The organism is Clostridium sp. DFI.5.61, from assembly GCF_024462915.1.
Taxonomy (GTDB): domain Bacteria; phylum Bacillota; class Clostridia; order Oscillospirales; family Oscillospiraceae; genus Lawsonibacter; species Lawsonibacter asaccharolyticus.
Genome location: NZ_JANGBZ010000008.1, coordinates 1 through 57,053, shown reverse-complemented (window position 1 = coordinate 57,053; position 57,053 = coordinate 1). Strand labels below are relative to the sequence as shown.

Here is a 57,053-nt window from a genome sequence, read left to right as displayed (position 1 = left end):
GCAAACTGCCGGGGCGTCAGGGCGTCCGTGAGCATGTAGCCGTCTATGACCTCCACATTGGAAAGGCCCATGGCGTAGTCCACCTGGTCATAGGTCTCCAGCCGCTCCAGCAGGGCCTTTTCACTGATATAGTCGCCCTTTGGCACGATCAGCGCCATTACGTTCTGGGTACCGAAGGTCTCGTTGACTTTCTTCTCGGCGATCTGGGTCTCATTTTGTCGGGCGGTCTGGATCTGACTGTAGCCGTAGACATAGGGGCACTGATTGGACATCAGAAAGCCCGCCACAATGGCCGCTGCGAACAAGGGCACGCCTACATAGCGCAGTTTCAGGGTAAACTTGCCCCAGCGGTCGATCTTTGGGACAAAACTGCGGTGCTGGGTTTTTGCCATGGCCTTGGAAAAAAGCATCAGCAGGCCCGGCATCAGGGTAAAGACCGAGAGCATGCTGAACAGAATGGCCTTGATGAGGATAATGCCCATGTCAAAGCCTATCCGGAACTGCATGAACATCATAGCGGCCAGACCCGAAATGGTGGTAAGGCTGCTGGCAGAGATAGAGGGAATGGCGGCGCTCACCGCTGCGATGCAGGCCTCCCGGTCCTCGGCGTACTCCCGCTCCTCCAGAAAGCGGTGGAGCATGATGATGGCGTAGTCGATGGCCAGCGCCAGCTGCAAAACCACGGTCACAGAGTTGGAGACGAAGGAGATCTCCCCGAAAATAAAATTGGTGCCCAGATTCAGCAGGGCCGCTACGATAAAGGTGATGAGCAGTACCGGGATCTCCGCATAGGAGCGGGAGGTGAGCAGCAGCACCAGCACGATGATCACCGCCGCCACCGCTAGAATGGTCCCCATCTCGCTGGCCAGAGAATCCGCCTGTGAGTTGCCTACAGCACTGTCAATGTAATAGTCGTAGGGCTCCAGCAGTTCCCGGATGGCAGCCAGGGCGGCGAGGCTGATCTCGTCCTCCTCCTCGCCGTCAAAGGTCACGGAGATCAGGGCGTCAGCCCCCTTGAAATACTCCGTGATGTCCTCCGGTGTCTCCGGCTCACCGTCACCTCCTGTGTCCGCGCCGACGGTGCTGCTCCCGAAGGTGGCCGAGGTGACGCCCTCGATCTGCTCCATCTGCTCCGCCAGTTCCTCCGCAATCTCATAGGTCACATGGGAGACCATGACCCGGGCGGTGCCGAAGGTGGTAAACTCCTCCTCCATGAGGGTCAGTCCCTGGCGGGTCTCCGTGGTCTCCGGCAGATACTCTGTAATGTCGTTGCACACGCTGACCCAGTTTCGGGAAAACAGGCAGAAGATCAGGGCACAGGCATAGAGAAAAAAGATCAGGTTTCTTTTGTCGACGATGACTGTGGCCAGTTTCTCAAAAAAGGATGACTTTTCCGTTCCCTTGCTCACAGTTCCGATGCCTCCCGGGGTCCTTGATGGAGAAGTGCGCCTTCCCACCGCATCTGGGCGGATTTTGAGGTAGATGTTCCGCACAGGCTCCCTGCCTGCAGTCTTAAAACGGTCTCACAGGGAATGGTGCTCACCACCGTTTGGATGGGATGAAAGAGATGGAGCGTCCCATCCGCTGCCCGCACGCCCTGCACCTTGTTGACATAGCCCACCAGATCCAGTGATCCGGTAATGTAGCTCTCCTGATAACTGAGGGTCAGAACTCCCTCCCGCGGACCCAGTTGCCCCTGTATGGTGACTTGATACTGCTCTGTCATCGCGCCGCGCTCCTTCCGGTTTGGTTTCTTTCAGCATAAAAAATCTCTTGGTGGAAAACAAGATGCAGAACAGGGGCAAATGTCAGATTTCTGACACTTGCTCCTAATCTGCATCTATGATAAGTCCTGGGATCTGTGCTAAAATAAAATCAAGAATTCGAGGAAAGGTCTGTGGTCGTTGGGATGAGACAGCGAACATACGAAGCCAGCGAGGCGGCCAAGCGGGAGATCTGCGCCGCACTGAAAACTTTGATGGCACAAAAGCCTCTGAATAAAATTACCATCGCGGAGATCATGCAGTCCTGCGGCATGGCTCGGCAACATTTTTACTACCACTTTGAGGATATCTACGACGCAGTGCGCTGGATGTTCGACCAGGAGGCTGTGGCACTGCTGCGGGAGCATGAGGGTGTGATGCTGTGGCAGGACGGCCTGCTCCAACTCTTTCAGTATCTTCAGGAAAACCGGACGGTCTGCCTGTGCGCCCTGCACTCCTTGAGCCGGGAACATCTGAAACGCTTTTTTCAGACAGATATTCACGCTATCATACAGAGTACGATCCAGCGGATCGTCATAGCACTGAACTACCACGCATCCGATGACGAAGTTGATTTGCTGACGAAATTTTATGTGGGGGCGTTTGCAAGCATGATCGAGGAGTGGCTGCTGGGCGAGATCCAGGGAACCCCTGAAGAGCTGATCCGGTTTACCGACCAGCTTTTGAAAGATCATGTTCGCGGCGCTACCCTGCGGATGACGGAACCGCGCCCGGCCGCGGAGCAGATTTGTAAGGAGGATTCGTAACATGAAGATGCCGATCATTGCTTTGGGCCGTCAGTTCGGCAGCGGCGGCCGGGAGATCGGAAAACGGCTGGCAGAGAAACTGAACATCAGGTGCTATGACCGGGAACTGATCACTCTGGCCGCACAGAAAGCGGAACTGCGGGAGGAGCTGTTTGCGGGCAGAGAGGAAAAAGCACCCAATCCCTGGCTCTTTACCGGCGTCTATGAGGGCGGACCTCAGGTGCGGAAGGGCCAGCCGGCGGAGGACATCCTGTTTGAGATGCAGAGCCAGGTGATCTTGGAACTTGCCCAGAAAGATCCCTGCATTATTGTGGGGCGGTGTGCCGATGCCATCCTCAAATCTGCCGGCATCCCGGTGATCAGCCTGTTCATCTGCGCTCCCTTCGGGGATCGTATCAGACGCCGGATGGAGATCGAGGGCCTCGGGCCAAAAGAAGCGGAGGACACCATCAGAAAAATTGATAAACAGCGAAAAAAATACTATGACACCTATACCGGCAGAAATTGGGGGGTTCCGGAGAATTATGATTTCTGCATCAACAGTTCTGTGATGGGAATTGAGGAGACGGCAGAGCATATCATCACTTGGACCAGAGGCAATTGGTGACACATTCGGTTTCATCTTTCGATTTTGTATAAGAAATTTGTCTTCCGAGCCTTTTATGGCATCCCTGGGAGTCTTCTCCCCCTGTTTATAGACCAGCAAATCCTGCGTTGCAGACAACAGGAATCATTTACACATTTTTTCTGACTGACCTACAACGCAGGAACAGCCGCATAGAGATACAAAAAACGCTCCCTGTCCGGGCCGCTGCATGACCTTCAGCCACGGGCAGGAAGCGTTTTTGACCACATTTCCAACCGAAAAACCATTCAAAAAGCGTCCCCGTTATTTCTGTGCGAATACAATATCACATTTTCACTGCTTGTACGTGGGAAAATGCAGCTTTCAAAATCCGCGATCTCGGCCTCTTTCTCATATGGAAAGGCAATGATAAGTTTTAGTTGATAATTTCCATGCAATTATGTATGATGGAAAAGAGCGATTTGACCCCATCATTTATGATAACGGCTTGCACTTTACGCATTCAATGATGTGCAATGCAGGCGGAAGTTTTTGGGAGATGCACACGAATCAGTCAAAAATAACTCTGTTTCTATATAAAAATGGATTTTGTTTATGGAGAAAATCACATCTGTGGGTGGATGTGACTTCTTCTTTGCGCCCTTTTCATGCTCTGCGTCAGCCTGTCCAAGTGACAGGGTCTCGCAGGGCGTTTTTTCTATTTTCTGAAAGGAGTCTGAGAATATGAATCTGAAATACGCCTGCCCCAGCTGTGGGACGCCCCTTGGGTATCAGGGACTATGTTGGAAATGCAAGTGCGAACAAGAGCGACAAGCTGCTCTGGCCTGGACGCTGGAACAGATTGCCGAAAAGCAGAGAAACTTGATTCAGAACATCCAGCGGCTGGCTGATATGGAGGACCCGGAATTCACCGACTTTTGGCAGTTGCTTGGCTGCCGGGACGCCATCCCCCCGGAGATCCAGCGGGCGGCGCTGGCCGCAGAGGTTTTCTGGCCTTCTGAACTTTACTATCGCGCCCCAGAGGATGTGCGGGACGGCTTGATCCATGCGCTGTTGTCCACGGAAAATTCCAGCGAAGCGTCTAACCTGATGTGCTGCCTTGCCTTCCAGGGGGATGAAAAGGCAATGGAGACATTGTTGGAGTTGGAGCGGAATCCCCGGCCCTGGCGCAAAGGCCTCTATGTGGACCCGTCCAGCTATGCGCAGATTGGCGGCTGGACCTTCGACAAGGAGGGCCAGAGAATCCAACTTAACTTTGACACCTGCTATCCCATGGTCAAGGGAACCAGCGGTGAGAAGTCTCCCGTCCGCATTGGCCGGGCACGGAAGGACACATGCCCCCACTGTGGCGGACGCATAGTGGATATGCTGGTGCTGGACGGACGGGATGAGCGGCTCAGGTTCCTGGGGCTGGACGGCATCCTGACCGCCACCTGCTGCCCCAGCTGTGTGGGATTCCTAAAAGGCCCTGCCTTCAACCGCTTTTCTCTGGACGGCGGCGTGGAGATTTTTCCCTCCGAGCTCTTTGACGGGGCGGAGAAGATGGACTGCTATGTCCATCCGGAGGACTACAAGGTCCTTACCGAAAATCCCTTCGTGCTGGGTAAGGCGCCTGTGCCCCTGCTTTACGGCGCGGCCTGCGAGGATGTGAACACGGTGGGCGGCTTTGCCAACTGGGTGCAGGACGCGGAATATACCACCTGTCCCCACTGTGGGAAGCCCATGAAGTATCTGGCCCAGATCCAGTGGGATACGGTGTTTGACTGTGCAGAGGGCACGCTCTATGTGGAGTTCTGCCCGGACTGCCAGATCGTATCCATGCAGCACCAGCAGACCTGAGAGGAGTGCATCAAATGAATTTACCAAAACGAAATAGTGCGGACGGGCGCTGTTACTGGATGAAGCCCGAGGTACATGAGGAACTGCAACCGCTCTTTGACCAGTGCATCCAGGATGCCATTGACGGGAGAATCACGCGGCTTGATTCTCTCTGGCCGCCGGTAGTAGTCAGCAGTCAAGGTGCGCCCTTTGAGGTGTGCGATCTGGTGAGAAAATGGATTGAAACCCAGCGAGCGGAAACCATAGATGCGGAAAAAGCCATCGCCTTCAGCGAAAACCTGCGCCGCCAGAGCCGCTGGGGTGAAATTGACTATTATTTGATTAACCTGCTCAAACGGGAGCTGCATGAGAAGTATTTTGTCGTGACAGGCAATGAAGATGACTACTGGAAAGAACAGGACTACTCCCTGAAACCGGGTATCCGTGCAGAGGAGGTCCCGGAGCCGCTGCTGCGCTTTGCCTGCTATGTGGCGGTGAGCTATAAGATATATGGAGCGAACTATGAATATCTTTCAACCAATTACCTCTTGGGTTTGGTGGAGAAAGTCCGTCCGGATATGGTGAAAAAGCTGAAGGAACATGGAACCGGCAGGCTGCCGATCTCTCTGCAAAAGAGGAAAACAGAGCACTTCACCGCATCGGCCAACGATGCCTTTGCCGTGATCCGCATCACTGCCAGGGACAACACGGAGGAATGCTGCCGTGAAGTGCTGGACTATCTGTGTGAGGTTCTGGAGCAGGAGGATTTTCCCCGCAGCTATGCGGTGGAATTCAAAGGACCGGAAAAGAGGTATCTTCCCATCACAGGACTGCCCAAAAAGGGAGTAAACCAGCTCTTTGCTTGTGCCGTGCAGTACCCCGGCCTCCATCCCCTGATGGAACGGTATGCCCGGCTTGCCATGCGGCAATATGAGCAGTACACCAATCTCAGCGATGAGCAGTGCGCACTCCCCGGAAGTTTTGCCGTGTTCGCCCTAGGAATGCTGGGGCAAGAGTGGCGGCAGCTGGTATGGGATTATCTCGACCTCTGTGATGATGAGCACTCCCACTTACAGGAAAAATTCCTCCGGGCGTATGTGAAACGGTTCGGATTTACCGCCGATACCGTCCCTATGTTTGTCCGGGGTGTGCTGTCCATGCAGAACATGAAGTATTCCAAGGACTATGCCGCGTGGATGGCAAACGCAGAAAGCCTGGACGCTCTGCTGGAGGCAAAAATCCACCTGTCCGAGATCGTTCCAAGCGGTTTTTCCTCCGACGAGGATGACGATGATGACGAGGAACCCACCCTGGAAACAGAATCCAGCCCGGAGGAAGTGCTGCAATACGCGTGGGAAACGGTCTGCTATGTGATCTGGGGCAAAGCCAGCGCCAAGGGTGGTCAGAAAGTGGTGGAATCAGCTCCGGAGGAACTGAAGGAACTTTACCCACAGATTTTTGTTCCGATAACGGCGAACCCGGAAGAAAGAGGCAGCCTGCTATGAGTTTACCGAAACGCGACGGCGTAAATGGCCGTTATTACCTGATCCATAAACCGGATACGGACCCCGAAGTGCTGAAACACGCAGATCAGTGCATCCAGGATGTGTTGGATGGAACCGCAAAAGAAAACCATTCCGGCTCCCCGCTGGTCGTTCGGAACCAAAGCGGAACGCCCTTTCTGCCCAGCCAGCTGCTGGATCGGTATCTGTCCAAACTGCCTTTGAAGGGATTCCCCTATGAGGAAGCTGTTATTTTCTGCGATGCCCTGCGGCGGTTGGCGGGCTGGAATGAGATCCGCTATCAGTTGGAGAAGTACATAGAAAAGCAGGTGCAGGAGCGGTACTTCCTTGTGGGAGAGCGAGAAGATGGGTTTACAGTGTTTCCGCCCTGCACGGTGTGGCCGGAATTGCGAGCGGAGGATGTGGACGAAGGGCTGCTGCACTTTGCCTGCTATGTGGCGGTCTGCCATACAGTGTATGGACAGAGTTTTGAATCTCTCAAAACCAAACACATCCTCGGTCTGGTTTCCCAGCTCCGTCCCAACATGGTAAAGGAACTGAAAACCAATGGCAGCGGCAAGCTACCGAAGGACATCCAGCGGCGTAAGACGGAGCATTTCACCGCGTCGGCCAACGACGCTTTCGCTGCTATCCGCATTACCGCCAGGGACTCCACCGAGGAGTGCTATGCTGAAATCCTGGACTACCTGTGTGCGGTGCTGGAGCAGGAGGAATTTCCCCGCAGTTACTCGGTGGAGTTCCGTGGAAAGGACAAACTCTATCTGCCCATTCCCGGCCTGCCCAGGAAGGGAATCAATCAGCTCTTTGCCTGCGCTGTGCAGCACCCCAAATTACACACCGATATTGAGCGGTATGCACGGCTGGCTATGCGGGAGTATGAATGGTACCAAAACCTCGCGGATGAAGCCTGTGCGATGCCTGGCTCTTTCGCTGTGTTCGCTCTGGGGCTGGTGGGAGAACAGTGGGCGACACTGGTGGCGGAGTATCTGGATCTCTGCGACGACGAGCACTCCTCCCTGCAAGGGAAATTCCTTCATGCCTTGATCCGGAAGTTTGGGTTTCAACCATGGACACTGGGGGTATTGGTGCGGGGCGCATTATCTATGCAGTGGCTGGAGCCTGCCAGGGAATTCCGCAGCCTGATTGCCAATGTGGAAAGCCTGGATGCGCTGCTGACAGTTAAGCGCCGCTTTTCTGCTTATCTCCTGCCGGAAGAAAACGAAGACCCGAAATTCCGGGCCATCGCTTGGCAGAGCCTGCTCTGGGCTATCTGGGGCCCGGCCTCTGAAAATGGCGGCAGCAAGGCCATCAAGACGGCGCCGAAGGAACTGAAAGAGAAATACCAGCAGGTATTTGCGTAAGGAGAACGCCATGAAAAAGAGAAAAGTCAAGGACTTTATTGCCCTATACGCCCCAGAAGACGAGGAAAAGCTGGTGCTGATTCAGGACGGTATCAGCGCGGACAAGACCTTTCTGGATACTTTCTGGACAGCGCATACCCACGCCCTTGCCATGGCGGATGTAAAGACCAGACAGATGATCTCCGGCCAATGCTACCTGAGCTGGCCGCTGACGGACAAGGAGCGGGATGCCGGCGACTATTCCAAGCGGTTTGCCAAGGGCCAGATCTACCGGATCAAAGCCCGCGGCTGGAAAGGCGATGCCCTCAGCGAACCCCAGTGGTATGTCACCGAAGTGCTGGAGGAGGATGTACCCTGTCCGGCACTGGAGGAACTCTGGGCGGAGTACACGAAGCCTGTTCTTCTGAAGGACGAAGTGCTGGGAACCCTCACGCTGGATCGTGAGATGAGCACATTTGATGGGACCTGCAAGTGGATGGGAAAAGAAGTGCGGATCTCGTTGGATGTGGAGATCGAAAGGAAAGCGTCCTGGACCCGCGTCACCAATGTGATGAAGAAGCTGCTGGCAGAGCAGGAAGCGTGGGACAAGTCCCTACGGGCGATGGCGGCCCAAAAGCTCACCGCTCAGGCCAACGAGTGGCTGGCGGACAATGACCAGACCGACAGGGACCCGGAGAAAGACCCCATCACCAAGGATGAGTTTGCCCGGCGCATCCTGCTCACCGAGTTTACAGTATCTCCCGGCGGCCGTTTTACCGCCTGGTATGAGGACGACGATATGTTTTGGGGCCATGTGATCACTGTGGATGGAACGCTGAAAAAAGGCCCCGTTGACGCTGAGATACAGGGCTGACAACAACCGTTTACAGGAGGAGGTATCCATTATGTGCGAGCACTGCCGAACCATTCAAACATGGAGAAAATTTGATGCCCCCAAGGACTATCTGGCCTGTATTGCCTATATCCAGCAGTTGGTGGGACAAGGCCAATTTGAACTGATGGCAGAGGAATCCACCTGTTCGCTGGAGAAGGTAAAGACTGAGGATGGATGGGCAGACGAAATTATGGCTCACACGGTCCGATGCAAACACTGCGGTCAGATCTTTACCTGTGTGGTCAACACCTGGCGAGGCAGCGGACACTTCAAAAAAGGCAAAGGATGACACAGAAAAGGCGGTGAAATGATGAATCAGACAGAAGAAACAAAATTTCGGGAGCAAATTGACCAGTGGAATGATGCGGACGAGTTCTCACGATGTATTGAGGCTATCGAAGCCATCCCGGAACAGGAGTGGGGTTATCTGCTGACCGTCAAGCTGAGTCGGGCTTACAGCAATCTGGCGGTGCTGGGGGATCACAGCGCCCACGGCAGGGATGGTGAGGTGGATGGAGAACTCCTCGGACACGCCATTGATCTGCTGGAGTCCGTTCGCCTTCAGGGAGAGAACGACCCTTACTGGAACTCCCGGATGGGCTATTCCTGCCTGATGGCATACCGCTCCGCTGCCACCGCCTATGAATACGCAAAACGCTGGCTGTCCCTGGCCCCGGATGACCCGGATGCCCAAGAGCTGGTGCGGGACTGTGAGAAATATCTGGAGGAGGAAAATTCCTTGGAACTGGATTGGAAAGAGCGGGAGGAGATCATCCGGCGGGAGACCATTCCCCCTGCCGACGATGACATCCTCGGCCATGTGAAAGTACATATCGACCAGCAGTTCGGCGTCTATACCCAGCTCCTCACGGACGACAGCGACCCAGATCACCCTCTGGAGATCGCCGTCATCCCGCCCCGACAGGAGCATGACTACTACACGCTGGTCACCGTCGGCCTGAGCCGGCATCGGATGGGTTTCCCGGAGGAGCGCCGGGAGGAAAAACTGGAACGGGCGGAGCTGCTCATCAACCTGCCCCGAGATTGGAAGCTGACAAAGGTGGACTGCCGGGAGGAACTGTGGAGCTGGCCCATCCGGATGATGCTGGCCACCGCCCACTTCGCCATGGAGGACCCGGAGGTAGGGCTGGAATCCAGAACTACACTTATGGAGGGTGAGGATGGTATCCCTTTTGCAGAGAATATGGACCTGCGGGGCGAGATCCTGCTCTGTCCCGGTGTGTTTGGGGAGGAGTCCTTTTTCTGCCGCCTGCCGGACGGGGACGAAGTCAACTTCTATCAGGTGATCCCCCTCTACCGGGAGGAGCTCCAATACAAGCTGGAGCACGGCTCGGATGCCCTGCTGGACCTCTGCCCAGACGAGAGCCTGGAGGTCATCAATCCACACCGGCTGAATGTGGTCACCGACCGAGAGAAAATCAGCTACGACCCAGCGGAGATGGACAACGCCGCAGACCAGATCAAAAAGATCCAGGAGCTTCACCTGCCAGTGGACGAATTGGACGCCTGCAATCTGATGGCTTTCTATCTGGGGTGGGCCATCAAGCGGGGCCGGATGAGCAACCCGTTCCTCTCCCGGTATCGGGAGATCGTGGAGGCGGTCCAGTCCGGAAAGGGGCCGGATCTTCGGGTATTCATCCTGGACAACCTGGATGGGAAATTGTCTACTCAGTTCTTTGACCGGAGATGCTCCGGTTTTGCCCAGTGGTACGCCCAGGACAACCGTTCTAACCCCTATGTCTACCGCCGGGACTGTCGGAATATCGTCTTGTCCAGGCTCAAATACCGTGTCTGGAACAGTATTGCGGAAAAAGAAGCGGCCTACCTGCTCCTTCCATATACCGAAAAGAACCGTCAGAGTGTGGAGCACCTGCTGGATGAGCGGTTTCAGCAGTATCTGGAAGCGGAATTTGCAGATGACCCCGAGGAGCGGGTGGCGCGGGCAGCGGAAGGAAAACCAGCTGTCATTCCTGACTGGGACGGTCCCCTGTTCTGCTACGCTTCCGAACGCGTCGCCCAGGATGGGTGTAAGGTGCAGATCATGGACCGGCTGTTCCCCGAGCGTGAGGATATGGGTTGGGAGAGCGGTTGGGCCTTCTACTCTGGGGACGAGGGCGATGTGTACGGTGAAGGGGATGAATACTACGAGTCGCACTGCAGCTTCTATGATATTCGGGACATCTGCCGCATCGATCCAGACATTATCCCGCTCCTGAATCTGCCCTATGGTACCATGCAGATGCGCGGAGAAGATGGAGCGTGGTATGAGGTGATATGCGACGACGAAGGCGAGGAGGAAACCTAAATGAACAGCGAACAAATTACAGCATTTTTGCAAGAGCATTGGTACATTGCCTCGGTGCTCATCGGGGCCGTGATTTTAATTGGAGCGATCTGCAACTGGAACTGGCTCTGCGACCCCACCGGTACACGGGATGCCCATCGACACAGCAGAGGATACCGGCGGGTGGTTTTCTTTCTGCTGGGTGTCCTCTTGATTGTGGTGAGCATCTGGGGATTTGTACTGAAATTGAAATAGGAGGAGAAAGACTATGATGACTGAGAAATATCCCACCTGGCTCATCGGCCATGTGAAAGAGTGGGCGGAGAAGCGTCTGCCCACCGTGACACTCTGTTCCACCACCGGCAGTGAACTGCTGGAGGTCTGGTATTACGGAGATCTGCTCACGGTGAAGGGAGAGCCCCAATCCTATATCGTAGATGGCGATGCGGCTCCCGGACTGGTGGCAGCCCGTGACCCGGAGAGCGGCGAGGAGTTCGTCATCTTTGACGGTGGACGGCATGGCTACGACAATCTGTTCTGCGATGAACATGATCCAGCCCAGTTGGAGCACCGTCCCCTCACGCGATACGAGATCCCAGCCTCCAAGCTGGTGCTGGAGCTGGGTTACAGCATTGACTATGAGGATGAAAAAGCAACATTTGAACCGGATGAGGCAGATACCGTGGAACTGATCAACGGTGAACGGATGCCCTGGGAACAGGTCAAGCGGGACGGCATCGACTATATCGCCCTTTACTATGTGAACGAGAAAGGAAAACCAGTCCAGATTTTGGACGCAGAGCTGGCATAGGTACAGCCATTCCATCCTTTGATGATTCGAGGAGGTGCCCTATGACCCAAGAAGAACAGATCCGCCTCTACCGGCTGATGGAAAAGCTCAACTGGTTTTTCCACCAGGAGATGCACTATCTGGATGGAGATATTGCGGAGCAGACCGCACAGGAATGTTACCCGGAGATTTGGGAGTTTACATATGATATTTTGTGGAATGATCTGCCCAAAGAGATGCAGGAGCAGCTCATGGACGAGGAGAAGCTGTAATGTCCATAACCGCTTATAAAATAGACGCCGTCGGCCATGACCGAACCGGCGAAGACTATGGCTATGTAAATATCATGTACCGCTATGGCAACAAGCAATCCTGCCCCCGACCGGATCAGTGCGAAAAGATGGAAGTCATGTGGGCGGATGAGAGCGTCTACGGACCTCCTGCCCCTGGCAGCAAGGTGGGCGACTTTATAAAGACATGGCTGATGGGCTCCTGGGACTGCGGGGTATTTACCCACCGGGAGATCGCCCAGCGGCTGATGGATACCTTCACCGGACTGAAATTCAAGGAACTGGCGTGGTTTGAGAACCCCAGGGAGAAAACGCTGAAAAACGGCAAGCCCCGTGCGCGCCGGGCCAAGTGGCTGCCGGACCGGGAGGTGGATCTGGTGTATCTCTACTCCGACTACTATATTGACGCAAGAGAACCTACTTCTGCCCAAACCGACTTTTTCACCGTCACAAGGATGGACGCCTGGGGCGTGAGCACCTGGTTTATGTGTACCCCACAGGCCGCCGAAAAACTGATCGCCATGGATTATGACAATCTGGTCGTCAAGGAAACCACCATTGTGGGATAGGAGAAAATGAATGATGACTTTGGAACAACTGTCCCCCAAGGGCGTAAAGCGAGAACAGGCCATTTTGTAGCTGGGTGAGGTGGAAATAGTATGACACGGCAGGAGCAGAAGGCAGTCAAGGAATTAAGCGAGATGATTTCCAAAAATCTAAAAGTAATTGCCAAAGAGCATGGCTTCAACGTGGTTTCAGACTGCGCCTATAAGGTCCTGGGTGATTTCTTATATGAAGTGTTTCTATCAGCGCCCCCTGTCAGGTGTGGGACTGCCATAAGAGCAGTCGTTTCCACAAAGCCATGCGTCATTGACAATGTCTTTTGGGATGTATATGAAATGGGTGAGGTAGCCCGGAAGAAACCGTTTAGTTTCCATATCACAGCGGCGCATTCCCCTTCCGCTCATATCATCAAGGAAATGGAACTACCGGTCCTCACGGTGGACGCAGCAACCTTGGTCATGAATGAGGCGTTTTGCCGGTCCAACAAGTCCATTCAAGACCATCATAGCCGATGCAGTACAGTCTCCGACTTCAAAGCGAAGATTCTCCATGATACTGCGCCGACCGCACGATTGAATGTCGTACTGTGTGAAATCGCAGAAGGGAATTTCCGCCAGGCAATGCTCCTTGCAGAAAAGGAGTTGGAAAACGAACCTTATGGCCTATTTAATACAGTAACCGATGGCGGGATAAAGAGCATATACGATTATGTGAAAGAGTTTTGCCAGAAAAAGCAGTAAGTATATGCGGTCGCTCCTTCGGCCGATCCGGAAACTGCCGGGAAGCTGATCGCCATGGATTACGACAATCTGGCCATAAAGGAAACTACTATTGTAGGATAGAGAAAGTAGGTGCCTTATGTACCAAATTGCATATCTTGGCCGCTGGGAAACTCTCCCGGAAACGGCCGCCGCTATTTATGAACACGATATTCCCAAGCTGGATGCAATGCTTCAAGGCGGGCTGGATCTGGGTACTCCCATCCAGCTCAGCGAATACATCAAGCTGATGCCGCTGGAGATCGCAGTTTTTCAAAACGATGTGCCCATGATCCATTTCCTGTTGGAGCATGGAGCTGATCCCGATTTGGCGGTAGAAGAGCCCCTGCTGCTCACCGCCGCCCGCTGTTGTGGGCCGGAGGTGGTGGCGCTCTTTGCTGGACAGGCCGCAAAACTCAGCTCGAAGCAGAAAGAGCGGGCCTTCCAGGAAGTGCGCTGGGGCAAGCGCCCGGAGAATATCCAGGTGCTGGAGCAGGCCGGGATCACAGTGGACAAGTTTGGCGGCGAGGCATTCCGGGCCGCTGTGTCCGAGGGCAATACCAAACTTGCCCGGCTGCTTCTGGAAAAAGGGGCAGACATCAATTACCACAAGCCGGACATGGTGTTTCCGAACGCCTCCACCGCTGTCACCGAAGCGGCTCGGCATAAGAATCTCCCCATGGTGCGCTGGCTTGTGGAACAGGGGGCCGACATCACCATTGCTGACAAATACGGCGACCGGCCTTACACCGTGGCGGTGCAGAACAAAAATCAGGAGCTGGCTGACTACCTGAAGGCGCTGGAGCCGGAGGAATGGCACAACGAGCAGGAAAAGCTCCGGCAGCTCATGCCCTATAAGCTGCCCGCCAAGCTGGTGGAATATCTGAAGACCGGCCCCCTGCGGCTGGAGTTCCCGGAGCAGGAATGGGTGAAGTGGGCGGAACTCTACTCCTTTATGGATGTGCAGGAGATGACCTGGAAACGGAAGAAGCTGCTCTCCCTGATGGCTGCTATGGACAATTACAGCGACTACCTGCTGCTGTGGAGCCCCAGAGACAAAAAGCTGTGGTATCTGGACATCGAGCATGAGGAATTCCACCCTCTGGCCAAATGGGATGACTTCATCACAGACCCCGGCAGGTATCTGAACGGGATGATCGAGGGCGAGTTTGAGGAATAAGGAGCAAGGCCATGACATCCATAGACTTTCTGAACAAAGTACATAAAAGCCTGGACTCCCAGGAATACAACCTCTCTTATTCCCCGGCCAAGTCCAAAAACTTCATGCTGTACGGCAACGGCAATTTTATCGGCGGCCTGTTCGATGAGGAACTGTGCTTCGTCTATGCCGACAGTGTGAGCGAACTGCTGGGACACCCGGAACCCGTCTACCGCGGCTACTCCAGCACCGCCCAGCACAGGATGCTGGCGATTCCGGAGGAACACTGGGAGAAGGCGCTGAAACTTCTTTATGCCGAGAAATTTGATTGGAGTCGTTTGGTGTACGACATCACATACACCAGCATTGGTGCGGCTGTGGTGGAGGACTTCTACGACGAGAATGTGGTGTTTCTGCGCTTCTGTTTTGAAAAGGAGCTGTTGAAAAAGAACCCTCTGGACCGGCAGGGCCGTATTCTGCGGATGGTCTATCTCAATCAGGACCTGACAAAAGCGGGCAAATATCTATTCCCCAGACTGATGCAGAAGTTCCTTGTTTTTACAGACCGCAACGGAAAAACCAGTCTGGAGACCATGCTGAAACGGTGGTACACCCAGCTTGAAAAGGAATACCGCAGTTAGACAGCGGGATAAGGAGGAAAGCGACATGACAGAAGAAAACAGAACCTACATCACCCATCTCAAGGCCGCTGATATCCCGTGGCACCGGCTCACCACCGCCTATGGCCGGGGGACGGACTTCCCGGAGCATTTTGCGGTTCTGGAACAGATGCGTGATTTGGCATCCGTCAAGGAGTCTCTCTACGAGCTCACCACCAACATGGAGCACCAGAGTACCCTCTGGCACGCCACCCCTTTCGGCATGGTGTTTCTGAGCCGGATTTTGGAGAAGGCCCTCGCGGAGAGCGGACAAAACTCTGTGGCCCATTTCCTGGCTGGGGAACTGCTGGACTTCTTTGCCTGCATCCTCCAGTGCTTCCACGATGGGGATGAGATGGAGCACGCCTCTCCCCTCCCCTGCTTCTCCGATTTGCTGAAAGAAGAATACCTGTGGTCGGAGGAATACGACGAGGAAGAAGATGAGATGCGCTACGAGGAGGACGAGGTCTTTCCAGATGACCTGTTTTACAGCTTCTATTACTACTCCTGGCAGGCGGTGCTGGCCTGCCGGGATATATTGGAGCAGGCCCCGGCGGAGTTTGCCGAGCCTGCCGCCGCAGTGCTGAAACTGCTGTAAAGGAGAATGATCTATGTTTGAAGAATTCTATGAGATGTACGAGCCTGAGGAGCAGGAAGTGGTCGCTCTGATCAATCGCTGCATTGGGGGCGGATATAACTGGAAAGGAAACTTTTGGGAAATGACCGTTGTGACGCTGGGCGTGGTGTTTTGTGACACCGGCAAGGTCAGCACCAAAGAGGAGCGGCTGGAGTGGCCGGTCACCGATGAGGAGCGTAACAGCGAAAAGGGCTGGGAACGCTTTCAAAACGAGCAGATCTGCCGCCTGAAGATCCGCCGGATGAAAGAGGAATGGGCAAAAGATCTGGTGGCATGGCCCTGGTGTATCTCCCAGGTGGTCAAGGCCCACGAGGACTGCCCGGAACTTCAGGCCGTTCTGGACGAGTACCACAAGCCGGTGGTGATCCAGGACCAGGTGCTGGGTGAGCTGAAGCTGGACAAGGACTATGATACCTTCGAGGGAGAGATCCAGTGGTGCGGAAAGGATGTGCTCCTTTCTCTGGAGGTCAATGCTGAAAGCAAGCCCTCCTGGACCCGCGCCCGCAGTGCCGCCAAAAAGCTGCTGGCCGACTGCGAAACCTGGGACAAGGCCATGCGGGAGCTTGCGGCCAAGAACCTGACCGAGCTGGCTAATGAATGGCTTTCACAGGATAATGAAAATGCCCGCAACCCGGAAACTGATCCCATCACAGAGGAAGAACTTGTCCGGCGGATCAGCATGACCAGCCTGTCCGTCACCTCCGGCGGCAGCTTCACCGCCTGGTTTGACTGCGATGAGATGTTCACCGACCATGCGGTGACGGTCTACGGCTCCTTGAAAAAGGGCCTCAAAACTGCCAACATTGAGGGATAAGGAGGCGCAGAGATGAAGCTGAACTGTAAACGCATGGATTTTACATATACCCCCGGCGAGGAAATCTTCAACTTTCCCGAGGAATCGGGACTGCCCTTTCTCTTCGATGTAGAGGAAGAACTGACCGGCGATCCTGCCGCCATGGATGCGGTGGGAGAAATGCTGGATAAGGCGGAGAAATTGGCGGAAAAGGCCAAATCCGCCATCAAAGCGGCGCTGGCGGACGAGGACAGCCGCTACCATAGCGTTGTGACATTTTTCATGGAGTTCCACCGGGACGATGTAGGCCCGGATATTGCGGCGGAACTTTTTCCGGGAACCGCCCCATCCAAGCTGTCCTTTGCCGAGATGGCGGACTTTTTGAAGCTCAAGCGGTTCGGCAGCCTGGTGGATAGTGAGATGAATCAGCAAGTTTTCATTATGGATCTGTCCTTCAATCCGGAGATCACCGACGAGCTGATGGTGGTCTACTTTGACTTGAACAAGGAGATTTTCTGTATCACACATGAGAGCTGAGGAACAAAAAAGAGAAAAATATCTGCCCACACTTCTGGTTCAGCAGATCCGCCTGCAATGGTATAAAGACTGCCGGGGCGGAAATGCGGCCGCACAGCGGAACCAGTATCCCAGAGCGATGCGGCTGCCGAAAGACTTCTTCTCTTACTATTCCTTTGGCCTGCCAACACACTTTGTATCGATTTTACAGAGGCCCGATGGATTTCAGATCGATAGGGACTGTCGTAGACTGATGGAATGGAAGCCGAATGGCACAATGCGGCTTCACCCTTTTGAACTGATTCAGCAGGAGTCCGGAATCCAAGTGCGTTACCGCTATGATTGGCATATTGGTGCGATGCCGGAGCGATATACCTACGATAAGACCGGACAAAAACTCCCCCTCAATGAGCTGGCACTGGGTTTGATTCCTGGTGATTATGGTCGGGCTGTCTGCAATGGGCGGTTTCGGGACTGGGATACAGGAATCTGGTATTATGTGCTGGACATTTTGAATGTGATGCCGCTTGCAGAACCCACCGACTCATTGACCAGTTTTATGGACAGAGAACCCAGTAAGATATATACCAAGATCGACCGGCTGTGGTGACGAAAGACAGGAGGATACCCACATGATTTCCACAAAAGATTTATCTGGCCTTCCCAATGCGGAGCGCCTGAAAAACTTCTGTAAAGGGCTGGCGGCTCTGGACATCATCATGGTGGAGGAGGAATGGAGTTTCATCCGCCACTATACATACAACCCCGCATGGCGAAAAGGCAAAGAGGCATTCTTTGCCACTGATGGCAGTGACCAGAGCATGATCGTCATGTTTGCGCCGGAAGGCTGTGTAATCAACGGTGTGGATTCCGAACTCTACGACTGGGAGGAAAAACTTCCCCGTATCGAAGACCTGACAGATGGAATGCCCTCTGCTTTACAAAAGATCATGGGCAGCCGTGAAGTCAAAAAGATGAAAAGCACCTTCTGCGTCTGGACGGAAGATGGCACCACATGGCACTGCAATCCCATGGACGGCGAGGACGCATCCAAGGATCTGCTCTCCACGATTGATGGCAATCCACAGACCTATGTGGAGTATGGAAAGTGGTTTTACCCAGCAGACCTGCCTTTGGAGGCTCTGCGCCAGCTTGCTGATGGGGTTCCGGTGACAAAAGAACTGGTCACTGCGTTGAACCCGAAACGCAGCGAATGGGAAGAAATCAAGGCGGGCCTGGATAAGATTAGGTATCCACATGAACTTTGATTCACAGCAGACAGGAGATGAATTGAATGATCAAAGAACGCATCCCCATCTCCGGAGATCTCAAAAGCAAGGTCAGGCAGCTGATGGAGTACGCCGGATGGCAGGAAGGGCGAAAAGTGGACATCTCCATTGCGGAGAAGTATTACGCCGATCACGGTGTCCCGATGATGAAGACCACCCAGCGGTTTTACCGCAAGTATTTCGGCCTGTGCTGTGAGTGGTATCTGGAACAGAAAAAACTGAACTGGGCAGCTGACTTTCAATTCGCTTTGTTCCCTTACCTGGTCAACGGAATCAAAAACCATTTGGAGGACGCCTATTTCCGGGATATGTCCGGCTGTGAGCTGGCGGAAATTGAGCAGGCAGCTGGTCAGAAGTGCCAGCCCATCGGCCACGTCGGCTATTACTACCCGGCAGAGGTCTGGATCTCTGAGTATGGGAAACTGTATGCGAAATATGAGTACCAGGATGAGATCGAGTGCTTTCCAGATGTGTTTGCCCTGATCGAACGGGAACTGCGGCAGTGCAGATTTGATTCCGCTGCCATGAAAACGGTTGAGGCACTGGATGGAAAGCTGTGAGAACGCATCAAGGAGGAACTGACATGAGCATCAAAGAAAAACTGGAGTCGTTGGGCAGAAACAGCATTCAGCTGAAAATTGCCAGAAAAGAGACATACAAGCTGGGTGCCACCCGCTTCGGCGGGCAGCCGGATGTGCCGCCGGACTTTGTTTGGCCCACCTATGAGGGCGAGAGCTATGACCATGTGGTGAAGGATCGTCCTCTCACTTTCCTGGCTCAGTTCAACTGTGCGGAGCTGGCCCAGTTTGACAAGGAGCATCTTCTGCCCGATCACGGCCTGCTCTCCTTCTTCTATGAGACGGATACCCAGTGCTGGGGCTATGACCCCAAGGATCAGGGCTGTGCCCGTGTCTACTGGTTTGAGGACACTTCCGCGCTGTCCTCCGCCGATTTTCCGGCGGATATGGAGGAAGATTTCAAGTTTCCGATGGTCAAAATCAAGATGGACTCAAAATCCTCCTATCCTTCCTGGCAGGACTTCAGCGAGGTGTTCCCAGATGAGGAGGATGACGACGCTTTCAACGATGCTTGGGAGGAACTGACCGGTGAGGACGCAGAGGACCCGGCTGACCGCTCCCAACTGCTGGGTTGGCCCGATGTGATCCAGAACAGCATGTTTGACGAGTGCGACCTGGTATCCCAGGGCTACTATCTGGGCGACGGCTGGCTCAATATCCCCAAGGAGGTTCGTCAGCAGGCGGAAGAAACGGCCCGTGACCGCTGGATGCTGCTGTTCCAGCTGGATACCGTGGAGCAGGGTGACTTCGAGTTGATGTTCGGAGACTGCGGGCATATCTATTTCTACATCACCAAAGAGGATCTGGCAGCCCGCCGCTTTGATCGGATATGGCTGGTCCTCCAGTGCTATTAAAAGTATGAAACAGAACTTTACTACTTGGCGCAATCAAATATTGCAGAATCCTCAGAACATTTCACCGTTGAAATTTGGAATGTCACAGGATGAGATCATGGAGATATTCGGCAAGCCCGATGCTGTTTCCACGATGAGAAGCGGCGGGAAGCCCTTAATTCTCAAATACCATGACATTGAACTGCATTTTGATGGAAAAGCCCATCATGGGCTCCATTTGATCTATAGCGACGATGAGATCGAGTTGAGTATCACAGCCGAGCACGGAGAAATGCTCCAACCGATCACCAGCACAAAGCCGGTGGACAACGAGTTTTTCCTCAAGGATGGAGCGGTTTACTTCTCCGGCCTATATGAAAACGGCTTGTTGAAGGGTGTTGCGCCCAAAGACTTCTGCTGCTGGCGTTACTGGGGCAAATCCTCTACGGCCTGCTTTCTCGGCGGGATTCGCCTGCGTGGAGCAGACCCGGCATCGTTTCGGGTGTTAAACTATGCCTACGCGATGGATAAAACAGCCGTCTACACCACCAGCGGGAGAATCTCGGATGCAGAGCTGGCAGCCTTCCAGGTGTTGGACAATGGCCAGAACGATTCGGGCGCGCCACAGGGATATGCAAAGGACAGCCGGCAGGTCTACTTCCACAACGGAGACGGCAAGGTGAAGATCATCAAAGGCGCGGAAGTTTCCTCTTTCCTCTCGTTGGGCGACACCTATTTTGCCAGGGATGAGAAACGGATCTATGCCTACGGCAAACAGCTTTCCAAAGCAGAGCTGACTTCCTGGGAACTACTTGGGCACTGGTATTCCCGCGATGCCAAGCGGGTGTACTACCTCAACCGGGAGATCAAAGGGGCGGATCGGGACAGTTTTACGGTATGCACCCCGCTGGATGCACCTCCGCTCGCTGACCATTTGGCCCGCGATAAAGACCACTTTTACCAGAACGATGAGATAATGGAAGAAACACAGTGGCTGGAACAGCTGCGCAAAATGGCCCAAGAACCGTAAACGGAGGAAAACGACAATGGACTATTTGAAGATATTGCGTGAAACCCCTGATTTGGCAGAGGAATTTGATTCGCTGTTTGACTTCTTCCTGCTGGATGAGTTATCCCCGCGGGATGACGCGGAAGGCCGATGCACCTTTTCCCTGCCCGGTATGGCCTTTGCCAGGGATGGCTCCGGCGGAGAATACCACCTGTTGGAAGATGGCTCCATTGGATATTACAGCAGCGAAGGTGAGGCAGGCCGTCTGGCCGAGAACATGGATGACCTCTTTTCCCTGATCGTGAGCTGTATCTGCTGGCACGACTGCTGTGACGCAAAGCACTATGTAGATTCCAAAACACTGGAGGAATACGGGCAGAGACAGCGCAACTGTAACTTGGAAGATATGGATATGGACAGCTGGCGGCGGGTGTCTGATGCTCTCGGCATCCCTGCCGATGAGCCGCTGGCTCCGGTTCTGGAGCGGTTCCGCAAAGCAACACAGCGTCAGCCTCTGTATCAGTGTATTTTCCATGAGGATGATGGCAGCCTCACCGAATCATACGGTTTGATGTTTGAATGAGAAAGGAGCAATTCCTATGAAATCATTTGACCCCAATTACAAACTGCTGGACGAGATGTATCAGGACGATTACTATCCTGCTTTTCTGGTGGACAAGGTAAAGGACGAGCTTCAGAAGGTCATCGATCTGCTGGAGAGCGGCGAAACCGCCACCGGAGTGGTGCAGGAGACACTGGACGAGGCGGTCTGCGGCATCAATGATCTCCAGGAGGAGTTTGACGAGAACGACAGCGAGATCGAAACGGTGGCACGGGAATGCATTGCGGCAGCCGTGGCCTATATTCTGGAGTGGTTCAATATCCCCATTGACACTGAGGAGGCCATCCGGGAAAGAGACTGGTGATACCCATGGCAGAAAAAGAACTGGTCATTTGCGATGAGTGCGGCAGCCTGTTTTTCAAAGGCTCCTCACAGATGATGGGGCTGTGTCCGGAATGTGCCCATATTCTCTATGGCTACCCGAATTGTCCCCATCATTTTCAGAATGGCCGGTGCGTGAACTGCTGCTGGGACGGCTCAGAAAGTGAGTACATTAAACACCTAAAAAAAGATTGAAAGAGGAAGCTATCTGCGAAAGGAGCTGGTGACGACTATGGCGTGGGGAGAATGTCCGCGATTTGACCATATGGCTGTCACTGTACCCAGCAGACCAGAAAAAGAGGAGACTTGCTTATGGCTGACTTCAAGCAACAGATCGACGACGCGCTGGACATTCTGAAATTTGACGGAGCTGTGCAGGACACTCTGGCCGAACTTCGAGAAAAATGGAGCGCACAGGTCCCGATGCTGCTGGAGGAACGCTTTGATGCCGTCGGCGTCCAGTATATGAAACTGCCCCACGAAAAGGGTGTGGACGCTCTGGGTCAGGAGCTGTCCGCCTTCGGCTGGGCACTATATAACCTGGATGCAGAGGACGAGTATCTGTTTATCCTGATCCCAGAGGAAGAACGCAGCGAACTGGAACACTTTTGTAAAAAGCATGGGCAATACTGCCGCCTGATGAAACAGCCCGGACGAAAATGGGGCGCCCATGCCAAAGAGCAGGACCCCGGGGCTCTGATGCCCTGCGAGGAATACATCCTTGAGACCGAGCACGACTATTTCTTCAATTCTCTGGCAGGGGACTTTGCGGCCGGGGAATGGAAAAGCATCCATTCCGAGGAATGGAAATATGGTTGTGTGGCAGATCTGCGCTGCCGTCCGCCGAAACTGACCCGCTCCATGAGTCTATGCCATTTCGGGTGCATTTCCTATTCGAATCAAACCGGGCTGTATGCCGCTTCAAGGGCCTCCGCAAGTGGAGTGATTGGAAAGGCATTGCTATGCAAAAACCCCAATACTCTAAACTTTTTTGAGCCTTCCCCCATCGGATATGAGGGCGCACCGAAATCTTTTTTCTGGGCCGACTATTCCCTCTGGGTGGGCGATCCCACCAACGCTACACGGATTGAACTGACCGGCCGGGGCACCTGCCAGGATGTAAAAAACTGGCCGCTACACAAGGATGGCTGGAGCGGCACCTACCACTGCGGCATCACGGCGGACGGGCTTGGCCGGATCTATTTTTCCAATGAGTGGTACAAGGGGCACATTTACCGCTGGGAAAATGGCAAGGTCACGGAGCACCCCTTCCCTTTGTACGGATACGACCACCTCTCCGAAGCAGTTCCCGTTCCCGGCACAGGCCGCATCTACATGATCCACGCCGTCAGCGGCAAGTGGCGGGTGAAGGAATGCCTGCTGGAGCTGGACATGGACACCGGGCGGTGCCGAATCGCCGACCTGCCCGGAATGGGAGAGGGGCTGAAACTTCGCTGGTTTACCGAAGATTGGCTGCTGGTGCAGGGAAACGGCGAGATCCTCTCTGATGATTTTGCCCAGCTTATCAACATGAGCACAAGGGAGGTGCTGCGCATCCGTCCGGGGATGTTCGGAGGCGAAAAGATGCAGCACATTGGAGTGCTCACCGATGGAACGGTGGTCATCGTCACCCGACGGAATGGCGTGGGGCCGGTGTTCCGTTACCCCACCGACTTCTGGGGTTTCCTGCGGACGGCGAACAAGCCCCGAAGGCTGGAGCCCTGGCGGGAGTATGCAGAAACTTATCCGAATCTGCCCTTCTTCCTCCCAGGGAAGGAATCCAAATTGCCACAGAAGTGTGCAGACAACCGGCTGGACATGGGAAAAATGCTGCTTCGTCCCCAGTTTGACCAGCTCTCCCCTGAGAAAAGACAAGCTCTCATGGAGCAGCTTTCAGAGCAGTACCACCTGGATTTTGTGCGGATAGAGCACTTTGACCGCTGGGGCCAGAGCTGCACCACTGGAATCTTCAGGAAGGATGGCCGGGAGTTTGTCTTTGTTCCCGGTGATACCGTTACCCTTGGCTGGGACAGGTTTGCCGTGGGACTGAATCAGGAGAGCCGGGCGGAATTAGAGTACCTGTTTCAAGAATGGGAACTGGAGCAGGACCCGGCAGAATTCATTGGAGAAAGCATGGCTCCCGTCCGGCAGGCGGCCATCGGCCCCATGCTGGTGGGCCGGGAGTTGGAGGAACTTTGCTGGGAGCCGGTTCAGATGGAAAATCCCAGATTGACTGCCCACCCTGACTGGCTGAGGCAGTTCCGTGATTTTGCCTGGAGTGACCTTGACAGCCTTACCTTACATCAATCAGCCCGTATAGATCGAACAGAAACGGGCTTTCAGATCTGGATCTATAACCGTACAGACTACCATGCGCTTCTTGAACAGTTGGAAAAGCAAGGTCTTTCACTGCCTACGGCGGATGAGTGGGCCTACCTGTGCGGCGGCGGGTGCCGTACTCTGTTCCCCTGGGGAGATGGGCTGGACTACTCCATGCGCCTGCACTGGTTTGAGGACATGGATGAGGAGCAGGACAGACCCTATGACATGGAGCAGCCCAACTTCTTCGGTCTGTCCATCGCCTACGACCCCTACATGCGGGAAGTGGTGCAGGCTGACAAACTCACCACCTGCGGCGGAGACGGCGGGCGCAGTATCTGCGGCGGACTGGGGCCGTTCCTGGGGTTTCTGCCCTGTTCCCCGCACTGCAAGCCGGAAGTGCAGGAGGACAATGACCTGAACGGCGACTATGACTTTTACCGGCCCATCATCCGGGTGGACCCGGGACCGAAAGGAGATACCGATATGCCTACCACAGAATGGCTGAACAAATACGAATCTATCAAGGACAAGCTGGCCTGCAAAACGGACCTGGAAGCCCATTTTACAGAAAAAGTGATTGGGAGCATGGGGGTGGATGTGCTGGACATCGGCACCGTCCATTTCCCCACCGGGCAGATATTCGCCTGCGATCCGCTGGTGGAGCTGGAGGATACACCGCCCTTTATACAGACCATTCCTGCCGGGACTTATCCCGTGAAGATCTGCGTGGTGCCCAGTGAGAAATACGGCGACCGCTACGCCTGCGTCAAGGTGGAGGTCAGCCAGGAAAAGCCTGTCCGCTATGAGCTGGGTATGACAGGCAGCGAGGAGCTGGACGCGGCGATTGGAGATGATGACTACTTCGGCTTTGGCGTAGACGCCGGGATGGGCTGTGTGGCGGACATCCAGACCCAGGCGGCCTTTAAGGCATACTGGACCAAGCGGCTGGAGGAAGCCCCGGACATCGACCCCTACAACGACCTGTTCTGTGACTTGCTGGAGGAAAACGCCAAAGCCCACCCCAAATATCAGGGAGACTGCGGCGACTGGCTCAACTGGACAGTGCCGGACACCGACTGCAACCTGCCCATCTTCGCCTCTGGCTGGGGCGACGGTTACTATCCCGTCTACTTCGGCTACGACGCCAAGGGCGAAGTCTGCGCCGTGTATGTGCGGTTCATCGATATTGAAGCCAGCTACAAAGAGCAGGAATAAGGAGGTAAGCAATGGAATTACCAAAACGGGCCAGAACAGCAGACTGGGAAAACGGTGTTCTGACCTTAGACGGAGAGAAGCAGTTTGAAGTCCCGGAGCTGCCCCCGGAGATCATGGAGCGGCTGGCTGGTTACACCCTGGTGGGCTTCCATGTGAAAGGCTATCCAGTGACGGATGAACTGCTGACGCCCTTTGCCGGACATAAAAATATGGTCAATTTCGGTGTAGAGAACGGCGCCCTCACCGACGCCTGCTTTCCGGTCTTTGCCGCCATGCCCAAGCTGCGCTATCTGATTCTGGACGGCAACGCCGGAATCAACGGCAGCGGCCTGGCCGCCCTGCAAGGCGGCAAGCTGGACCTTCTGACCCTCAACCGCACCGGACTGGACGATGCCGGGCTGCTTCAGGCGGCCTCCATCCCCAAGCTCTCCCACATCCAGATGGACCATACCGCAATTACCTACGAGGGCCTGCTGGCCATCGCAGGCAACAATTACATCAAGCCGGTGGCCCATGTGCAGTTCACCCAGGAGCAGATGGAACACTTCTCCCAGCTCCAGCGGGAAAAGGCCAAAAAGCCCGTCCAGCTGGATGAGCAGGCGGCGGCGGAATGCCGCAGGGTGCTGTCCGCTTTCTTTGCCGAGATGACAGAATGGGAGCAGTACATGGAGCAGGCCGGGTTTGAAGACGCCGAGGCTGTGCCCCGCCTGCTGGCGATCTGGGAGAAGTATGTGAGCGAAAAGCCCCGTCCGGGCTACCGGCCCCTGGGCCTCTCGTACAGTGCCCAGGGCACCTATAAGGGGGAGCAGTTCCTGGACGCGGAGCAGATCACCAAGAACAAGCTCTACCTCTACACCATAGAGAAAAACACCGGCTTCGACCGCCGCTTTCTCATGAAGCGTGTGGGCGAGGGCTGGAGGATCGACGGACTGCAGGAGCGGCTGAACGGCTGGCAGCGAACAGGATTGTGAGGAAATAAACTATGACTTGGAAATTTGAAACAGCAGGCCCAGACGGTCAATGCAAATTGTTCGGCGTAAACATCTTTGATTACAACTGGCATAACTGCCATGAGGCAGCGAGAGTGATAGACCCCCATTACGGCCTGGAGAAAGTATTTCATGTCTATGAGGCAGAGATTGATGGACAAATCCGACGCTTCGCCGCTGGAGAGTTCTCCAACTGCGTATGGGGATTCTATCTGGAAAAGAACGGATGAGAGGAGCGTGGCGCCATGAAAGCCAGCACCGGAGAGGTCTATACGGTCTACAACCAATATCTGAAACGCTACACCGCCTGCCAGATGGCCTATATTGCGCCGCCGGACTCGGTGAGCAAGCAGCCCTGGGCGGTGGTCCTCTCTCTGGACTGGGTGGGTGACGCCCCTCTGACTGCGGAGGAACTACCCCATCTCCGCCCGCTCTACAAGGACTTCATGTACTGGTCCCGTGACCTCCACCTGCTGCGGGTGCCGATGGAGGTCCCGCCCCAGTACGCGCTGGTGGGCACACTTCCACCCTTCACCGACCAGCCCTGCCGCTCCTACGGCGGCTGGAGTGACGGCTATGATGCGTATCTCCAGATCCGGTGGCAGGCCATCCCGGAGGAGCGGCGGCGGGTCTTCAAGGAGGCCGCGGAGAGCGACGGGGTGACGGAGATCGGCGGTATCCCGGTGAAGGTCAGCAGCCATCGGATCATGGACCAGCACGAGCCATTCGACTCGGCGCTGGAACTAAAGGCGCTGCCCTGCCTCTCCGACCTCATCTGCCAGCGGTGGCACCCGGATCTGCTGGAGTTTTTGCGGGATAATCCCTTTGTTAATAAAGTGACTTTGCTGAACCACGGTCAGAGGACACTTGATCTGCGGGGCACCAGCATCAGAAAGCTGATGCTGGACATGACCGGGCTGGAGGAACTGTGGCTGTGTGAGGGAACGGAGCAGCTCCTATTCCAGAACAAGGGGCCGGACGCCTGTACCATACATGCCCCCGAAGGCGGCAGCGGTCTGACCCTCCAATTTATCGGGGAATACCGCCCGCACACGGAACTGCTGAACCTATGGGGGTTGCATGGCATCCAGCTGAAGGACTTTGATCTGACCGGACTGGCTGCGGTCCATCCCCACCTGAAGGAGCTGCGGCTCTGGGGTGCGCCGGGAAACCTGGGGAACTTCTCCGCCGTGGGAGGGTTCCAGGAACTGACGAACCTCTCCACCTTTGACCTGTTCGGCTTTGGCGCAGCTGACATCCCCACCCCGGAGCAGATGCCGTAGCTTCGCTGGTTCTGGATGACCAGCCTGCCGGAGACGGCGGCAAAAGCGGCAAAGCAGCTCTGGAAAGGCAAGCCGGGAATGGACCTGCGGATCACCAAGCCCCGGAAACCGGAGTGGCTGGCGCAAAACCTGGATAATCCATTCCGAGGCTGGGACGGTGCGGAGCATATCCCCGCCTCCGCTGCGAAAAAGGCAGCCAATCAATACCGCAAGACCCGTTCCCAGCTGATGAAGCTGGCCGCTGAACCGGGCGAGGACGCCCAGGCCCAGGCGCTGGATGCGGTGACAGCCTATACCCAGACCTTCAACAAGATGGGCTTTATCGAAACCGAGGAGCGGGATGAAATTTACATGGCCCTGCGGGGTATTCTGGATACCCTGCCGGGTGATACGCTCCAGAAAGATGCCCTGATTGAGAAGTTCGATGAGCTTCGTGATTTTTGAGGATGTGAGTCTATGATCCGAATCATCGATGAACCCTATTTCACCCACAGTGCCTACAGCGCCTTCACCACCGGTATCCAGGTAAAATGCCCCAAGTGCCATGGCGCGGGTGTGGTGACAGCGGATGAGGATGACGCCTATTTCCGCTGCTTGAGCTGCGGCCACCGGATGACGCAGGATCGGACGGTCTACCGCTATGATGTCCATAACCAATGCAGGAACTGCGGCAGGTACTATCGGGTGGATATTGAAGATGAGGCAAAGCAGCGCTTTCCCGTCCTCCATGTGGCCTGTCCCTACTGTGGGAAAACCATGCCGGGGGAGGTACACAAGACGGTGGAGGCTTTCTCCTATGGTGCGGAGATTCAGGGCGGCAAGGACCCCTGGTTCGGCCTGGAACTTTGGTTTTTGACCTTCTTCCAGGGTAAGCCGGTCTGGGCCCTCAACCGGGAGCACCTTGCCTATCTGATCGACTATCTCAGCGCCGACCTGCGGGAAAAGCCGATGGGAAGAGCGAAAATGACCCAGGCTGACCATCTCCCCACCTTCATGAAAACCGCAAAGAACCGGGAGCGGATCGTGAAGCTGCTGAAGAAGCTGCAGGAGGGATAAGGATGGAGCAGAAAGTTATTTATAACGGCCAAATTCTTACTCTGACCCGGTTTTGGGCGACAGGAGAACCCTGCCTGTGGATCACCGACCCACAGCAAATCGGAATGCCAAAAATGGAGTTTGTAGGAGGCCACCCGGACGAATACTGCATTTTCCTGAAAAATCTGACGGAAACAGAGCTGTCACAGATCACATCCTTGGACGGTGCTCCACTGGATGTGAGAGAAGAACTGCGATAACACTGAACAGAAAAGGAGAACCCCTATGGCACTACAAGATAAGAAAATCATGCCTCCCCCTTGGCTGGCCCACCGGGAGATCGAGCGATACTCCATTGGCTGGCGCATGGGCTATGGGGAGGAAACCATATACCGATTTGGCGATTGGCTGGACACCCTCTCCCCGGAGGAGCGGACGGAATACCGCAGCCTCTTTCCCGAGCCGGTGACCTGGAAGGGCTGGTGGGATGACGAGGACAGCGGCGAGGTGCTGGAGCATGGTGACTTCTTGGTGGATGCGTGGCAGCCGGAGGGTCAGCCAAAGTACACCCGCCAGTGGCTCCAGCAGGAGTTTACCGCGGGGAGAACGCGAGAGCTGTGCCTGTTCTGGGGCCATCAGCCTTCCGAGGACGGCCAGCTGACAAAAAGCTGCCTCAGCCAGTGGTGGATGGAGGATTTCTGGTCCATCGCCGACACCTATCTCTGCATGGAGCAGTATATGATGGCGGGCAAAGCCCAGCTGTTTGGCGATAGTGAAATCCGGGAGCAGATTTTGAAATGCAGCGATCCTAAACAGATCAAGGCCCTGGGCCGCAAGGTGCGGGGCTTTGACCAGAAGGTATGGGACAAGTTCAAATACGCCATTGTGCTGAATGGCAACTGGTGCAAATTCAGCCAGAACCGCGAACTGCGGGAGTTTCTCCTCTCCACCGGGGACAGTGTGCTGGTGGAGGCCAGCCCCTACGATGCCATCTGGGGCATCCGGCTCCCTGCCAGCTCCCCGGAGTCCCAGGACCCGATGAAGTGGCGGGGACGGAACCTACTTGGCTTTGCGCTGATGGAGGTGCGGGACGAGCTGCGCCGGGTGACACAGAATGAAACGCTTTGCGATTGGAGTACAGTATGGCAGAAATGAAACTTTATGAACTGGTCAACCACTATCACATCGGCACGGAACTGACCTGCGCCGAGGCGATGTTCCTGGCCTGCAATGAATATTACCACCTGAATTTGTCTGAGGAGACCCGGAAGATGTTCTCCGTCATGGGCCTTGGGATGCAGACTGAACAGTCCTGCTGCGGCGCTTTCACTGTGGCGGTGGGGATCATCGGTCTGATGACCGCCAAAGAGGGCCAGACCGATGTAGACAACATGGAAGGCTACCAGATGATTGCTGAATTGACGGATTTCATGCTGGGCTTCTATGGAACGCTCCACTGTGTCGAGCTGCAAAAGCTGGAAATCGTGGGGTATGAAAACCCATGCCACGCCATTGTGGAGGCGCTGGCCAAAAAGCTGGAGGAGCTGCTGGCGGGCCGCAGGATCTTCCGCCCGGCAAATATGGAACAAATCGGTTCATGATATGCCGGAAAGAGGTAAGTCCATGTCTAAACTATCACAGGAAGAAGTACAATCACTTCGCAGCAGGATCTGCCACAGAGACCAGGAACTGATTTCCACTCTGACACCGGAGCAATTCCTTGCCCTGCTGTCTTACGACTATGATACCGGCTTCGCGGCCGGCAAAGCCTCCGCGCAGAAGGAGATTCTCTGTATGCTGGCGGTGGACGGGATGCCCCCGGAGAAAATTGCCCTACTGCTGCGGATGGAGGCGGAGACGGCGCGGGAGATTCTGGCCGCCAAGCAGGCCCACATTGAGAAATGCAGAAAGAGACTGGAACAGGGGGCGAAGCCATGAAAGACCTCTCCCAATACGGAAACCGGCGGGAGAGCGAATGGGAGATCCTTCCATGGATACCCGATCCGCGCCCGCCATTCAAAATCTGGGTGGAGCCGGAGAAGATCGCGCCATTTTTTCTCATTCCCCACCACCCCTATGCGATCTCCCTTCTGCTGAAGATCAGCGACGGATTCCGGACAGAGGAATTCCGACGGCTGGGACTGACCGGCAGCAGCGGAGACTGGGAACGGCTGGTCCAGGGCGTGATCCGGGAGTTTGAGGAAAACAACAGCGGAGAGGATCTGTTTCACTTTGACTCCGACGAAGATGTGTTCTGCGTGTACTCCCAATATATCGATGATTTGATGCTGCTATCCAAGATGATCCGGGCGGCCTGTGACAATGAAAAAACGATGGGGATGTATCTGAACATGAGTGAGGCTGCGAAAGCATGAAAGAGTTGACCACTCATAAAGGGATAACAGTAAAATGCAGTAAAACGGCCATTGAATTTTTCCAAAATGCTCAATCAGTGGATTTCTTTTCTGTGTTGGAGATTCCAGAGGAATTCCAAGGTATAGCGGTTGAGTTTTATGATTTGATTCTGGAAAACGATCATCCCACAGCTTTGCTGGGCTGTCAGGGCGATTATGACATTGCGGTACAGATGAATGAGTTGACCGGCACTATGTCGGGGTGGCATTGGTTCAAATGAGGGAAATGGAATGATCGAGTACATCAAACTCTTTTGGGAGGACGCACCGGAGGGAGAACCGCCGGTCATCTTCTATGAAGTGGATACCGAAAATGAGCGGCTGGCCCATCGCTCCATTGACATCTTTGCAGACGGCCACACCCGCAACATCCCCGACCTTTACGCCGGTGCCATCGAGATCACGCCGATCCCCACCGTAGATGAACTGAACGCCCATGTCTGGGGCGAGGAATTCCACGCCTGCACCATAGAGAAAGCGGAATTTGAGGCCATCTGGGACAGCCGCACCTATAATGGAGAAATAAAAGGCCCGTGTCGCAGAGGCGGAATATGAGAAATAAGGAACATGAGCTCGCATGGCAAAAAGTAATAGAAGCCTGCATGGAGGATGTGAAACACCACTTTTCTGACATCCAGCAGGCCATTGAGTTTGGCTGGTACATCCAGCCGGACAACTACTTTGTGTCCTACATCTTTGCTACCGACGCGCAATTAGAGGCGGCGCGGCGGAGCGGCCTGACGGAAACCATCAATTCCTATCACAGAGAGCAGCTGACAAAGCGCCATTACCCCATTGAGGGAATCAAGGACTGTACCTTTGCCTCCCAGGAGGAATGTGACCGGGAATTTGGCGGGAATTGGTACTACTACTACAAATAATGGAGTTTGCATTATGACTTCATCGGCCATTGTGACGGAGATGAGTGGCCGGAATAAAAGGAGGCGTGACAGATGTATATCAAAAAATACTGGGGCAACTTTATTGGAGGCTCGGATGACAGCCTGAACCTTGTGGCCTTTTTAGAGGATCAGAAAAAGAAGGAAATCTCCCTCAGCGAGATTTTTGCCAAGATCGGTCTGGACAAGCAGAACTGGGATTTCCACCAGACCGTGGAGTATCTGGAGTTCACCCACTCTAATGGCGTGGAGATGGACTTTCACTTCGCCATTGATGTGGTCACCGACCTGGCCGCCATCCTGCTGGAGTGCAGCGTCAGCGGCAGTGTGAGCCTTCAGGATCTGGACGAGTACAACACCCCCGCCCGCCGTATCCGCATCACCGCCACGCCAGGGGAGCATGACGCCATGAACAAGGCTTTGGCGGATTTCGCGCAGAACCCACTGGAATATGACCTCAGTGAGATGATGGACGAGGGGGAGATCCAGGAGATGGCTCGGGATGTGGAATCCCTGCGGAAGGAACTGTACGACGCCGCTGGCCGCAACCGGGACTACCATGTGAAAGCGGAGGATGTGAAACATCTGCTTCCCGACTGGGAGGGTGCCGATGGCTGCATCGCCACCAACCGCATCACGGTGGAGGGCTACAAGGTTGGCTACTGCTATCGGGAGAAGCCGGACGGCGGCTGGGACAGCGGCTGGCGCTTCACTGCTGGTGACGAGAGCGAGGCGTACATGGACGACCCCAACAATGCCGGAATCTACAAGCTGAACACGATCTGCAACGACGATCCCGACATCATCCCTCTGCTGAACACCCCCGCCCCCTGCGCCTTTGAGCGGGATGAAAATGGCGTGTTCCAGCAGATCAAAGACTGGAAACCGGAACAGGACGAGGAGGACCCGGATATGGATATTTTGAAGCAGTGCCAGAAGTGGCATGAAAACGACGAACACCATAAAATTATTGACACTCTGGATGCTATTCCTTCCGAGGAGCGTACCCCGGAAATCGATATGGAGCTGGCCCGGGCCTACAACAATCTGGCGGACCCCAGTGAGCCGGAGGGAAGGAAGCTGCTTCACCGGGCAATGGAATTGATGAAGTCCCACGAGGAGGAACTGGGAGAAACTTATTCTTGGAATTTCCGCATGGGGTATGCCTATTATTATCTGGACCAGGAGGGCCGCGCTCTGCGGTATTTTGAAAAAGCTCTGGAACTGCATCCCGGTGATGATCCTAAGCTCAACACCCGACAGGACATTGAGGAACTGATCGACTGGTGCAGGAAGGGCATTTCCCTGCCGCAGTTCTCGGAGTGCTTCCGGGAACGGACAGAGGACTGGTGGGAAACCTTTGCCGAGATGGAAGCAGAATTGCGCCAGATGATGGACGAGGACAAAGACCACACCCGCGGCGCAGAACTCGTGGCCCAAATGGAAGAAACCCTGAATCTGATCTTTGATGAGATCTCCTTCGAGATGGGCTTCAACGGCGAGAAGTACGAGCTGATCCTCACCCCGGAGGGCGACAAGGTCAAGCTGTTTGAGCTGGTCTACTTCCAGAAGCACGCCCCCAAGGAGGTGCTGGAGCACTGGAACATCCTGGTGGGCCGTCACCCCCTCCAAAACATCGGCCTGCGTACCGAGGAGGGATGGAATATCACTGGGAATGATGTGCAGATTTGGCTGGAGGAGCAGGGTGAAAACAGCTTCGCCATCTCTGCCTACTGTGAAAAGCTGCTGCCTATGCTTCGGGAGGCGGAAGGCCGGGCCTGGTGGATGCTCACTACCCTCACCGACCAAGTGCTGGGTGAGATCCCCCACATGAGATACATAGACAGCTTTGATGTGCTGGAGGAGCCCAAGGCGGAGCCGTCCTTCCTCCTGTCCCAGCTGCCCGATATGCTGAAAGAAAAGGGAGCGACCCTCTCCACTGATCCAACTGCCTATCTGGAGAGCTATCTTGGCTACGAAATGAAAGCCAATGAAGACCCGGAAGCCGACTGGCGGCTGGATGTGATGGCCGGTTCCACCAACTGTGTGCCGCTCATCAACGGCTATTTGAATGTCGACAATGATTTTATGGACAATCTCCACGCTGACGGCGCGGTGGCAGGCTTCTTCTGCTATCCCCTGGATACCCTGCGGGAGGAGGAAGGAACGGAGAAGATCTTCGACTTCCGGGACAAACTGGAGGAAGTGTTCACCACCGGGGACGGCCCGGAAGTGCTCACCCTCACCGGCGGAGCCACCGGCCTCTACTGCGGATATGTAGACTTTATCGCCTGGGACATCCGGGCGGCTCTGGATAAGGCGAAAACCTTCTTCGGGGACAGTGACATCCCCTGGGCCAGCTTCCACACCTTCCGCCGGGAGGCTGGTACTGTGAGCCTGAAAACACCGCCCGAGGAGGAACCGGACGCTGAGGAGCAAGAGGATGAGCTGGACGAGGCGCTGACGGGCATGGACTATATCCCTTACACCCCAGAGAACGCGGAGGAGTTCTTCGCACAAATCGAGCAGTGGAACGACGAGGATGAGTACACTCGCTGCATCCAAGCATTGAACGCCGTCCCAGAGGACTGGCGAACCTATCGTATTGCCTATGCCATGGCACGGGCACTGGAAAACTATGCCATCATTGGGGATCACGATGAGGGGACCCCTAACTATAGGGGAGATAAAGCCCTGCGGCGGGCCATCGAGGCGCTGGAGTCCGTCCGGCAGGAAGGACAGGACAAGTCCCAGTGGAATATGCGGATGGCGTATGCCTATCAATATCTCTACGGACAGGAGGAAAAGGCCATCCCCTACGCCCAGCGTTGGGCGGAGCTGGACCCGGAGGATGAGGACGCCCCAGCGGTGATCCAAGCGTGTCAGGAGGAGATCGCAAAGCGGACCGAGGCAGAGACCGAGGACGAGAGTGACCACACAGGCGTCTTCACCGGCTTTGTGCTGCTGTCCAAGGGAGAATGGGACAAAGAGCAGTTCATCCGGGACATGAAGGAAAAATGGGACATCACCGTGGATGAATACGGCGCCAGTGAGGAGAAGGATGACGACGCACTGGTATTCGAGGTAGGTGATATGCTCGCCGCTGTCAGTCTGGCGGCCTATCCCATTCCCAACGGCGAAGCGGAACTGAACGCAGAAAACAATTATATGTGGGAGGATGCGGTCCAAGTTGCCAAGGAACACCGCGCCCATATCATGGTGGCTATTCTGGGCAAAGAGGAAAAGATTCTGGAGAAGGGTAAGCTCTTCACCAAGCTGGTGGCCGCCTGCTGCCGCCAGAAATACGCCACTGGCATCTACACCAGCGGTGTGGTATTTGAGCCTCGTTTCTATGAGGGCTTTGCCGATATGCTCAAAGAGGACGAACTGCCCATCTTCAACTGGGTCTGGTTCGGCCTGTACCGGAGCGAGGGCGGCTTGAACGGCTACACCTACGGTATGGATGTGTTCGGCAAGGAGGAAATGGAGGTGCTGAACACCGACGCCGAGCCGGAGGATCTGAGGGACTTTTTGGCAAGCCTTGCCTCCTATGTGCTGGCGTGTGATGTGATGCTGAAGGATGGCGAGACTATCGGCTTTTCTGCAGACGATAAGCACACCATCACCCGCAGCCCCGGTGTCAGTCTGCCGGAGGAGCAGATGACCCTGAAGATCTCCTGGGCGTCATCGGACGGTGACCCTGACGATGATGACGATGACCCGGACGATGAAGCACCCGAGGATGAAGAAACCGGTGTTCCCGAGGTCTACACCGAGGAGGAGATGGAGGCCGTCGAGGGGCACATTGATCAGTATTTCGGCAATGTTGAGAATGTGTTCCACGAGTTGGTTTCCCCCGACATCCATGTGGACATCTGCGTTGTTCCGCCTTCGGAGGAACGGGACTACTACACTCTGGTCACCATGGGTATGGGCGCCCACCGGATGAATGTGCCGGAGGAACTGGCGGAATATAAGCTGGAGCGGGCGGAGCTTGCCATCGCTCTGCCTGCGGACTGGAAGCTGGATCAGGAGTCCATGAAAGACGAAAAGTGGTACTGGCCCATCCGCCTGCTGAAATCCCTGGCCCGTCTGCCCATCAACTGTAACAGCTGGTTGGGGCATGGTCATACAGTGGAGAACCGGGAACCCTTTGCAGAAAACACTAAACTGTGCACTGCTACCCTGATCGGTCCCCAGAGTACGGAGGATGGCAGCGAGGTCTGCACCCTGCCGGGCGGCGAGGAGGTCAACTTCTATCAGGTCATTCCGCTTTATGAAGACGAGTTGGACTATAAACTGGAACATGATGTAGACGCTCTGCTGAACAAGATGAGGGGGATCAGTTTTGTCGTAAACCCCACTCGCCAGAATGCTATCACCCGTGGCACCCTTTCCAATGATGATTTTGACGGTGAGATGGACGACGCTTCCTATCACCTTGAGAGCATTGAGGAGAAGGAACTGCCTATTGACCCCATCAATGCTTATAACCACATGGCCATCTACCTGCGCTGGTGTATGGAGCACGACCTGATGGGCGAAGAATTCCTTGCCGAGTACAGTGATGTGGTAGAAAAGGTCAAGGCTGATCCGGCTGGCGTAGATCTGCGGGAGTTTATCCGGGATGAACTGGACGGGCAGTTGATAGGTCCGCTGTTCAATAAGATTGGCCGAGCATTTGCTTCCTACTATTATGGTGCATATTCCAATGGTCATGAAAGTCCATTCTTCCCCAGAGATATTGATGATTATGCCTTGGAATACTTCGGCTCAGAAAAGTATCACTCCGATGAGTTCCAGGATGAAGCCTACCTGTTCATCCCCTTTGACGAGGACTACTATCAGGCTATGGCAGAGGTGATCGAAGAACGCTTCACCAACTGGCAGGGACAGGACTTCGATGAGGACACGCTGGAGCCTTCCCAGGCAGCTCAGGCCATCATGGAGTATCTGGACTGCGAGTGTACCTATTTCCCATCCATGGCAGATGATGACCCCATTATGTCGGCATACAGCTATGCCAAACGGGAAAGTGTCAAAGAAGGCTTTGTGCCGGTGCTCATCAAGGCGGATGATGAAACGCTGTTGGAGTGCCTGGTAATGAACGCCGACCCGGAGAATGATGCGGACTGCTATGAATTTGACCCCAAAGCTGTGGAGGAGTACCGGAAGAAGATGCTCTCCACCTCCGTCAAAGACGGAAAGGCGGTTTTGGAGGAATTGACCGGCCAGCGCAGGGAAGAAGCCGAGGACGACGATTTGGACTGGGAGGAGGAAGTCCTGGGCGAGATGGAGGGCGGCTATGACAATGACCGCTTCTCCTGCTATTGGGATTCGGACAGCCACATGACCTACCCCCTCATTTTGGCCAAGATCCCGGTAAAGAACCCCTGGGAGATCTTCGCCTACCTGCCCTTCGGCAACTGGAACGAGTGTCCTGACACCCCGGCCCTGATGGCAGTGGCGAAACACTGGTTCGAGCAGTATGGCGCCATCCCTGCCGCTATGAGCCACGATGAGCTGGAGTTCCTGCTCCCGGCTCCCGTTCTTGAGGAGAGGGCCATGGAAGCTGCCACAGAACAGTACGGCTTCTGTCCGGACATTGTGGATCAGGAGCAGGATGACCCCACTGTGGGCAATCTGGCGGATGTCCTGCGGCAGTCCACCGTCTGGTACTTCTGGTGGGATTGATGGGCTGTATCGGAATGACGGAACAGCAACGATAGGAGGAACGTTATGAAAAACTTGCAGATACTGATGATGTGCTGTTTCCTGGTACTGCTGACTGCCTGCGGGCGGGAGGGCGGCACGGCCCAAACCCCTGTTGCTTCAGAGGAGATCACAGAGAGCATCACGCAAATGCCGGATGAACAGGAGAGTGAAGCCATGCCGGAAAATATGGAATTGGGGCTCACAGTGAACGGTGTTTATTATCCGATCCCGATTTCTTTTAAGCAGTTGACCGACGATGGTTGGAAAATCAGCGGGCAGACGCCCTATTTCCTGGAGCCGTTCGTGGGTGAAGAGTATTACGAAACGCGGGCAGATTGGTCCCTATCCAAAGATGGGCAGGAGATTCTGCCGGGTGGGTCCATCATCCGGCTCCTGGAAAAAGACGGGGTGTTGTTAGAGGTGACCATTACAAACCAGGTGTCCACAGGGTCGGATACGCCATCTCAAAAAATCGAAGATGGTGTGGTAGATTCCATGGTGGTTTTTTATGATGAGAAACACACCAGCATCAAATTGGATAATCAGGAACTGAACCATGTAACCCAGGATTATTTGATTGAGAGGTATCCTTCCAGTGATGGTTGGACTCATCTTCCCAACACATACAGCGATCATCCAGAGTTTGGGATTTCCACAGAATATACCATCGAAAATGATCTGGATCAGTACAGCAGAAGCATCACGATCGATTTTGATCTGGAGAACAAACCGTTCAAAGTAAGTGTATGTAATGAGACTCCTCTGGACCGTGCGGAACCCTCCCCACAGACTTGATGAGCGGACTTGCGTTTCCCAGAAACAGTCCGCCGTCTGGTACTTCTGGTGGGATTGATGGGAGATTTTGACCATGAACGAATACCTGAAGCAATATATTGAACTCCAAAAGCAGTTTCGAGAGACAGAAGGAAATCCGGACAGTGTCCGCGCCCTCTATGCCTTCAAGGAGGACCTGGAACACGCCGAGGACCGGCAGGCCAAGGAAGTGCTGGTGGATGTGTATGATCTGCTGGACTTTAAGAAGGACGCCTACGAACTGCTCTGCCAAATTGGAAATCGTTCCGATAAAAAGACCCTCAAGCGGCTGGGTACGCTGAAGGACTATGCGGAGAACTGGGGCAACCACTATGCCCTCCCCAGGCCAAAAACGCCGGAGGAAAAACAGAAAGAGAAGGAGCGGCAGGCCCAGCTGGGCCTGCCCACCTTCCGGTATCACCCCACCCCTCTGGAAACCGGCGCTTTTGAGGAGTCCCCAGATGGCGTTGTCTGCGACTGCTGCGGCAAGACGACTCATATTTTCTATACAGCCCCCTTTTACGCTGTGAAGGACATTGAGCATCTGTGCCCGGAGTGTATCTCCAGCGGCGAGGCGGCCCGGAAATATGACGGCAGCTTCCAGGACGATTTCTCTGTGGATGATGGTGTGGACGATTCTGAAAAGCTGGACGAGCTCATCCACCGCACTCCCGGCTACTCCGGCTGGCAGCAGGAATACTGGCGCGCCCACTGCGGCGATTACTGCGCCTATCTGGGCCCTGTGGGTTCCAGAGAACTGCGGGCGCTGGGTGTGATGGAAGATGTGCTGGAAGATCCTATGTGGGATGAGGAGCAGAAGGAAATGATTCGGGAATCTGTCAATGGCGGGCACCTGCAATGCTATCTGTTCCAGTGTCTCCACTGCGGAAAACACCTGCTTTGGATGGATTTTGATTGAGAAGTTTTTAAAAGGTGGGATACAAACGATGACAACCAAAACACTGACCATTCAATTCAATGATGAACAACTGCCCATCCTACCGTTAGAACCGAAAGCCCACCTCTCCTTTGCCACCCATGATGATGGAAATGAATTGGAATTAACGGGAAACCGGGCGGGGCTGCTTCTATTGGCGAAAGCCGCTTTGGGTATGGCAGAAACCGTGCGTGAGGACGGATTCCACATCCATCTGGACGACTTGTATAGCATCAACGCCGAGGGAAAAAGCATCCTGATCCGAAAGGAGGAAAGGTCGAAGCCATGATTGAAAAAACCTTCCTCAACCCCGCCACAAATAAGAAGTGGCGGATCGAAATTGACGGACATATCATCCGAACCTGCTTGAATGGCGGGAAGGTCAAGGAGATCCTGTGTGACTCCGCCTTCCAGGTCAAGAGCAAGGCGGCCAGCGCCATGATGGGCCAGATGCGGAAAGGATTTGTCTATCAGAATCCGGATGCCGCCGTCGGGCAGGCGCGGTGCCACCGGTTTGTTGGAAAGGACAGCAACGGTTTTATGCCCCTGGCTGCCGCCCTCACACGGGACGACTTCTTCCTGACGAGGGTGGCCGGAGATTTTGAGGACGAGATCCTCTATTACTTCAATGGCAGCGGGGAGATCTTTGAAACGGTCTCTCTGGGTGCCAGGCGGATGACCTATGAGCAGGTCCTCTGCCCCAATGATACTCTGCTGCTGAACAACAGCTATCTTTTGGAGCAGTTTTCCCTCCGCACCCATGAAATCACGCCCTTTGCCAACAAGAAAAACAGCATGAAGGCCATGCTGGATGCCAGTGGTGACCTGGCCCTGTGGTACACAGGCGAGGAGATCGTCGTCTTTGACTTTGGCAGCAACACAGAGATATGGCGGGAAACGGTAAAATGCAAGAAGTCAAAAGACCCGAATTTTGCCTATTACTGCTTCGGGATGCTCTCTCCCCGGCAGAGCAAAGCGGCCTACCGCGTCACCGAGGGTGAGTATGTGCTGGTCGATTTGAAGTCCGCCCAAAAAACAGTGATCTCCAATGAGGGCTGGCATCCCTTTTTCTCCCCGGATGACCAGTTTTTCTCGGTGGGCGGCAAGTTCTATCTGACCCAGACCGGAGAGGAGATAGCCAATCCTTTCCCATTTTCTGTCCGGCAGGGGCTGAGTTTTTCAGATACCTGCGCGGTGAAGACAAGGGACAGCCTGATGGCTGTTCAGCAGGATCGTGGCAACTCTCCCATAGAGCTGTGGGATACCAGCAGCGGCCAACTGCTGGCTGCCATTGACGACCCCTTTGTGGTGCTGCAGGTGAATTTTGCCTTTACCCAAAGCGGGCTTGTCCTGCACACCGATTACGGGGTCATGAGCATCTATTCCTGCGACCTCTGAAACGGAGAAATGAACTATATTTATTTTTCCTGTAAAAAATGGAGGGGGCACAATGAACTTTAACGAAGCAATGCAAATGCTTGGAAACAAGTTGCAAGGAAAGTACGGGCATTTAGGCTTTAAGTATAAAAAATCCGACAAAACACTTACGAGGCACAGTAAAAATTTCACATATATGATTGCGTTTTCCTCATTTGGCGGGAACACAAAGGATAGCATAAGCATAGAGGTTTGCTATATAATCAACACCCGTCCATACGACCCTTATGGTTACGCCAAAACAGACATCAACACACAACCACTGTTTTACAGTTTAAGAGACAATGAAATATATCTTGATATAGGAAATGAAGAAAAAATTGACAATACCTTTGAGATTGTTTGTCAGTGGATGGATAAATTACTGATTCCAAAAATGAATGAGCTTTGTGCTACTGAGTAATGTGGAAGTGATGGCGGAGAAAGAGCGTGGACACCTATGAACAAAGAATCATTGACAGTAAAACTCCTGGACTTGGTCGAGGGGCGGGAAACACCTGAAACCTGGTGGAGCTGGTGGAACGAGCACGAGCCGGAGTTGGAAGCCCTGCTGAGTCGGGGCGAATTTCTGAAACTGAAACCCTGCCGACACGGTTTTCAGTGGGTCCCGGTGTTTGGCAGCCAAAAGGGCGCCATCGCCATTCTGGAAAAGAGCGGCACAGCATTTGAGGCCAGCGATCTCTACCAGGAGCGGTATCTGGCAGAGCTGGATGCGTTCTGCAAGGAGCAGGAGCGAGTGCAGCGGGAAAAGCAAAAGGAATTCAAGGCCAGCCACCCGGAACTGTTTGGCCGATACCCCAAGTTCTCCAAGGCATTGGCAAAGGTGCTTAACCTCTTTGATGAGATCAAGCCCGCCGCCACAGAGGAGCAAATCGCAGGACGAGAAAGGGTGCTGGATTTCACGCTTCCGGCCCAGGTGCGGGAGTTCTTCCTGCTGACCGCAGGCATCAATGTATCCACAGGTGTAATCGTTGAACTCTCTGGAACATTTCATCTGACCATCCATGGAGAGCGGTATTGTGTGCTGGGCGAGTTCTGGAAAGAAGCGGACGGCGACCAGCTCCTGCTCCGTCCCGGAGAGGAAACCATCTGGTACTACGCCCATGAGCAGGATAAGGTAAAGCGCCTCTGCAATGATATGACGGAACTGCTGGAGAAGAAATTGGCGAGGTATCTCAATGATCAATAAAAACAGCGCAGCAGTTGGGGGCTGAACCGTAAATGAGTGAAGGAAAAATGACATTAGAAGAAATGTTCTGTGATCTGTACGATAAATATGGTAAAGATTTTAACTGGTATATGATCCCCTTCACACAGGCGGACGGGGCATTTGTTGCTGAACTAAACAAAGAAATAGGACAAGACCACTTCTTATACGGCAAAAAAATCCAGGCGGTTGCGAAGTGTGAATCCAATGATGATGTGTTATATGTTGTCAGAAACGGAATAGGAAGAGACATTTACTATCTGTTCCATTTGACTTACTCAGCACATAATGTGGACGGATTTCCCCGGTATGAGGAGTTTGCAGATATATTTGCAGTAAAAGAATTTATAGAACGATCATATATCGAGGATTATATGTAATCTTCAAATTTCAATTTATTAGGAATCAACCTTACCCACAGCGGCATCAGAAAGGAGGCGGCTATCATGTCAACTTGGAGCGGAATCCGCAACAAATTAGAGAATGATTACCTGTGCCCGGCGCTCCGGGACCACATCCAGTATTTTGCCGCCAGTTACAGCAAAAGTGCTGACCATGAGGGCCGGGCAGCCATTCGCATGGACGGTGTAGAAGTGCTGCGGAGCAACTACTACACCTATTTTGAGAATGTGTGGACGAAATTTCATCATCTGCGGTCCACAACCCTGAAAGATCACTACTCCACAAAAGAGGCCATCGACCGGGCTCATGCCTATGCGCTGGAACAGGGTACCTTTGACCAAAAGGTGTTCTATGAGGCGTTTGGGATCTTTGACAACCAGAGCATCGAGAAAAGCCTCGTCAGCGAGAATCCCCTTGTCCGTATCTTTGCCCTTCTGGACCGCAGGCTGGGAAAGCGCCGCCTGTTGGCTTTGGAGGAATCTATGGAGCAGGAACTGGACTGGGTGCGGGCCTTCTATGTGATCCGGATGCAGGCCGAAGGGCTGATGGAAAAAGAATAATATTCAGGAGGAGCTGCCATGTCACAGATCGCATCCTTTTATCTGATAAAAAATAACCGGCGGCAGGAACTGTCCAACGGCGACTGCTCCGGCGCGGTCTATATGGCCATCTGGGACTGGTGTGAGAGCGAGCTGGATCTGGATGTTCGTTTTCCTGCTCCCCAGACGGAGGATCCCCTGGACTGCGCTCTGCTGGAGGGAGAACCGGCGTCTAAACTGCTGGCAGCTCTGCGGGAGCAGAACCTTCCGGAGCTGGCCGCTGAAATTGCCCCAGACTGGGATCTGCCCACCGAGGCGGTGCAAAGCGGACTGGAAACGCTGCGCTCCCACCTGGAGCTGGTGCAGGGCGACGCTGCCCTGCTGTATGAGATGACTTGACGGGGCCACGCCCCATAGAATATTGCGAGGAAATTATGATCGAAATGAAAGGAAAATACAATGAGGCCAAGATCTTCACCGATGTGGTGGACAGTGCCTCCATCGCACAGGTTCAGGAGCTGTGCAATCAGGAATTTACGGCAGGCAGCCGCATCCGGCTCATGCCCGACATCCACGCCGGGGCGGGCTGTACCATCGGCACCACCATGACCATCACCGACAAGGTGGTGCCCAATCTGGTGGGCGTGGACATCGGCTGCGGCATGGAGACCACCCGCATCCGGGAGGGACGGCTGGAGCTTCAGAAGCTGGACAAGCTGATCTATGAGAAAATCCCCTCCGGCTTCTCCATCCGGGATAAGGCCCACCGCTATCTCAGCCAGATCGACCTGAGTGAGCTGTGCTGTGCCCGCCATGTAGATTTGTTGCGGGCGGAAAAGAGCATTGGCACCCTGGGCGGCGGGAACCACTTCATTGAGGTGGACAAGGACGACGAGGGAAATCTCTACATCGTGGTCCACTCCGGCAGCCGTCGCTTGGGTGTAGAGGTGGCCAGCTATTACCAGGAGGCGGGCTATAAGGTGCTCAACCGCACTGACGATGCCTCCATCGAGGCGCTGATTGCCCGAATGAAAGCGGAGGGCCGGGAGAAGGAGATTCAGAAAGAGCTGAAGAAGCTGAAAAACCTCAAGCAGACCAGTATCCCCAAGGCCCTGGCCTATGTGTCCGGGGAACTGTTTGAGCAGTATATCCACGACATGAAGATCGTCCAGCACTTCGCCATGCTCAACCGGCAGGCCATGATGGATGAGATCGTCAAAGGCATGAAGCTCCATGTGGAGGAGCAGTTTACCACTATCCATAACTACATCGACACCGACGCCATGATCCTGCGGAAAGGGGCTGTGTCCGCCAAAGAGGGCGAGCAGCTGCTCATCCCCATCAATATGCGGGACGGGAGCCTGCTCTGCGTGGGCAAGGGTAACGAGGATTGGAACTGCTCCGCCCCCCACGGCGCCGGGCGGCTCATGAGCCGGGCGGATGCCAAGCAATCCTTCACGGTGTCTGAATTCAAAAAGCAGATGGCAGAGGTCTACACCACCTCGGTGAGCAAGGCCACCCTGGATGAGTGCCCCATGGCCTACAAGGGGATGCAGGATATTCTGGACAACATCGGCCCCACGGCGGAGGTGAGGAAGATCATCCGCCCCATCTACAACTTCAAGGCCGGGGATGAGGAGTAAGAAACGGAGCAGAATATTATGGTGAGAGATGGCATCGTGTTCAAAGATGAGGATGGTCAGGTCATATTCAACCAGCACAGCTTCTGTGAACTGGTGAAGCACCTGCTGGTGGAGTTGGTGGGGATCTCCTATGAGGAAGCCTCCCGGATAGTGGAACGCTCACCGCTGGCAGCGCCAGTGGCCGATGCCATGGGAGTGGCGATATTCAGCCATGACCTGCCTTATTACTGGGCTATGTTTTTCTACTATGGGAACGGTTATTGGCAAAAGGGTATTCCAGCGCAGCCAGAGGATATGGATGCCTATGAAGCCTTGGAAAATAAGATTATGGAGAAATATGACTTAAAGGAGCCGTTTATATGGACATGAGAGAGATGTTCACCATTGACGGCCGCCGCTTTTCTAACATGGCCGGTTTTTATGACGAGGTGGAGCAGGTGTTTACCTGCGGCTTGGATTGGAAGATCGGTCGGAACCTGAACGCCTTCAACGATATTCTCCGGGGCGGTTTTGGGCGGCATGAGTATGGCCAGCCCATCCGCATCAAGTGGCTGGCCTATGAAAAAAGCGTCCGCGATCTCGGAAAAGAGACTATGGACACCATTACAGAAATCATTTTGGATACGGACCATTCCGGGCACGACTGTACCCTGGAACGACTTTGACCAAGCAGAAAAGGAGAAAAACTTATGGGACTTGACATTTACGCCGGGACGCTGACCCGGTACTACTCCCACAACTGGAAAACCGTTGTTCAGCAGTGGGCGGAGGAAAACGGATACACCTTTAACCGGATCACGCCGGATGGAGAAGCTGCTGATAACGAGGAAGAAATGTCCCCAGCTGAAATCCAGGCGGCGGTGGAGAACTGGCGGGATCAGATCTTGAGCGCCATTTCTCAGCCGGGCCAGCTCCCCTGCACCCCCTGGCCTGAAGATAATGAGAAACCCTACTACACCGACAAGCCCGATTGGGACGCCTTCGGCGCTATGCTGCTGGTGGCCGCCTGCCATACGTACGATGAGCCGGTGCCCCCCACCGTGGAGAAGGACTGGAACTTTGGGGAGCATCCTCTGGTCGCCCGCCTTGCATCAGATGAGGAGCGGGTGTGGTCCCTGTTCCGGGGGACCACTTGGTGGCTCCCGCTGGAAGCCCCCCTCCTATTCAAGGCTCCCCTGCCCACCGACGATCCGGCTTTGATTGCCACTTTGGGCGGACTGCGGAAGGAGCTGGAGAAACTGAACCAGCTGGCGTGGCAGGCCGATGAGGACACCATCCTTGATTGGTCAGACACGGAGGGATACCCGGTAGACGGGACCGTGGGCCCGAATGGACAGTACAGCAAGGCGGACATCCCGGAGCACACCCAGTATGATACGGAATCTCTTGCCAAGTTTGCCTTCTCCATGTTCTGGCGGGCTATGCGGTTTGCCGAGGAACAGCAGGTTCCCATTTTACTGGATTACTAAGGAGGAAGTGTATGGGATACGATGTGAGTTTTCACCCGATTTCGCCGGAAGAAATGCAGAAATGGTATTTTACCCCACTTACCTGGGTCCAGCAGGGGCAGGAGGAAAAGGTGCTGGCCCTTGCCGCACAGCATGGGATAGAGGATTTCTATGCGGAAAAATATCTGGATACCCTGCGGGTCGGGGCAGGGACAGCACCAGACGAGCTGTTTGATAAGAGCCATGGCTTTTACATTGCGGTGATCCAGGGCTTTTTCCGGGATTACTATTACACCCGGGGGAGCGCATTTTCCTTTCTGGTGGAGGAGAAGCCGGAATATGCCCGGTATTTCACCCCGTGGGCACAGGTGGCGCCAGCAGCCTTTCCCAATCCGGCAAAAAATCAGATTGTTGAAAACTACTGTGCCGGTGTGTACCTGTCTCCGAAGCAGGTGGTACAGCTTCTCCGGGATCTGGAGCAGGACCCAAAGGTGCTGGAGGATCTGGAGGGACTTTGGAGCAACGGACAGCTTGCTGTGCTGAAAAAGGCCCTCACTGCCGCGATAAAATTAGGAGTCGGCCTGCTGGAAGCCACTGAGGTGGTGGAGCCCAATCCCATCCACCCCAATGGGAGTACCAGCTATTCCAACCTGTACCACTGCGACCGGGACGGAGTGTATCTCTACATAGACTCGGTTAGCGGTCAATTAGCAGATGCAATCAGGAACAGTGAGGCACAGACATAAGCAGTTGGGAGGGGGATATGGTGGAACAAAAACACCCGGCGGACATCTTTGCGGAGGCCCTGGACTACCTGTGGAACGGGCTGAACCTCAGTGAAAAGGGCTGGAAGCGTCTGAAAAAGGGCGACTTCAAAAAGAAAATGAAAAACGGGCTGACCTATCAGATCTGGTTTGAGCGGAGCCGCTACAACTACATAGACTACGAAATCGGCCATGGAAATATGGAGGTAGGTTTCAGCTGTATCATTAAGCAGGGAGATGACTACCTCTACTCTTTCAGAATAGAATCGACAACAGGCGGTTCGTTCTTTCGGATGCTCACAGAAGATCTGCTGCTGAACACCGGGCTGCTGGACACCTTCCTGCCCCTGATCAAAGCCCACTACCTCGACTTTATCGACCGCTTTGAGGCGGACCCGGCAGAGGCGCTCCAGCCGGTCTGCACCCCCTTTACCCAGCCGGAGGACTACAGCTGGTGCATCTATGTGCGGGAGCAGATGGTGGAACGGTACGGAACGGCGGAACAGCTGGCGGAGTACCGCCGTCAGGCGGAATTGCGCGGAACGCCAGAACACAAGGCAAAGAACTGGATGGGTTCGATGTTGTTCCACCTCTCCCATACCAATGATGTGGATCACGCCTGGGCCTCAAGCCGCACCAGGGAGGAACTGGATCGGGTGGTGGAACCCTTTGTGCAGGCCAAGCGGCAGACAGGACAGTGGACGCAGGAGGATGAGGCGGGCTATCAGCTCTACCGGCAGGAGACAGACCCGGAGAAGCGCACCTTTCGGGTATGGTATCTCATCGCCAACCCCCGGGGCCTGCCGAAAGAGTTTGTCCAGAAAGAACTGGAGTTCCGGTGGAAGCTGTTCGCTAACAGACCGAAAGAACGAAAATGAAGGAAATGAACGGTATAATTATTCTGATTTGCGGTTTTCTGCTTCTCATGGCCATAAAACTGCTGATAGAGCGTAATTTTATTGGACTGATTCTGTTTTGCGTGGCTCTTTTTTTAGTTTTTGGAGTAACTCCACACACAAAGCAGTGATTGTCCATTGCCGCATGATCTACTGCTATAAGGAGGAAATCGAATGAGCAATCAAGTGTTCCAGCAGAACCTGGATGACAAAAAAGGCCCCCAGCCCGGCGGCTCCTATCTCATTCAGATGCTGTTCAAAGAGCCGGTGGATATGCCGGACAAGGATGAGATGACCGCTGTGATGGAAAAGCACATCGGTGCCGTAGAGTGTTTCTGCCGTGATAAAAAGATGGCCGGCTTTGCCGCCTTGGGTCATATCGCGGAATTTCAGGATGGCAAATGCCCGGTGCAGCTGATGGTGATGAAATGCGACAAGTTCAAGGGCAAAGGCTTTGACGCCTTCCTGATGAGCCAGATGTGGGACTGCCAGGAGGACCGGGAGCGGATCTTCCGGGAATGCCGGTATCAGGTGGTAGCCACCGATATGCTGGCGGCGGCGCTTTCGGCTCTGGAGCGGGCCAACCTGGATGCCGACTTTCTGGCGGCTCTGGCGGAGCTGTATCCCACCTGTGAGGCGTTCTATTTCCAGAACTGCGGCAAACTGTTTCTGGCGGAGGATGTGCGTTCTCACCAGATCGAGGGGCCGGACCGTTTCATTCGCTTTGGGGTCAATGTCCGTTTCTTCAATATCCAAGGCACCGAGGATATGCTCATCGACACAGTGGGCATGAGCACCCTGTTCCTGCCGGACCTCCAGTACCACTTCCACGGAATGGACCCCAACTGGGTAGTGAACCACGCCTACAATGCGGCTTCCTACATTCTGGAGCATGACAACTCCATTCAGGACGGGGAAACCATAGACGGCATAGAGGACGGCCAGCTGAGCCGTCAGATCCAGTGGACGTGCCGGTATGAGGATGCCCTGATCCAGCCGCCCAGAGGGGTGCTGGACATACACATGGGCAAGTATGCTTCCGGAAAACGCTGATCAGATCCAAAACCGCCGGCAGAAGTGAAAGGCAGCTCTCTTCCGTGTGCATATCATGCATGAGAGGTAGGAGCTGCCTTGAAAACCCATTATCCATTCGAAAATAGGCCGCCGCCGTACGCTTATGACGCGTTGGGACCGTATATACATGAAAAGAGGATGCACCTGCGTTTCGTTGAGAAGCAAATAAAGATCGTCTTATATCCCGCTCATATGGGCATACTTAGTCCATTCCTCAAAGGAGGGCTGTAACATGCGTATGTCGGGACAAAAAGGTTTTGAGGGCTGGTATTTTAAGCATCAAAAAGGGGATGACATGGTAGCATTCATTCCCGGCCGGGCAGTGAGCGGCGATTTTATCCAACTGATCTCTCGAGAAGGTGCCCGACAATTTCAGGTGTCGGATCTGACCGTCTGTAACGGTATGATACAGGCGGACCGATGTTGGTTTTCGAGCCAGGGCTGCCATATTGAGCTGCCCGGCATCAGCGGTGAGATCGTGTACGGACCGCTTGCGCCGCTCTGTTCCGATATCATGGGGCCATTCCGTTTTTTCCCCATGGAGTGCCGGCACGGCGTTCTCAGCATGGCCCACACACTCCAAGGCAGCGTCCGAATGGATGGATATGTGCATAGCTTCGAAGGTGGTCTCGGCTATGTAGAGAAGGACAGCGGAACCTCTTTTCCCCGCTCCTACCTGTGGATGCAGTGCAACGATTTCCCGAGCGCATGTTCTATCATGATCTCGATCGCCCATATCCCCTTTTGCGGAAGTTCCTTCCGCGGATGCATCTGCGCGATCGTGTACCAAGGCAGGGAGTATCGTTTGGCAACCTACAGAGGCGTCAAAGTTCAAGCATTTACCCCGGAACATATCTGTCTGTCTCAAGGCAGCCTCCTGCTGGAGTTGGATATAACATCCCCACATACGGGCCACCCTCTTCGTGCGCCACAGTGCGGAAAGATGTCCAGCACCATTCGGGAAAGCTGTAATGTGCATTTGCAGGCAAGGCTGTGGGAAAGAGGAAAAGCGATATTTTCCCTTCAAAGCGACCATGCCGCCTATGAATTTGTACCAAATCATGGGACGTAAAAGAAAAGACATACTTTTCTCCTTTTAGACCACACTATCATCAGAATCATCATGGGGAGAAGTATATGAGATCACTACGGGAGCAAACTCGGAATCAGCCTAATTTTCAATCTTAGGAAAGAGATCGGAACACAAAGTAGTGAGCATCGGCAGCGGTGGCCCCGCAATGGGGGATCTGAAAAACTGAGGTGAGGATTTGAGCAATCATCTGAAATATCAGACAAGCCCATACCTTCTCCAGCATGCGGAAAACCCGGTAGACTGGTACCCCTGGGGCGAGGAAGCTTTTTGCAAAGCAAGAGCAGAGGATAAACCCATCTTTTTGAGCATTGGCTACAGCACCTGCCACTGGTGCCATGTAATGGCCCGTGAAAGCTTTGAGGATCTTGAAATCGCTGATATCTTAAACAAGTACTACGTGTCGGTCAAAGTAGATAAAGAAGAGCGCCCCGACATTGACAGCATTTATATGGCAGTCTGTCAGGCTTTCACCGGGAGGGGCGGCTGGCCTGTCAGCATCTTTATGACCGCAGAGCAGAAACCATTCTTCGCTGGGACCTATTTTCCTAAGACTGCCCGATACGGGGCCGTAGGACTCAAAGAACTGCTGCTCATTATTCAGCAGAAATGGAAGAACGAGCGGGACGCCCTTCTTCGCTCCGCAAACAAAATCACGGAGGCTCTCCATCAGCATCGTACTCCTGCGTCACAAGCAGATAAAACTTTACCGGACACTGCCCTGCAATGGTATCAGCAGAACTTTGATGCGTCATTTGGCGGTTTCGGCGGCGCACCGAAATTTCCAGCCCCCCACAATCTTCTGTTTCTGATGCAGCAATACGAAAAGCACGGGAACAGCCGCGCCTTAAACATGGCGGAAATAACCCTGCAAAAGATGTATGCAGGCGGACTGTTTGATCATATTGGATACGGATTTTGCCGATATTCCACAGACCGGTATTATCTTGTTCCGCATTTTGAGAAGATGCTCTATGATAACGCTCTGCTGATCCTCGCCTACTGCAAAGCCTATGATCTCACGGAGCAGTCATTTTATCTGGGAGTTGCAGAAAAGACAGCCTCTTATATTCTCAATGAAATGACCTCTCCCAGCGGCGGCTTTTACAGCGCCCAGGATGCGGACAGCGATGGCGAGGAGGGAAAATACTATGTATTCACTCCGCAGGAGATCATCGAGCTCCTGGGGCAAGCCGACGGCTCCGCCTTTTGTGAACGGTTCAGTATTACAAAAGCGGGGAACTTTGAGGGTAAGAGCATTCCCAATCTTCTCCACACAAAAAATTTGACAGATGCCCGTTTTGACCCTTTTCTGCCCACATTGCAGGAATACAGGCGGAGTCGCACCCGCCTGCATACAGATGACAAGGTTTTGACGGCATGGAATTCCCTTATGATCGCGGCGCTTTGCCGGCTGTACCGGTGCAGTCGGGATCCCAGATATCTGGACGCCGCAAAAAAGGCGCAAGGTTTTCTTGAGAACAGCCTGTGCGATCAGGATACGCTTTATGTAAGCATTCGGGGCGGCAAACTGGGAGCGCGCGGTTTTCTGGATGATTATGCAAGCTATATTTTTGCTCTGCTTTCTCTGTATGATGCCACACTGGAACGCACATTTCTTCGCCGTGCGGTACAGCTCATCAGGGAAACTGTCGCCCAGTATCACGATTCGCTCCATGGCGGCTTTTATCTCAGCGGCACAGAGAACGAAGCGCTGCTTTTTCACCCGAAAGAGTGCTATGACGGGGCGATTCCCAGTGGAAACTCCCTCCTAGCATATGTGCTTGTACGTGTGAATGCATTGCTGCCGGATCAGGGTATTGAGAACATTCTGAACAAACAGCTTGCCTATATGTCAGGAGAAGCGGAACGATATCCTGCCGGATATTCCATGTTTTTAATGGCTCTGTCAGATTTTTGGGAGCCGCCGCTTTTGATCACCGCAGTCCCGAACGGAGAGCACTTGAACGACCTTCCATTTGTGCTGCCATCTGATGCCATAGTCAAGGTTTTGGAACATCCATCGGAAGAATATAAGCTGTTGAACGAAGAAACCACGTTCTATGTGTGCCGGAATCACTCCTGTCTGCCACCGATGAACAAACGGCAGCTAATGACAGAGATACAAAAACAATATCAAACTTAGGAGGTATTTCTATGGATACCAAAAATGGTTTTACCATTACTAACCGGGATCATGTGCTCAGGGCCTGGCAAAATTCAACTGAACTTGTACGGGACTATCAGGCCTATGCCCATGAACTCGAGGAGGATAACTCGGCGCTTGCCAAACTGTTTTCCGAGTTTGCGGAAGATGAAGCGGAACATGCCGCAAAACTGCTTGATCTTCTGCGCAGATATGAAAAATAGGCATTTGGAAACTGTATAAATGGAGAACCCCATTGATAACCCGACTTCGGAGTTACAAATGGGGTTCTCCTCATAAATATGATTTTTATAAGGTTCAAAGCTCTTTATGTATGAGCCGCTTCCGTCTCTGCGATAAACTGCACATGGCCGGCATAGTACAAAAGATAGGTCCCGTCTTTGTGGTCATCATGATATCCTCACATCTGGCAAAGCTCCAATCGCCGCCGCTGTCTACCTGAGCCTTCGTCAGCGGCTCCTCCTACAGCCTGATGAAAACATCAGGCCGCCTCTTCGATACGCATCCAGACAGCTCGATGATCTTCCGGTCCTCCATAGCCCGCTCTCTTTCCGGCCCTGAGCCTGTAAACGTACCTTTCACCTGATAAGCACGATCTCTGTCCCCCGCATATTGCGGACCATTTCGAATTTTATCGCACGTACCGGAAAACACAGCGCCATGCCGCGGGGCGGGGACTTCGTTCCCGTCCTTGTACTTTTCCTCCATTTCGTTTATAATAGCCGTACCCACGCTCAATGGACGATTTTCCCATTGGGACCAGTAGGTCCTCCCCTCCTTTTGTCATTCTTCAACCCGAGGTGCGTCATGGAGCTCCTTGTCTTCTCTCTGTTCGCAGCGGCGCTGCTGGTGTGCGTCATCTTCCATATCTCCCTCCTGTTCGCCCTGCTGCTGGGATATGTCATTTTTGCCCTGTACGCCATCCGAAAGGGCTTTTCTCTTCCGGAGGTGCTGGGTATGTCCGCTCAGGGGGTCCGGGCCGCTAAAAATATCCTGACCACCTTCGTCCTCATCGGCATCCTCACCTCTCTCTGGCGGGCGGGGGGCACCATCCCGGCCATTGTGTGCTATTCCGTCCGGGTAATGGAGCCCCGTCTGTTCCTGGTGTGCTCCTTTCTGCTCAACTGCCTGGTCTCCTTCCTCACTGGCACTGCTTTCGGCTCGGCGGCCACCATGGGCGCCGTCTGCATGACCATGGCCGCCGCCCTGGGGGCCGACCCGTTGATGACCGGTGGTGCCATCCTGTCCGGGGTCTACTTTGGAGACCGGTGTTCCCCCGTCTCCACCAGCGCCCTGCTGGTGGCCGACCTCACCGGGACCGACCTGTTTGGGAACATCCGGCAGATGCTGCGGACCTGCCTGGTCCCCTTCGCCCTCGCCGCCGGGCTGTATCTGCTCTTCGGCCTGTCTTCCCCCGCCGCCGGTCAGGCGGCGGACATCGCCCCCCTCTTCGCCCTGGAGTTCCGTCTGGGTCCCCTCCCCCTCATCCCGGCGGCTCTGATTTTGGTGCTCTCCGCCCTGCGGGTGCGGGTGAAGGCGGCCATGCTGGCCAGCATCGCCGCTGCCGCGGTGCTCTGCCTCGCCTATCAGGGCGCCGCCCCCCTGACCCTTTTGAAGGACGCCGTCCTGGGTTTCTCCGCCCAAAGCCCGGAGCTGGCCACCATGATCGACGGGGGCGGCATTGTCTCCATGCTCCAGGTGGGGGCCATCGTCTGCCTCTCCTCCTCCTACTCCGGCATTTTCCAGAGGACCGGGCTGCTGGAGCCCATCCGGAGACGCATCGAGGCGTGGGGTGCGGTCCTGTCCCCCTACGCCGCAGTGCTGGTCACCTCCGTCCTCGCCAGCGCCATCGCCTGCAACCAGACTCTGTCCATCATGCTCACCCACCAGCTGTGCGGCGGTCTGGAGAAAAGCCGGGAAAAGCTGGCCATCTATCTGGAAAACAGCGCCGTGGTGGTGGCCCCCCTCATCCCCTGGTCCATTGCCGGGGGTGTCCCCCTGGCCTCCGCCGGGGCCCCCGCCGCCTCCCTGCTGACGGCATTCTTCCTCTTTCTGCTCCCCCTCTGGCAGCTGGTCACCGCAGGCCGGGGCAGGCGCGCTACAGTGTAGTCTTCCCCTGTATCTACTGTTCTTCGGCGCCTTTCACTTCAGCCAGACCATCGGCCTGAAGATCAAAAGATAGTCGGAGGCCGGATTTATCCGTCTGATTTGGCTGGCCAGCACCGCCCCCGGCGTGCCCTGCGGTACGCCGGGGGCCACTTGCGTGTGTCGGGCCTCATGCCGCACATCACCTCTCCCTTCTTTTTGGGGAAAGGAATTGAATTTTTCCCATTTCTGTGATACCTTGTTATTGAAATAGGCCCAAAGCGTGCAATGACAAGGTACGGTACAGCCAGATCAAAAGGAGGCACGGCATGCCATCAGAGGACTATCACAAGGCGATGCGCCAGGGACTCAAAGAGGTCAAAGCCGCCCAGGCCCTGGGGGAGGAGACGGGCCCCCGCACCCTGCCGGATGCCCCGGAGAAGCTGGCGGTGCGGCGGGAATCCCTGGGTCTGGCGGAGATCCCCGTGGAGCAGATCGACGGCACCTGCAACCACCTTCGGGGGGACGCTTTCTCCCGAGGGTTCTACCCTATCCTCCCGGCGGACACCGAGTTCGCCGCCAAGTGGAGCGCCCTGTGCCGCATCCACCTGGAGGAGGGCATCCGGGACCCTGTCAAGGTGGTGGAGTACCTCAACCACTTCTATGTGATGGAGGGCCACAAGCGGGTCAGCGTGCTGAAGTATTTCGGCGCTATTACTATCCCGGCCACTGTCACCCGCCTGCTGCCCAAGCCGTCTGACGACCCGGAGGTGGCCGCCTATTACGAGTTTCTGGACTTTTACAAGATGACGGGTTTGAACTTCATCGTCTTCCGCCAGCCCGGCGAGTACCCGGAACTGCTGGAAGCACTGGGCCGCTCCGACAGCGATGCCTGGAGTGCGGAAGACATCTACTCCTTCCGGGCCTTCTTTTATATGTTCCGGGACGCCTACCTCCGGGGGGATTGGGACTACACAGGCATCTCCCTGGCCTTTTTGACCTACATCAAGATCTTCGGCTATCAGGAGTCCTGCGGCAAGATGCCCTCCCAGATCTGTGAGGAGCTGTCCCGCATCCGGCCGGAGATCCAGAACCGGCTGGAAAATGCGGGGACCGCCCTGCTGCTGGAAGATGACGTGAAAAAGCCCCGCTTCTCCTTCTATACCCCGGGCCGGGTCTGCGCCGCCTTCATCCACGACAGCAGCGCCGCCGCCTCCAAATGGGTGTACAGCCACGAGTATGGCCGGCACATTCTGGAGAACTTCACCGACGGTCAGGTGCGCACCCTCTCCTACGAGAACGTCCGCACCGATGGGGAGGTAGACCAGGCCGTGGAGGATGCAGTGCGCAGGGGCGCCAACGTCATCTTCACCACCACCCCAAAGCTGCTGCTCTCCAGCGTCCGGCAGGCCGCTCTCCACCCGGATGTGAAGATCCTGAACTGCTCCCTGAACACCTCCTACCCCTCGGTGCGCACCTATTACCCCCGGCTGTACGGGGCCAAGTTTATCAAGGGGGCCATTGCCGGCACTCTGACCCGGGACGGCTGCATCGGCTATGTAGCCGACTACCCTACCTACGGCAGCATCGCCAGCATCAATGCCTTCGCCCAGGGAGCCCGAATGGTGAACGCCAACGCCCGCATCTATCTGGACTGGGCCCATCTCCGGGACGGCGGCGCGGTGGGACGTCTCCAGGCCCAGGGGATTGTCTATATCGACTACCTGGACCGGCTGGCCGCCAGCACGGGCACCCAGATGGGCAACCGGCATAACCTGGCCCTGATCCAGACCCACTGGGGCCGGCTGTACCAGAGCCTGGTCCGCCGGGTGATGGAAGGCAGCTGGAAGCAGGAGGACCAGGGCAGCAGTGCGGTCAACTACTGGTGGGGGATGGAGCAGGGCGTAGTCAGCGTGCTGTGCTCCCGACGGCTGCCCACCGGGCCCCGGCGGCTGGCCGGTGTACTGCGGGAGGCCCTGAAGGCTGACCGGCTGGACCCCTTCTACGGCGTACTGATGGATCAGAGCGGCCGGGTGGTCTATGGCGACGACGCCCCCATGCCCGCCGACCGCATTCTGTCCATGAACTGGCTGCTCACCTCGGTGGAGGGCCGCATCCCCCAATTTGAAGAATTTACAGAAAAAGCTCAGGAGCTCATCAAGCTCCAGGGTGTGGAGCGGCAGAGCGAGCCATGAAGATCTTAGCTATTTCTGACTGTGAATCCCGGGCACTCTGGGACTTCTATACCCCCGGCAAGCTGGAGGGACTGGACCTGATCCTCTCCTGCGGCGACCTGGACCCCCGCTATCTCTCCTTCCTGGCCACCTTCGCCAGCTGCCCCATCCTGTATGTCCACGGGAATCACGACGGCAAGTATCGGGAAACTCCACCCGCCGGCTGCTTGTGTGTGGAGGACCGCCTGTACGAGTATCAGGGGGTACGCATCCTGGGGCTGGGCGGCTCCATGCGGTACAGCAGGGGGCCCCACCAATATACTGAGCGTGAGATGTGTATGCGGGCTCTGAAGCTGGCCCCGAAGCTGCTCTGGAACCGGGGGTTCGACATCCTGCTGACCCACTCCCCAGGCTTTGGCATGGTGGACTGCCGGGATCTGGCCCATACCGGCTTTCAGACCTTCAACCGCCTGCTGGACCTCTTCCACCCAGCCCTGTTCCTTCATGGACACACCCACCTCTCCTACAACAGAGGCATCCGGCGGGAGGAGCAGTATGGGAGTACCCGGGTGGTCAATTGCTATGAGCGTTACCTTGTGGAGCTGTGAGACGGACAAGCCTGCGGGCATAGATAAAAACAGGAGCGGCGGGGGGGGGGGGGGCCCCGGGGGGGGGGGGTTTTTGTGTTTT

Annotated in this window: 62 protein-coding genes and 2 pseudogenes (1 of these 64 running past the window's edge); 62 read left to right on the top strand and 2 right to left on the bottom strand. The window is 54.9% G+C overall.

Going from position 1 to position 57,053, the window contains the following annotated elements; translation table 11 throughout:
* Positions 1-1,409, bottom strand: partial view of an MMPL family transporter gene (locus NE584_RS06150; protein WP_256182201.1) — the 5' portion only. 1,099 nt of this gene lie to the left of the window's left edge; only the first 1,409 of its 2,508 coding nucleotides appear in the window; its start codon is at positions 1,407-1,409; its stop codon lies beyond the left edge, outside the window.
* Positions 1,406-1,726, bottom strand: a complete 321-nt coding sequence (locus NE584_RS06145) for a hypothetical protein (protein ID WP_108980966.1) — start codon at positions 1,724-1,726, stop codon at positions 1,406-1,408. Before NE584_RS06145 ends, NE584_RS06150 begins: the two co-directional genes overlap by 4 nt.
* Before the next feature lie 183 nt (positions 1,727-1,909).
* On the opposite strand from NE584_RS06145, the gene NE584_RS06140 reads away from it, so the two are divergent.
* The 62 genes and pseudogenes from NE584_RS06140 to NE584_RS05835 all read left to right on the top strand — a co-directional run bounded on the left by NE584_RS06140 (position 1,910) and on the right by NE584_RS05835 (position 56,971).
* Positions 1,910-2,530, top strand: coding sequence for a TetR/AcrR family transcriptional regulator (locus NE584_RS06140; RefSeq protein WP_256182198.1), 621 nt, complete (start codon positions 1,910-1,912; stop codon positions 2,528-2,530).
* A 1-nt stretch (position 2,531) separates the two neighbouring features.
* Complete coding sequence (locus tag NE584_RS06135; RefSeq protein ID WP_077138738.1) at positions 2,532-3,137, top strand: AAA family ATPase; 606 nt, start codon at positions 2,532-2,534, stop codon at positions 3,135-3,137.
* Positions 3,138-3,839: 702 nt separating this feature from the next.
* Positions 3,840-4,955: a hypothetical protein gene (locus NE584_RS06130; RefSeq protein ID WP_256182197.1), complete on the top strand. Its 1,116-nt coding sequence runs from the start codon at positions 3,840-3,842 to the stop codon at positions 4,953-4,955.
* 14 nt (positions 4,956-4,969) lie between these two features.
* A complete protein-coding gene (locus NE584_RS06125; protein ID WP_256182196.1) occupies positions 4,970-6,439 on the top strand; it encodes a DUF6138 family protein in 1,470 nt (489 codons plus the stop codon).
* Positions 6,436-7,818 carry a DUF6138 family protein gene (locus NE584_RS06120; protein WP_256182195.1) on the top strand — a complete coding sequence of 461 codons (1,383 nt, stop codon included), beginning with the start codon at positions 6,436-6,438 and terminating at the stop codon, positions 7,816-7,818. The genes NE584_RS06125 and NE584_RS06120 overlap by 4 nt, the downstream gene beginning before the upstream one ends.
* Before the next feature lie 10 nt (positions 7,819-7,828).
* Positions 7,829-8,671 carry a DUF2262 domain-containing protein gene (locus tag NE584_RS06115; protein ID WP_256182193.1) on the top strand — a complete coding sequence of 281 codons (843 nt, stop codon included), beginning with the start codon at positions 7,829-7,831 and terminating at the stop codon, positions 8,669-8,671.
* 31 nt (positions 8,672-8,702) lie between these two features.
* The gene (locus NE584_RS06110; RefSeq protein WP_050624015.1) at positions 8,703-8,981 is read left to right on the top strand and encodes a hypothetical protein; all 279 of its coding nucleotides are present in this window, start codon (positions 8,703-8,705) and stop codon (positions 8,979-8,981) included.
* Positions 8,982-9,002: 21 nt separating this feature from the next.
* Positions 9,003-11,018: a DUF2185 domain-containing protein gene (locus NE584_RS06105; protein WP_256182191.1), complete on the top strand. Its 2,016-nt coding sequence runs from the start codon at positions 9,003-9,005 to the stop codon at positions 11,016-11,018.
* Positions 11,019-11,252 (top strand): Imm17 family immunity protein, encoded by a 234-nt coding sequence (locus tag NE584_RS06100; protein ID WP_256182190.1) that lies wholly within the window; start codon positions 11,019-11,021, stop codon positions 11,250-11,252.
* 13 nt (positions 11,253-11,265) lie between these two features.
* Complete coding sequence (locus tag NE584_RS06095; RefSeq protein ID WP_256182188.1) at positions 11,266-11,808, top strand: hypothetical protein; 543 nt, start codon at positions 11,266-11,268, stop codon at positions 11,806-11,808.
* Between the two features lie 41 nt (positions 11,809-11,849).
* Positions 11,850-12,059 carry a hypothetical protein gene (locus NE584_RS06090; RefSeq protein ID WP_256182187.1) on the top strand — a complete coding sequence of 70 codons (210 nt, stop codon included), beginning with the start codon at positions 11,850-11,852 and terminating at the stop codon, positions 12,057-12,059.
* On the top strand, positions 12,059-12,646 hold the full coding sequence (locus tag NE584_RS06085) for a hypothetical protein (protein ID WP_256182186.1): 588 nt from the start codon (positions 12,059-12,061) through the stop codon (positions 12,644-12,646). Before NE584_RS06090 ends, NE584_RS06085 begins: the two co-directional genes overlap by 1 nt.
* A gap of 90 nt (positions 12,647-12,736) precedes the next feature.
* Positions 12,737-13,381: a hypothetical protein gene (locus NE584_RS06080; RefSeq protein ID WP_256182185.1), complete on the top strand. Its 645-nt coding sequence runs from the start codon at positions 12,737-12,739 to the stop codon at positions 13,379-13,381.
* 118 nt (positions 13,382-13,499) lie between these two features.
* Entirely contained in the window at positions 13,500-14,579 is a 1,080-nt protein-coding gene (locus NE584_RS06075; RefSeq protein ID WP_256182184.1) for an ankyrin repeat domain-containing protein, read from the top strand.
* 11 nt (positions 14,580-14,590) lie between these two features.
* Positions 14,591-15,199, top strand: coding sequence for a hypothetical protein (locus tag NE584_RS06070; RefSeq protein ID WP_256182183.1), 609 nt, complete (start codon positions 14,591-14,593; stop codon positions 15,197-15,199).
* Positions 15,200-15,224: 25 nt separating this feature from the next.
* Complete coding sequence (locus tag NE584_RS06065) at positions 15,225-15,815, top strand: hypothetical protein (protein ID WP_256182182.1); 591 nt, start codon at positions 15,225-15,227, stop codon at positions 15,813-15,815.
* A gap of 13 nt (positions 15,816-15,828) precedes the next feature.
* Complete coding sequence (locus NE584_RS06060) at positions 15,829-16,668, top strand: DUF2262 domain-containing protein (protein ID WP_256182180.1); 840 nt, start codon at positions 15,829-15,831, stop codon at positions 16,666-16,668.
* A 12-nt stretch (positions 16,669-16,680) separates the two neighbouring features.
* The gene (locus tag NE584_RS06055) at positions 16,681-17,184 is read left to right on the top strand and encodes a DUF2004 domain-containing protein (protein ID WP_256182179.1); all 504 of its coding nucleotides are present in this window, start codon (positions 16,681-16,683) and stop codon (positions 17,182-17,184) included.
* A complete protein-coding gene (locus NE584_RS06050; RefSeq protein ID WP_256182178.1) occupies positions 17,174-17,773 on the top strand; it encodes a hypothetical protein in 600 nt (199 codons plus the stop codon). The genes NE584_RS06055 and NE584_RS06050 overlap by 11 nt, the downstream gene beginning before the upstream one ends.
* A 22-nt stretch (positions 17,774-17,795) precedes the next feature.
* The gene (locus NE584_RS06045) at positions 17,796-18,431 is read left to right on the top strand and encodes a hypothetical protein (protein WP_256182176.1); all 636 of its coding nucleotides are present in this window, start codon (positions 17,796-17,798) and stop codon (positions 18,429-18,431) included.
* A 26-nt stretch (positions 18,432-18,457) separates the two neighbouring features.
* Positions 18,458-19,012, top strand: coding sequence for an SUKH-3 domain-containing protein (locus tag NE584_RS06040; RefSeq protein ID WP_256182175.1), 555 nt, complete (start codon positions 18,458-18,460; stop codon positions 19,010-19,012).
* Positions 19,013-19,035: 23 nt separating this feature from the next.
* On the top strand, positions 19,036-19,884 hold the full coding sequence (locus NE584_RS06035) for a YwqG family protein (RefSeq protein ID WP_256182174.1): 849 nt from the start codon (positions 19,036-19,038) through the stop codon (positions 19,882-19,884).
* A 97-nt stretch (positions 19,885-19,981) separates the two neighbouring features.
* Entirely contained in the window at positions 19,982-20,893 is a 912-nt protein-coding gene (locus NE584_RS06030; protein ID WP_256182173.1) for a DKNYY domain-containing protein, read from the top strand.
* A gap of 16 nt (positions 20,894-20,909) precedes the next feature.
* The gene (locus tag NE584_RS06025) at positions 20,910-21,455 is read left to right on the top strand and encodes a hypothetical protein (protein ID WP_050623997.1); all 546 of its coding nucleotides are present in this window, start codon (positions 20,910-20,912) and stop codon (positions 21,453-21,455) included.
* 16 nt (positions 21,456-21,471) lie between these two features.
* Entirely contained in the window at positions 21,472-21,798 is a 327-nt protein-coding gene (locus tag NE584_RS06020) for a DUF5713 family protein (RefSeq protein WP_050623996.1), read from the top strand.
* A 5-nt stretch (positions 21,799-21,803) separates the two neighbouring features.
* Positions 21,804-21,992 (top strand): annotated as a pseudogene (locus NE584_RS19840) (DUF4241 domain-containing protein); the annotation flags it as partial.
* A 2,559-nt stretch (positions 21,993-24,551) separates the two neighbouring features.
* Positions 24,552-25,352 (top strand): DUF4241 domain-containing protein, encoded by an 801-nt coding sequence (locus NE584_RS06015; RefSeq protein ID WP_256182269.1) that lies wholly within the window; start codon positions 24,552-24,554, stop codon positions 25,350-25,352.
* Between the two features lie 11 nt (positions 25,353-25,363).
* The gene (locus tag NE584_RS06010) at positions 25,364-26,323 is read left to right on the top strand and encodes an NTF2 fold immunity protein (protein ID WP_256182171.1); all 960 of its coding nucleotides are present in this window, start codon (positions 25,364-25,366) and stop codon (positions 26,321-26,323) included.
* An 11-nt stretch (positions 26,324-26,334) separates the two neighbouring features.
* Positions 26,335-26,571 carry a hypothetical protein gene (locus tag NE584_RS06005; RefSeq protein ID WP_256182170.1) on the top strand — a complete coding sequence of 79 codons (237 nt, stop codon included), beginning with the start codon at positions 26,335-26,337 and terminating at the stop codon, positions 26,569-26,571.
* 15 nt (positions 26,572-26,586) lie between these two features.
* A pseudogene (locus tag NE584_RS06000) lies at positions 26,587-28,068 on the top strand (hypothetical protein).
* A 12-nt stretch (positions 28,069-28,080) separates the two neighbouring features.
* A complete protein-coding gene (locus NE584_RS05990; RefSeq protein ID WP_256182167.1) occupies positions 28,081-28,680 on the top strand; it encodes a hypothetical protein in 600 nt (199 codons plus the stop codon).
* Between the two features lie 2 nt (positions 28,681-28,682).
* Positions 28,683-28,919: a hypothetical protein gene (locus NE584_RS05985; RefSeq protein WP_193955471.1), complete on the top strand. Its 237-nt coding sequence runs from the start codon at positions 28,683-28,685 to the stop codon at positions 28,917-28,919.
* A 25-nt stretch (positions 28,920-28,944) separates the two neighbouring features.
* Positions 28,945-29,814: an NADAR family protein gene (locus NE584_RS05980; protein ID WP_256182166.1), complete on the top strand. Its 870-nt coding sequence runs from the start codon at positions 28,945-28,947 to the stop codon at positions 29,812-29,814.
* Positions 29,802-30,260 carry a C-GCAxxG-C-C family protein gene (locus tag NE584_RS05975; protein ID WP_256182164.1) on the top strand — a complete coding sequence of 153 codons (459 nt, stop codon included), beginning with the start codon at positions 29,802-29,804 and terminating at the stop codon, positions 30,258-30,260. Before NE584_RS05980 ends, NE584_RS05975 begins: the two co-directional genes overlap by 13 nt.
* 22 nt (positions 30,261-30,282) lie before the next feature.
* Complete coding sequence (locus NE584_RS05970; RefSeq protein ID WP_256182162.1) at positions 30,283-30,597, top strand: hypothetical protein; 315 nt, start codon at positions 30,283-30,285, stop codon at positions 30,595-30,597.
* Positions 30,594-31,034: an Imm51 family immunity protein gene (locus NE584_RS05965; protein ID WP_256182161.1), complete on the top strand. Its 441-nt coding sequence runs from the start codon at positions 30,594-30,596 to the stop codon at positions 31,032-31,034. Before NE584_RS05970 ends, NE584_RS05965 begins: the two co-directional genes overlap by 4 nt.
* Positions 31,031-31,294 (top strand): hypothetical protein, encoded by a 264-nt coding sequence (locus NE584_RS05960; RefSeq protein ID WP_050623985.1) that lies wholly within the window; start codon positions 31,031-31,033, stop codon positions 31,292-31,294. Before NE584_RS05965 ends, NE584_RS05960 begins: the two co-directional genes overlap by 4 nt.
* A 10-nt stretch (positions 31,295-31,304) precedes the next feature.
* A complete protein-coding gene (locus NE584_RS05955) occupies positions 31,305-31,628 on the top strand; it encodes a hypothetical protein (RefSeq protein WP_256182160.1) in 324 nt (107 codons plus the stop codon).
* Positions 31,625-31,954 (top strand): hypothetical protein, encoded by a 330-nt coding sequence (locus tag NE584_RS05950; protein ID WP_256182158.1) that lies wholly within the window; start codon positions 31,625-31,627, stop codon positions 31,952-31,954. The genes NE584_RS05955 and NE584_RS05950 overlap by 4 nt, the downstream gene beginning before the upstream one ends.
* A gap of 72 nt (positions 31,955-32,026) precedes the next feature.
* On the top strand, positions 32,027-37,666 hold the full coding sequence (locus tag NE584_RS05945) for a DUF2185 domain-containing protein (RefSeq protein WP_256182157.1): 5,640 nt from the start codon (positions 32,027-32,029) through the stop codon (positions 37,664-37,666).
* 45 nt (positions 37,667-37,711) lie between these two features.
* Entirely contained in the window at positions 37,712-38,482 is a 771-nt protein-coding gene (locus NE584_RS05940; protein WP_256182155.1) for a hypothetical protein, read from the top strand.
* 73 nt (positions 38,483-38,555) lie between these two features.
* Positions 38,556-39,419 carry a CbrC family protein gene (locus tag NE584_RS05935; RefSeq protein WP_050623980.1) on the top strand — a complete coding sequence of 288 codons (864 nt, stop codon included), beginning with the start codon at positions 38,556-38,558 and terminating at the stop codon, positions 39,417-39,419.
* Between the two features lie 28 nt (positions 39,420-39,447).
* Positions 39,448-39,726 (top strand): hypothetical protein, encoded by a 279-nt coding sequence (locus NE584_RS05930; protein ID WP_050623979.1) that lies wholly within the window; start codon positions 39,448-39,450, stop codon positions 39,724-39,726.
* Positions 39,723-40,835: a hypothetical protein gene (locus NE584_RS05925; protein ID WP_256182153.1), complete on the top strand. Its 1,113-nt coding sequence runs from the start codon at positions 39,723-39,725 to the stop codon at positions 40,833-40,835. The genes NE584_RS05930 and NE584_RS05925 overlap by 4 nt, the downstream gene beginning before the upstream one ends.
* Positions 40,836-40,887: 52 nt before the next feature.
* On the top strand, positions 40,888-41,277 hold the full coding sequence (locus tag NE584_RS05920) for a hypothetical protein (protein WP_256182151.1): 390 nt from the start codon (positions 40,888-40,890) through the stop codon (positions 41,275-41,277).
* 36 nt (positions 41,278-41,313) lie between these two features.
* Positions 41,314-42,063, top strand: coding sequence for an SMI1/KNR4 family protein (locus tag NE584_RS05915; protein WP_256182149.1), 750 nt, complete (start codon positions 41,314-41,316; stop codon positions 42,061-42,063).
* Between the two features lie 32 nt (positions 42,064-42,095).
* Positions 42,096-42,461 carry a hypothetical protein gene (locus tag NE584_RS05910; protein WP_256182148.1) on the top strand — a complete coding sequence of 122 codons (366 nt, stop codon included), beginning with the start codon at positions 42,096-42,098 and terminating at the stop codon, positions 42,459-42,461.
* 66 nt (positions 42,462-42,527) lie between these two features.
* Positions 42,528-43,043 carry a hypothetical protein gene (locus NE584_RS05905; protein WP_256182147.1) on the top strand — a complete coding sequence of 172 codons (516 nt, stop codon included), beginning with the start codon at positions 42,528-42,530 and terminating at the stop codon, positions 43,041-43,043.
* Between the two features lie 18 nt (positions 43,044-43,061).
* Positions 43,062-43,421: a hypothetical protein gene (locus NE584_RS05900; protein ID WP_256182145.1), complete on the top strand. Its 360-nt coding sequence runs from the start codon at positions 43,062-43,064 to the stop codon at positions 43,419-43,421.
* A gap of 35 nt (positions 43,422-43,456) precedes the next feature.
* Entirely contained in the window at positions 43,457-44,665 is a 1,209-nt protein-coding gene (locus NE584_RS05895) for an RtcB family protein (protein ID WP_256182143.1), read from the top strand.
* Positions 44,666-44,683: 18 nt separating this feature from the next.
* On the top strand, positions 44,684-45,034 hold the full coding sequence (locus tag NE584_RS05890) for a hypothetical protein (protein WP_256182141.1): 351 nt from the start codon (positions 44,684-44,686) through the stop codon (positions 45,032-45,034).
* Positions 45,025-45,330 (top strand): barstar family protein, encoded by a 306-nt coding sequence (locus NE584_RS05885; RefSeq protein WP_256182139.1) that lies wholly within the window; start codon positions 45,025-45,027, stop codon positions 45,328-45,330. The genes NE584_RS05890 and NE584_RS05885 overlap by 10 nt, the downstream gene beginning before the upstream one ends.
* 24 nt (positions 45,331-45,354) lie before the next feature.
* A complete protein-coding gene (locus tag NE584_RS05880) occupies positions 45,355-46,134 on the top strand; it encodes a hypothetical protein (protein ID WP_256182137.1) in 780 nt (259 codons plus the stop codon).
* A gap of 11 nt (positions 46,135-46,145) precedes the next feature.
* Entirely contained in the window at positions 46,146-46,859 is a 714-nt protein-coding gene (locus NE584_RS05875) for a hypothetical protein (protein WP_256182135.1), read from the top strand.
* A gap of 20 nt (positions 46,860-46,879) precedes the next feature.
* The gene (locus NE584_RS05870; RefSeq protein WP_256182268.1) at positions 46,880-47,755 is read left to right on the top strand and encodes a spondin; all 876 of its coding nucleotides are present in this window, start codon (positions 46,880-46,882) and stop codon (positions 47,753-47,755) included.
* Positions 47,756-47,947: 192 nt separating this feature from the next.
* Positions 47,948-48,826: a DUF4261 domain-containing protein gene (locus NE584_RS05865; RefSeq protein WP_256182134.1), complete on the top strand. Its 879-nt coding sequence runs from the start codon at positions 47,948-47,950 to the stop codon at positions 48,824-48,826.
* A gap of 253 nt (positions 48,827-49,079) precedes the next feature.
* On the top strand, positions 49,080-49,919 hold the full coding sequence (locus NE584_RS05860) for a tocopherol cyclase family protein (protein ID WP_108980922.1): 840 nt from the start codon (positions 49,080-49,082) through the stop codon (positions 49,917-49,919).
* Between the two features lie 196 nt (positions 49,920-50,115).
* On the top strand, positions 50,116-52,083 hold the full coding sequence (locus NE584_RS05855; RefSeq protein WP_256182132.1) for a thioredoxin domain-containing protein: 1,968 nt from the start codon (positions 50,116-50,118) through the stop codon (positions 52,081-52,083).
* 11 nt (positions 52,084-52,094) lie between these two features.
* Positions 52,095-52,307, top strand: a complete 213-nt coding sequence (locus NE584_RS05850) for a ferritin family protein (protein ID WP_108980920.1) — start codon at positions 52,095-52,097, stop codon at positions 52,305-52,307.
* Between the two features lie 604 nt (positions 52,308-52,911).
* Positions 52,912-54,213, top strand: a complete 1,302-nt coding sequence (locus NE584_RS05845) for a Na+/H+ antiporter NhaC family protein (RefSeq protein WP_256182131.1) — start codon at positions 52,912-52,914, stop codon at positions 54,211-54,213.
* A gap of 305 nt (positions 54,214-54,518) precedes the next feature.
* Entirely contained in the window at positions 54,519-56,384 is a 1,866-nt protein-coding gene (locus NE584_RS05840; RefSeq protein ID WP_050623961.1) for a BMP family ABC transporter substrate-binding protein, read from the top strand.
* Positions 56,381-56,971, top strand: coding sequence for a metallophosphoesterase family protein (locus tag NE584_RS05835; RefSeq protein WP_050623960.1), 591 nt, complete (start codon positions 56,381-56,383; stop codon positions 56,969-56,971). Before NE584_RS05840 ends, NE584_RS05835 begins: the two co-directional genes overlap by 4 nt.
* The last annotated feature ends 82 nt before the right edge of the window (positions 56,972-57,053 follow it).

Coding starts and splice junctions, on each gene's coding strand:
- NE584_RS06140 (WP_256182198.1), top strand. CDS start 1,910: ATGAGACAGCGAACATACGAAGCCAGCGAGGCGGCCAAGCGGGAGATC.
- NE584_RS05980 (WP_256182166.1), top strand. CDS start 28,945: ATGGCACTACAAGATAAGAAAATCATGCCTCCCCCTTGGCTGGCCCAC.
- NE584_RS05930 (WP_050623979.1), top strand. CDS start 39,448: ATGACAACCAAAACACTGACCATTCAATTCAATGATGAACAACTGCCC.
- NE584_RS05975 (WP_256182164.1), top strand. CDS start 29,802: ATGGCAGAAATGAAACTTTATGAACTGGTCAACCACTATCACATCGGC.
- NE584_RS05845 (WP_256182131.1), top strand. CDS start 52,912: ATGGAGCTCCTTGTCTTCTCTCTGTTCGCAGCGGCGCTGCTGGTGTGC.
- NE584_RS05960 (WP_050623985.1), top strand. CDS start 31,031: ATGAAAGAGTTGACCACTCATAAAGGGATAACAGTAAAATGCAGTAAA.
- NE584_RS06100 (WP_256182190.1), top strand. CDS start 11,019: ATGAACAGCGAACAAATTACAGCATTTTTGCAAGAGCATTGGTACATT.
- NE584_RS05915 (WP_256182149.1), top strand. CDS start 41,314: ATGAACAAAGAATCATTGACAGTAAAACTCCTGGACTTGGTCGAGGGG.
- NE584_RS05910 (WP_256182148.1), top strand. CDS start 42,096: ATGAGTGAAGGAAAAATGACATTAGAAGAAATGTTCTGTGATCTGTAC.
- NE584_RS06030 (WP_256182173.1), top strand. CDS start 19,982: ATGGAGATATTCGGCAAGCCCGATGCTGTTTCCACGATGAGAAGCGGC.
- NE584_RS06145 (WP_108980966.1), bottom strand. CDS start 1,726: ATGACAGAGCAGTATCAAGTCACCATACAGGGGCAACTGGGTCCGCGG.
- NE584_RS05985 (WP_193955471.1), top strand. CDS start 28,683: ATGGAGCAGAAAGTTATTTATAACGGCCAAATTCTTACTCTGACCCGG.
- NE584_RS06025 (WP_050623997.1), top strand. CDS start 20,910: ATGGACTATTTGAAGATATTGCGTGAAACCCCTGATTTGGCAGAGGAA.
- NE584_RS06020 (WP_050623996.1), top strand. CDS start 21,472: ATGAAATCATTTGACCCCAATTACAAACTGCTGGACGAGATGTATCAG.
- NE584_RS05835 (WP_050623960.1), top strand. CDS start 56,381: ATGAAGATCTTAGCTATTTCTGACTGTGAATCCCGGGCACTCTGGGAC.
- NE584_RS06050 (WP_256182178.1), top strand. CDS start 17,174: ATGAGAGCTGAGGAACAAAAAAGAGAAAAATATCTGCCCACACTTCTG.
- NE584_RS05860 (WP_108980922.1), top strand. CDS start 49,080: ATGCGTATGTCGGGACAAAAAGGTTTTGAGGGCTGGTATTTTAAGCAT.
- NE584_RS06085 (WP_256182186.1), top strand. CDS start 12,059: ATGTCCATAACCGCTTATAAAATAGACGCCGTCGGCCATGACCGAACC.
- NE584_RS05865 (WP_256182134.1), top strand. CDS start 47,948: ATGAGCAATCAAGTGTTCCAGCAGAACCTGGATGACAAAAAAGGCCCC.
- NE584_RS06005 (WP_256182170.1), top strand. CDS start 26,335: ATGACTTGGAAATTTGAAACAGCAGGCCCAGACGGTCAATGCAAATTG.
- NE584_RS06060 (WP_256182180.1), top strand. CDS start 15,829: ATGTTTGAAGAATTCTATGAGATGTACGAGCCTGAGGAGCAGGAAGTG.
- NE584_RS05840 (WP_050623961.1), top strand. CDS start 54,519: ATGCCATCAGAGGACTATCACAAGGCGATGCGCCAGGGACTCAAAGAG.
- NE584_RS05900 (WP_256182145.1), top strand. CDS start 43,062: ATGTCACAGATCGCATCCTTTTATCTGATAAAAAATAACCGGCGGCAG.
- NE584_RS05955 (WP_256182160.1), top strand. CDS start 31,305: ATGATCGAGTACATCAAACTCTTTTGGGAGGACGCACCGGAGGGAGAA.
- NE584_RS06055 (WP_256182179.1), top strand. CDS start 16,681: ATGAAGCTGAACTGTAAACGCATGGATTTTACATATACCCCCGGCGAG.
- NE584_RS06090 (WP_256182187.1), top strand. CDS start 11,850: ATGACCCAAGAAGAACAGATCCGCCTCTACCGGCTGATGGAAAAGCTC.
- NE584_RS06105 (WP_256182191.1), top strand. CDS start 9,003: ATGAATCAGACAGAAGAAACAAAATTTCGGGAGCAAATTGACCAGTGG.
- NE584_RS06045 (WP_256182176.1), top strand. CDS start 17,796: ATGATTTCCACAAAAGATTTATCTGGCCTTCCCAATGCGGAGCGCCTG.
- NE584_RS05925 (WP_256182153.1), top strand. CDS start 39,723: ATGATTGAAAAAACCTTCCTCAACCCCGCCACAAATAAGAAGTGGCGG.
- NE584_RS06035 (WP_256182174.1), top strand. CDS start 19,036: ATGAGCATCAAAGAAAAACTGGAGTCGTTGGGCAGAAACAGCATTCAG.
- NE584_RS05940 (WP_256182155.1), top strand. CDS start 37,712: ATGAAAAACTTGCAGATACTGATGATGTGCTGTTTCCTGGTACTGCTG.
- NE584_RS05890 (WP_256182141.1), top strand. CDS start 44,684: ATGGTGAGAGATGGCATCGTGTTCAAAGATGAGGATGGTCAGGTCATA.
- NE584_RS05905 (WP_256182147.1), top strand. CDS start 42,528: ATGTCAACTTGGAGCGGAATCCGCAACAAATTAGAGAATGATTACCTG.
- NE584_RS05875 (WP_256182135.1), top strand. CDS start 46,146: ATGGGATACGATGTGAGTTTTCACCCGATTTCGCCGGAAGAAATGCAG.
- NE584_RS06125 (WP_256182196.1), top strand. CDS start 4,970: ATGAATTTACCAAAACGAAATAGTGCGGACGGGCGCTGTTACTGGATG.
- NE584_RS06065 (WP_256182182.1), top strand. CDS start 15,225: ATGACAGAAGAAAACAGAACCTACATCACCCATCTCAAGGCCGCTGAT.
- NE584_RS06110 (WP_050624015.1), top strand. CDS start 8,703: ATGTGCGAGCACTGCCGAACCATTCAAACATGGAGAAAATTTGATGCC.
- NE584_RS05850 (WP_108980920.1), top strand. CDS start 52,095: ATGGATACCAAAAATGGTTTTACCATTACTAACCGGGATCATGTGCTC.
- NE584_RS06010 (WP_256182171.1), top strand. CDS start 25,364: ATGGAATTACCAAAACGGGCCAGAACAGCAGACTGGGAAAACGGTGTT.
- NE584_RS05895 (WP_256182143.1), top strand. CDS start 43,457: ATGATCGAAATGAAAGGAAAATACAATGAGGCCAAGATCTTCACCGAT.
- NE584_RS05945 (WP_256182157.1), top strand. CDS start 32,027: ATGTATATCAAAAAATACTGGGGCAACTTTATTGGAGGCTCGGATGAC.
- NE584_RS05990 (WP_256182167.1), top strand. CDS start 28,081: ATGATCCGAATCATCGATGAACCCTATTTCACCCACAGTGCCTACAGC.
- NE584_RS05880 (WP_256182137.1), top strand. CDS start 45,355: ATGGGACTTGACATTTACGCCGGGACGCTGACCCGGTACTACTCCCAC.
- NE584_RS05950 (WP_256182158.1), top strand. CDS start 31,625: ATGAGAAATAAGGAACATGAGCTCGCATGGCAAAAAGTAATAGAAGCC.
- NE584_RS06130 (WP_256182197.1), top strand. CDS start 3,840: ATGAATCTGAAATACGCCTGCCCCAGCTGTGGGACGCCCCTTGGGTAT.
- NE584_RS05970 (WP_256182162.1), top strand. CDS start 30,283: ATGTCTAAACTATCACAGGAAGAAGTACAATCACTTCGCAGCAGGATC.
- NE584_RS06080 (WP_256182185.1), top strand. CDS start 12,737: ATGACACGGCAGGAGCAGAAGGCAGTCAAGGAATTAAGCGAGATGATT.
- NE584_RS05965 (WP_256182161.1), top strand. CDS start 30,594: ATGAAAGACCTCTCCCAATACGGAAACCGGCGGGAGAGCGAATGGGAG.
- NE584_RS05885 (WP_256182139.1), top strand. CDS start 45,025: ATGGACATGAGAGAGATGTTCACCATTGACGGCCGCCGCTTTTCTAAC.
- NE584_RS05935 (WP_050623980.1), top strand. CDS start 38,556: ATGAACGAATACCTGAAGCAATATATTGAACTCCAAAAGCAGTTTCGA.
- NE584_RS05920 (WP_256182151.1), top strand. CDS start 40,888: ATGAACTTTAACGAAGCAATGCAAATGCTTGGAAACAAGTTGCAAGGA.
- NE584_RS06040 (WP_256182175.1), top strand. CDS start 18,458: ATGATCAAAGAACGCATCCCCATCTCCGGAGATCTCAAAAGCAAGGTC.
- NE584_RS06135 (WP_077138738.1), top strand. CDS start 2,532: ATGAAGATGCCGATCATTGCTTTGGGCCGTCAGTTCGGCAGCGGCGGC.
- NE584_RS06070 (WP_256182183.1), top strand. CDS start 14,591: ATGACATCCATAGACTTTCTGAACAAAGTACATAAAAGCCTGGACTCC.
- NE584_RS06115 (WP_256182193.1), top strand. CDS start 7,829: ATGAAAAAGAGAAAAGTCAAGGACTTTATTGCCCTATACGCCCCAGAA.
- NE584_RS06075 (WP_256182184.1), top strand. CDS start 13,500: ATGTACCAAATTGCATATCTTGGCCGCTGGGAAACTCTCCCGGAAACG.
- NE584_RS06120 (WP_256182195.1), top strand. CDS start 6,436: ATGAGTTTACCGAAACGCGACGGCGTAAATGGCCGTTATTACCTGATC.
- NE584_RS06095 (WP_256182188.1), top strand. CDS start 11,266: ATGATGACTGAGAAATATCCCACCTGGCTCATCGGCCATGTGAAAGAG.